The 55,400-nt window shown below is 69.3% G+C and carries 54 protein-coding genes (2 of these 54 only partly in view); 33 read left to right on the forward strand and 21 right to left on the reverse strand.

The window, feature by feature from the left end; all coding sequences use genetic code 11:
- The 6 genes from lsrC to H512_RS0101505 form a co-directional block, all read left to right on the forward strand.
- On the forward strand, positions 1–101 hold the 3' end of the coding sequence (lsrC, locus tag H512_RS0101480) for an autoinducer 2 ABC transporter permease LsrC (protein WP_210162645.1). Its footprint begins 952 nt before the window's first position; only the last 101 of its 1,053 coding nucleotides appear in the window; its start codon lies beyond the left edge, outside the window; its stop codon occupies positions 99–101.
- Positions 98–1,099: an ABC transporter permease subunit gene (locus H512_RS0101485; RefSeq protein ID WP_026782016.1), complete on the forward strand. Its 1,002-nt coding sequence runs from the start codon at positions 98–100 to the stop codon at positions 1,097–1,099. The genes lsrC and H512_RS0101485 overlap by 4 nt, the downstream gene beginning before the upstream one ends.
- A gap of 80 nt (positions 1,100–1,179) precedes the next feature.
- Positions 1,180–2,205 (forward strand): autoinducer 2 ABC transporter substrate-binding protein LsrB, encoded by a 1,026-nt coding sequence (lsrB, locus tag H512_RS0101490; protein ID WP_026782017.1) that lies wholly within the window; start codon positions 1,180–1,182, stop codon positions 2,203–2,205.
- A 161-nt stretch (positions 2,206–2,366) separates the two neighbouring features.
- A complete protein-coding gene (locus H512_RS0101495; protein ID WP_026782018.1) occupies positions 2,367–2,663 on the forward strand; it encodes an antibiotic biosynthesis monooxygenase in 297 nt (98 codons plus the stop codon).
- 5 nt (positions 2,664–2,668) lie between these two features.
- A complete protein-coding gene (locus tag H512_RS0101500; RefSeq protein ID WP_053239463.1) occupies positions 2,669–3,406 on the forward strand; it encodes a ribulose-phosphate 3-epimerase in 738 nt (245 codons plus the stop codon).
- A 16-nt stretch (positions 3,407–3,422) separates the two neighbouring features.
- Positions 3,423–4,214 (forward strand): SDR family NAD(P)-dependent oxidoreductase, encoded by a 792-nt coding sequence (locus H512_RS0101505; RefSeq protein ID WP_026782020.1) that lies wholly within the window; start codon positions 3,423–3,425, stop codon positions 4,212–4,214.
- Here the strand turns inward: H512_RS0101505 and H512_RS0101510 are convergent.
- Together H512_RS0101510 and H512_RS0101515 are read right to left on the reverse strand one after the other, a co-directional pair.
- Complete coding sequence (locus H512_RS0101510; RefSeq protein ID WP_026782021.1) at positions 4,211–5,311, reverse strand: quinone-dependent dihydroorotate dehydrogenase; 1,101 nt, start codon at positions 5,309–5,311, stop codon at positions 4,211–4,213. The genes H512_RS0101505 and H512_RS0101510 overlap by 4 nt on opposite strands.
- Positions 5,308–5,661, reverse strand: coding sequence for a DUF952 domain-containing protein (locus H512_RS0101515; protein WP_026782022.1), 354 nt, complete (start codon positions 5,659–5,661; stop codon positions 5,308–5,310). The genes H512_RS0101510 and H512_RS0101515 overlap by 4 nt, the downstream gene beginning before the upstream one ends.
- A 200-nt stretch (positions 5,662–5,861) precedes the next feature.
- On the opposite strand from H512_RS0101515, the gene H512_RS0101520 reads away from it, so the two are divergent.
- Positions 5,862–6,551 carry a thermonuclease family protein gene (locus tag H512_RS0101520; RefSeq protein ID WP_156899282.1) on the forward strand — a complete coding sequence of 230 codons (690 nt, stop codon included), beginning with the start codon at positions 5,862–5,864 and terminating at the stop codon, positions 6,549–6,551.
- Between the two features lie 49 nt (positions 6,552–6,600).
- On the opposite strand, the gene H512_RS0101525 is transcribed toward H512_RS0101520, so the two are convergent.
- Complete coding sequence (locus tag H512_RS0101525) at positions 6,601–8,265, reverse strand: lysine--tRNA ligase (protein WP_036789423.1); 1,665 nt, start codon at positions 8,263–8,265, stop codon at positions 6,601–6,603.
- Between the two features lie 184 nt (positions 8,266–8,449).
- Between H512_RS0101525 and H512_RS0101530 the strand changes: the two genes are divergently transcribed.
- Genes H512_RS0101530 through pdeM form a run of 4 tightly spaced genes read left to right on the forward strand, consistent with a single transcriptional unit; the run spans position 8,450 to position 13,139 of the window.
- Positions 8,450–8,863: a tellurite resistance TerB family protein gene (locus tag H512_RS0101530; protein WP_036789425.1), complete on the forward strand. Its 414-nt coding sequence runs from the start codon at positions 8,450–8,452 to the stop codon at positions 8,861–8,863.
- Positions 8,864–8,920: 57 nt separating this feature from the next.
- A complete protein-coding gene (locus tag H512_RS0101535) occupies positions 8,921–9,871 on the forward strand; it encodes a class I SAM-dependent DNA methyltransferase (protein WP_169507112.1) in 951 nt (316 codons plus the stop codon).
- A 38-nt stretch (positions 9,872–9,909) separates the two neighbouring features.
- Positions 9,910–12,426 carry a ligase-associated DNA damage response DEXH box helicase gene (locus tag H512_RS0101540; RefSeq protein ID WP_036789613.1) on the forward strand — a complete coding sequence of 839 codons (2,517 nt, stop codon included), beginning with the start codon at positions 9,910–9,912 and terminating at the stop codon, positions 12,424–12,426.
- The gene (pdeM, locus tag H512_RS0101545) at positions 12,423–13,139 is read left to right on the forward strand and encodes a ligase-associated DNA damage response endonuclease PdeM (RefSeq protein WP_245585328.1); all 717 of its coding nucleotides are present in this window, start codon (positions 12,423–12,425) and stop codon (positions 13,137–13,139) included. Before H512_RS0101540 ends, pdeM begins: the two co-directional genes overlap by 4 nt.
- Here pdeM and H512_RS0101550 read toward each other — a convergent pair.
- From H512_RS0101550 to H512_RS0101560, 3 genes are all read right to left on the reverse strand, one after another.
- Positions 13,136–13,897, reverse strand: a complete 762-nt coding sequence (locus H512_RS0101550; protein ID WP_026782029.1) for a TIGR02186 family protein — start codon at positions 13,895–13,897, stop codon at positions 13,136–13,138. The genes pdeM and H512_RS0101550 overlap by 4 nt on opposite strands.
- A 1-nt stretch (position 13,898) precedes the next feature.
- Entirely contained in the window at positions 13,899–14,822 is a 924-nt protein-coding gene (locus tag H512_RS0101555) for a sulfite exporter TauE/SafE family protein (protein ID WP_026782030.1), read from the reverse strand.
- Between the two features lie 179 nt (positions 14,823–15,001).
- Positions 15,002–18,448: a peptidoglycan-binding protein gene (locus H512_RS0101560; RefSeq protein ID WP_026782031.1), complete on the reverse strand. Its 3,447-nt coding sequence runs from the start codon at positions 18,446–18,448 to the stop codon at positions 15,002–15,004.
- A 394-nt stretch (positions 18,449–18,842) separates the two neighbouring features.
- Here H512_RS0101560 and H512_RS0101565 point away from each other — a divergent pair, with 394 nt between their 5' ends.
- The 8 genes from H512_RS0101565 to H512_RS0101600 all read left to right on the forward strand — a co-directional run bounded on the left by H512_RS0101565 (position 18,843) and on the right by H512_RS0101600 (position 25,456).
- Positions 18,843–19,229 carry a MerR family transcriptional regulator gene (locus tag H512_RS0101565; protein WP_084798253.1) on the forward strand — a complete coding sequence of 129 codons (387 nt, stop codon included), beginning with the start codon at positions 18,843–18,845 and terminating at the stop codon, positions 19,227–19,229.
- A gap of 126 nt (positions 19,230–19,355) precedes the next feature.
- On the forward strand, positions 19,356–19,772 hold the full coding sequence (locus tag H512_RS25530; RefSeq protein WP_053239465.1) for a hypothetical protein: 417 nt from the start codon (positions 19,356–19,358) through the stop codon (positions 19,770–19,772).
- A gap of 128 nt (positions 19,773–19,900) precedes the next feature.
- Positions 19,901–20,323 (forward strand): large conductance mechanosensitive channel protein MscL, encoded by a 423-nt coding sequence (gene mscL, locus H512_RS0101575; RefSeq protein ID WP_026782033.1) that lies wholly within the window; start codon positions 19,901–19,903, stop codon positions 20,321–20,323.
- A 96-nt stretch (positions 20,324–20,419) separates the two neighbouring features.
- Positions 20,420–21,643, forward strand: a complete 1,224-nt coding sequence (locus tag H512_RS0101580; protein WP_026782034.1) for a pyridoxal phosphate-dependent aminotransferase — start codon at positions 20,420–20,422, stop codon at positions 21,641–21,643.
- A gap of 162 nt (positions 21,644–21,805) precedes the next feature.
- Positions 21,806–22,969, forward strand: coding sequence for a two-component system sensor histidine kinase NtrB (locus H512_RS22130; RefSeq protein ID WP_036789427.1), 1,164 nt, complete (start codon positions 21,806–21,808; stop codon positions 22,967–22,969).
- A 243-nt stretch (positions 22,970–23,212) separates the two neighbouring features.
- Positions 23,213–23,833, forward strand: coding sequence for a response regulator transcription factor (locus tag H512_RS0101590; protein ID WP_026782035.1), 621 nt, complete (start codon positions 23,213–23,215; stop codon positions 23,831–23,833).
- A gap of 72 nt (positions 23,834–23,905) precedes the next feature.
- Positions 23,906–24,244 carry a response regulator gene (locus H512_RS0101595; protein ID WP_053239466.1) on the forward strand — a complete coding sequence of 113 codons (339 nt, stop codon included), beginning with the start codon at positions 23,906–23,908 and terminating at the stop codon, positions 24,242–24,244.
- A 441-nt stretch (positions 24,245–24,685) separates the two neighbouring features.
- A complete protein-coding gene (locus H512_RS0101600; RefSeq protein WP_084798243.1) occupies positions 24,686–25,456 on the forward strand; it encodes a Crp/Fnr family transcriptional regulator in 771 nt (256 codons plus the stop codon).
- Positions 25,457–25,589: 133 nt separating this feature from the next.
- Here the strand turns inward: H512_RS0101600 and hemN are convergent, their stop codons facing one another.
- Positions 25,590–26,951, reverse strand: a complete 1,362-nt coding sequence (gene hemN, locus H512_RS0101605) for an oxygen-independent coproporphyrinogen III oxidase (protein ID WP_053239467.1) — start codon at positions 26,949–26,951, stop codon at positions 25,590–25,592.
- A gap of 419 nt (positions 26,952–27,370) precedes the next feature.
- On the opposite strand from hemN, the gene ccoN reads away from it, so the two are divergent.
- From ccoN to ccoS, 8 genes are all read left to right on the forward strand, one after another.
- Positions 27,371–28,996 (forward strand): cytochrome-c oxidase, cbb3-type subunit I, encoded by a 1,626-nt coding sequence (gene ccoN / locus H512_RS0101610; protein ID WP_026782039.1) that lies wholly within the window; start codon positions 27,371–27,373, stop codon positions 28,994–28,996.
- 11 nt (positions 28,997–29,007) lie between these two features.
- Complete coding sequence (gene ccoO, locus H512_RS0101615; RefSeq protein WP_026782040.1) at positions 29,008–29,739, forward strand: cytochrome-c oxidase, cbb3-type subunit II; 732 nt, start codon at positions 29,008–29,010, stop codon at positions 29,737–29,739.
- A gap of 11 nt (positions 29,740–29,750) precedes the next feature.
- Positions 29,751–29,906 (forward strand): CcoQ/FixQ family Cbb3-type cytochrome c oxidase assembly chaperone, encoded by a 156-nt coding sequence (locus H512_RS0101620; protein ID WP_026782041.1) that lies wholly within the window; start codon positions 29,751–29,753, stop codon positions 29,904–29,906.
- A 3-nt stretch (positions 29,907–29,909) separates the two neighbouring features.
- Positions 29,910–30,776, forward strand: a complete 867-nt coding sequence (gene ccoP / locus H512_RS0101625) for a cytochrome-c oxidase, cbb3-type subunit III (RefSeq protein WP_026782042.1) — start codon at positions 29,910–29,912, stop codon at positions 30,774–30,776.
- A gap of 208 nt (positions 30,777–30,984) precedes the next feature.
- Entirely contained in the window at positions 30,985–32,439 is a 1,455-nt protein-coding gene (gene ccoG / locus H512_RS0101630) for a cytochrome c oxidase accessory protein CcoG (protein WP_053239468.1), read from the forward strand.
- A gap of 73 nt (positions 32,440–32,512) precedes the next feature.
- Positions 32,513–33,019, forward strand: a complete 507-nt coding sequence (locus H512_RS0101635; RefSeq protein ID WP_026782044.1) for a FixH family protein — start codon at positions 32,513–32,515, stop codon at positions 33,017–33,019.
- 130 nt (positions 33,020–33,149) lie between these two features.
- Complete coding sequence (locus tag H512_RS22135; protein WP_084798254.1) at positions 33,150–35,330, forward strand: heavy metal translocating P-type ATPase; 2,181 nt, start codon at positions 33,150–33,152, stop codon at positions 35,328–35,330.
- Positions 35,327–35,536 (forward strand): cbb3-type cytochrome oxidase assembly protein CcoS, encoded by a 210-nt coding sequence (ccoS, locus tag H512_RS0101645; RefSeq protein ID WP_026782045.1) that lies wholly within the window; start codon positions 35,327–35,329, stop codon positions 35,534–35,536. Before H512_RS22135 ends, ccoS begins: the two co-directional genes overlap by 4 nt.
- A gap of 75 nt (positions 35,537–35,611) precedes the next feature.
- Here ccoS and hemA read toward each other — a convergent pair whose 3' ends face one another.
- Complete coding sequence (hemA, locus tag H512_RS0101650; protein ID WP_026782046.1) at positions 35,612–36,883, reverse strand: 5-aminolevulinate synthase; 1,272 nt, start codon at positions 36,881–36,883, stop codon at positions 35,612–35,614.
- A gap of 437 nt (positions 36,884–37,320) precedes the next feature.
- Here hemA and H512_RS0101655 point away from each other — a divergent pair, with 437 nt between their 5' ends.
- The gene (locus tag H512_RS0101655; protein WP_026782047.1) at positions 37,321–37,821 is read left to right on the forward strand and encodes a response regulator; all 501 of its coding nucleotides are present in this window, start codon (positions 37,321–37,323) and stop codon (positions 37,819–37,821) included.
- A gap of 230 nt (positions 37,822–38,051) precedes the next feature.
- Entirely contained in the window at positions 38,052–38,381 is a 330-nt protein-coding gene (locus H512_RS0101660) for a hypothetical protein (protein ID WP_026782048.1), read from the forward strand.
- Between the two features lie 7 nt (positions 38,382–38,388).
- Here the strand turns inward: H512_RS0101660 and H512_RS0101665 are convergent, their stop codons facing one another.
- The gene (locus H512_RS0101665; protein ID WP_245585329.1) at positions 38,389–39,177 is read right to left on the reverse strand and encodes a polysaccharide deacetylase family protein; all 789 of its coding nucleotides are present in this window, start codon (positions 39,175–39,177) and stop codon (positions 38,389–38,391) included.
- Between the two features lie 65 nt (positions 39,178–39,242).
- Between H512_RS0101665 and H512_RS0101670 the strand changes: the two genes are divergently transcribed.
- Complete coding sequence (locus H512_RS0101670; RefSeq protein ID WP_026782050.1) at positions 39,243–39,602, forward strand: DMT family protein; 360 nt, start codon at positions 39,243–39,245, stop codon at positions 39,600–39,602.
- Here H512_RS0101670 and H512_RS22140 read toward each other — a convergent pair whose 3' ends face one another.
- The 7 genes from H512_RS22140 to cpaB all read right to left on the reverse strand — a co-directional run bounded on the left by H512_RS22140 (position 39,603) and on the right by cpaB (position 47,100).
- Complete coding sequence (locus H512_RS22140; RefSeq protein WP_053239469.1) at positions 39,603–40,079, reverse strand: tetratricopeptide repeat protein; 477 nt, start codon at positions 40,077–40,079, stop codon at positions 39,603–39,605.
- 91 nt (positions 40,080–40,170) lie between these two features.
- Positions 40,171–41,163, reverse strand: coding sequence for a type II secretion system F family protein (locus H512_RS22145; protein ID WP_053239470.1), 993 nt, complete (start codon positions 41,161–41,163; stop codon positions 40,171–40,173).
- Positions 41,164–41,170: 7 nt separating this feature from the next.
- Positions 41,171–42,130, reverse strand: a complete 960-nt coding sequence (locus H512_RS0101685) for a type II secretion system F family protein (protein WP_026782051.1) — start codon at positions 42,128–42,130, stop codon at positions 41,171–41,173.
- Positions 42,131–42,137: 7 nt separating this feature from the next.
- Positions 42,138–43,544 (reverse strand): TadA family conjugal transfer-associated ATPase, encoded by a 1,407-nt coding sequence (locus tag H512_RS22150; protein ID WP_036789429.1) that lies wholly within the window; start codon positions 43,542–43,544, stop codon positions 42,138–42,140.
- Positions 43,537–44,775 carry a CpaE/TadZ family protein gene (locus tag H512_RS22155; RefSeq protein WP_053239471.1) on the reverse strand — a complete coding sequence of 413 codons (1,239 nt, stop codon included), beginning with the start codon at positions 44,773–44,775 and terminating at the stop codon, positions 43,537–43,539. The genes H512_RS22150 and H512_RS22155 overlap by 8 nt, the downstream gene beginning before the upstream one ends.
- Positions 44,776–44,779: 4 nt before the next feature.
- Positions 44,780–46,153: a type II and III secretion system protein family protein gene (locus H512_RS0101700; RefSeq protein ID WP_026782052.1), complete on the reverse strand. Its 1,374-nt coding sequence runs from the start codon at positions 46,151–46,153 to the stop codon at positions 44,780–44,782.
- Positions 46,150–47,100, reverse strand: coding sequence for a Flp pilus assembly protein CpaB (gene cpaB / locus H512_RS22160; protein WP_053239472.1), 951 nt, complete (start codon positions 47,098–47,100; stop codon positions 46,150–46,152). Before cpaB ends, H512_RS0101700 begins: the two co-directional genes overlap by 4 nt.
- A 185-nt stretch (positions 47,101–47,285) precedes the next feature.
- Between cpaB and alr the strand changes: the two genes are divergently transcribed.
- Positions 47,286–48,401, forward strand: coding sequence for an alanine racemase (gene alr, locus H512_RS0101710; RefSeq protein WP_036789431.1), 1,116 nt, complete (start codon positions 47,286–47,288; stop codon positions 48,399–48,401).
- Between the two features lie 7 nt (positions 48,402–48,408).
- Here the strand turns inward: alr and H512_RS0101715 are convergent, their stop codons facing one another.
- From H512_RS0101715 to H512_RS22165, 5 genes are read right to left on the reverse strand one after another with little or no spacing between them, the layout of a single operon-like run.
- The gene (locus H512_RS0101715) at positions 48,409–48,870 is read right to left on the reverse strand and encodes a NanQ anomerase/TabA/YiaL family protein (RefSeq protein WP_026782054.1); all 462 of its coding nucleotides are present in this window, start codon (positions 48,868–48,870) and stop codon (positions 48,409–48,411) included.
- Positions 48,871–48,893: 23 nt separating this feature from the next.
- Positions 48,894–49,652, reverse strand: coding sequence for an iron ABC transporter ATP-binding protein (locus H512_RS0101720; RefSeq protein ID WP_026782055.1), 759 nt, complete (start codon positions 49,650–49,652; stop codon positions 48,894–48,896).
- Entirely contained in the window at positions 49,649–50,614 is a 966-nt protein-coding gene (locus H512_RS0101725) for an iron chelate uptake ABC transporter family permease subunit (protein WP_026782056.1), read from the reverse strand. Before H512_RS0101725 ends, H512_RS0101720 begins: the two co-directional genes overlap by 4 nt.
- Positions 50,604–51,572, reverse strand: a complete 969-nt coding sequence (locus tag H512_RS0101730; RefSeq protein WP_036789434.1) for an ABC transporter permease — start codon at positions 51,570–51,572, stop codon at positions 50,604–50,606. Before H512_RS0101730 ends, H512_RS0101725 begins: the two co-directional genes overlap by 11 nt.
- Positions 51,572–52,453, reverse strand: coding sequence for a helix-turn-helix transcriptional regulator (locus H512_RS22165; RefSeq protein ID WP_053239473.1), 882 nt, complete (start codon positions 52,451–52,453; stop codon positions 51,572–51,574). Before H512_RS22165 ends, H512_RS0101730 begins: the two co-directional genes overlap by 1 nt.
- A gap of 264 nt (positions 52,454–52,717) precedes the next feature.
- On the opposite strand from H512_RS22165, the gene H512_RS0101740 reads away from it, so the two are divergent.
- Together H512_RS0101740 and fes are read left to right on the forward strand one after the other, a co-directional pair.
- Positions 52,718–54,847, forward strand: coding sequence for a TonB-dependent siderophore receptor (locus tag H512_RS0101740; RefSeq protein WP_053239474.1), 2,130 nt, complete (start codon positions 52,718–52,720; stop codon positions 54,845–54,847).
- Positions 54,848–54,852: 5 nt separating this feature from the next.
- A protein-coding gene (gene fes / locus H512_RS0101745) for an enterochelin esterase (protein ID WP_026782059.1) crosses the window boundary here: on the forward strand, positions 54,853–55,400 show its beginning. 1,060 nt of this gene lie beyond the right edge of the window; only the first 548 of its 1,608 coding nucleotides appear in the window; its start codon is at positions 54,853–54,855; its stop codon lies beyond the right edge, outside the window.

Here is a 55,400-nt window from a genome sequence, read left to right on the forward strand (position 1 = left end):
ACCAGAAATACCGCAAGTTCATCGAGCCGCCGGCCGCCGGTCATCAGGCCGACGCCACCAAGGCTGGCCTGTCGCTCAAGACCTCGGAGGCGCGCAAATGAAGCTGCATCCCGCCCTCAAGCGCTGGGAGAGCGTGCTGGCGCTGCTGCTCGTCGCCGAGATCCTGCTGTTCGGCGCCATCAACCCGGTGTTCCTGCAGCCCTCCATGCTGCTCTACGCCACCTCCGACTTCATCCACATCGGCATCACCGCGCTGGCGTTGACGCTGGTGATCATCACCGGCGGCATCGACCTGTCGCTCGGCTCGGTGATGGGCCTGTCGGCGATCACCTTGGGCATCCTCTGGGTGGGCGGCGTCGACATCTGGGTGGCGGCCGTGGCGTCGCTCGCCGTCGGCACGCTGGCCGGCGTGTTCAATGCCGTCGCCATCCACCTTTCCAAAGTGAACCCGCTGGTCATCACGCTCGGCACCGGCTTCCTGTTCGGCGGCGCGGCGCTGGTGCTGTCGGGCCTGGCCGGTGCCACCGGCTACGAGGGCATCAGCAACTTCGATCCGGCCTTCGTCAATCTCGCCAACCTTGAGGTTCTCGGCCTGCCGCTGCCGCTCGCCCTGTTCCTTGTATTGACCGTCGCCTTCATGGCGCTCTTGCACCGCACCCGTTTCGGCCGCTACGTCTACCTGATCGGCCAGAACCCGCGCGCCGCCGCCTATGCCGGCACGCCGGTGTTCCGCACGCTGGTGGTCGCCTATGCGCTGACCGGCCTGATGGCGGCGCTGTCCGGCCTGATCCTCGCCTCCTATTTCGGCTCGGCCCGCTCCGATTTCGGCGCGACGGCGCTGATGCCGGCCATCACCGCCGTGGTGCTCGGCGGCACGTCGATCTACGGCGGCTCGGGCACCATCCTCGGCACGGCGCTGGCCGCCCTGTTGGTCGGCTACCTGCAGACCGGCCTGCAACTGGTCGGCGTGTCGAGCCACGTGTCGAGCGCCCTGTCGGGCGGTCTTCTGGTCATCGTGGTTGCCTTGCGCAGCCTCACGGAGATGGGTCGCGTCTGGGTTCAGCACCGGCGCGTCCTGAGGAACGTTGCGGCCGAATGACGGTCTGACGTTTGAGGAGGAAGGCCCGGAAAGAGCGGGGCGAGAAGCCCTGGGGCCGATGTCTTGGAAGGAGAGCAACAATGAAGCTTGGTACCGTTTCCCTCGCCCTCGCCGTGGCGGCTGCCGCGGTCGGCGCCGGCTCGTCGGCAAGCGCCGCCGACACCCGCATCGCCTTCATCCCGAAGCTGGTCGGCGTCGGCTTCTTCACCTCCGGCGGCAAGGGCGCCGTCGAGGCCGGCAAGAAGCTCGGCGTCGAGGTGACCTACGACGGCCCGACCGAGCCGTCGGTGTCCGGCCAGGTGCAGTATATCAACACCTTCGCCAACCAGGGCTACAACGCCATCATCGTCTCGGCGGTGTCGCCCGACGGCCTCTGCCCGGCGCTGAAGCGCGCCATGACGCGCGGCATCAAGGTGCTGACCTGGGATAGCGACGTCAATCCCGAGTGCCGCAGCTACTACATCAACCAGGGCACGCCCGCCCAGCTCGGCAAGCTGCTGGTCGACATGGCCGCCGAGCAGCACCCGGCCGAAAAGGCCAAGGTCGCCTTCTTCTATTCGAGCCCGACGGTGACCGACCAGAACCAATGGGTGGAACAGGCCAAGGCGATCATCGCCAAGGACAAGCCGGGCTGGGAGATCGTCACCACCCAGTATGGCTACAACGACGCCCAGAAGTCGCTCCAGACCGGCGAGAGCATTCTCCAGGCCTACAAGGACGTCGACATCCTGATCTGCCCGGACGCCAACGCGCTGCCGGCCGCCGCCCAGGCCGCCGAAAACCTCGGCCGCGCCGGCAAGGTGACCATCGTCGGCTTCTCGACGCCCAACGTGATGCGCCCCTACGTCAAGCGCGACACCGTCAAGGCCTTCGGTCTCTGGGACGTCACCAAGCAGGGTGCCATCTCGGTCTACGTCGCCGATCACCTGATCAAGAACGGCGCCATGAAGGTCGGCGACAAGCTGGACATTCCTGATGTCGGCACCGTCGAGGTCAGCCCGAACAGCGTTCAGGGCTACACCTATGAGGCCGATGACAACGGCATTATCCTGCTGCCGGAGCGTCAGGTGTTCACCAAGGACAACATCGACAACTTCGACTTCTGACCGGATCGTCCCGATCTCCGCTGGGCGGCGGCCCTCCCGTCCGCCGTCCGCTCCTCCCCCGCCGGCCTCCGCCATGAAGGCCGCCGGGAACCCGGAGAGCCGGCCGCCATTCCCCCGGCGGCCGGCCGCCCGTTTCATCACAGCCCCACGAGGAGAGCCCCATGCACGTCACGCTCGTCGAAATCAACGTCAAGCCCGACCGCATCGACGACTTCCTGCGCGTCTTCGGCGCCAACCGCGACGGCACGCTGGCCGAACCGGGCTGCCGCCGCTTCGACGTGTTGCAGGACCCCGACGAACCCACCCGCTTCACCATCTACGAGGCTTTCGTCGACGAAGCGGCGGTGAAGGCCCACAAGACGACGCCGCACTATCTGAAGGTGAAGGCCGAACTGGAGGACATCATGTCCGGCCCGCGCAGCCACAAGGTGTTCGTCGGCATCCTGCCGCGCGACTGACCGCCATGCCGCTCATGTCCGATGATCTTGCCACGCGCCAGGCGCTGAAGGCCGGCCTCCGCCGGGAGGCGCCCGTCCTCAGCGTCGGCCTGCTGGCCGCCGACGCCATGGCCTACGGCGCCGCCATTGCCGAACTGGAAGCGGCCGGCACCGCCCTCCTGCATTTCGACGTCATGGACGGCGTGTTCTGTCCCGGCTTCACCGCCGGCCCGCCGCTCATCGCCGCCGCCCGCACGACGATGCTGAAGGACGTCCACCTGATGGTGGCCGATCCGCTCGCCGTCATCCCGGCGGTGCTGAAGGCCGGCGCCGACATCGTGCACATCCATCCCGAGGGGCTGTTGCATCTACACCGGGCGCTCGTCCTGCTCGACGTCGACACGGTCGGCCGGCCCGGCCGCCGCGTGCTGCGCGCCGTGGCGCTCAATCCGGCGACGCCGGTCGACGCCGTGGAACCGGTTCTCCACATGATCGACATGGTGACGCTGCTCGCCGTCGATCCCGGCTGGAGCGGCGGCGCGCCCGACGCGGCGCTCGGCCGCAAGGTGGAGCGGCTGCGCCGGCTCGCCGCAGATGCCGGCGCCGATCCGCTGATCGCCATCGACGGCGGCATCACCGAGGCGACCATCGGCATTGCCGCCGGTCTCAGGCCGGATATCATCGTCAGCGGCAGCGCCGTCTTCAAGGCCGGCGCCGGCGTCGCGGACAACCTCGCCGCGCTTGGCCGGGCGGCCGGGCGGTGATCGCAGGGAGACAGCCATGAAGATCGATCTCACCGGCAAGCTCGCCGTCGTCACCGGCTCGACGGCCGGCATCGGCCTCGCCATCGCCAAGGGGCTGGCCGCCAGCGGCGCCGCCGTGGTGATCAACGGCCGCAGCGAGGAGGCGGTACAACGGGCGCTGGCCAAGGCCGGCGCGGCGGTGCCAGGCGGCCGCTTCATCGGCCACGCCGGCGACCTCGGCACCGCCGACGGCTGTGCGGCGCTCGCCGAAGCCCAGCCCGATTGCGACATTCTCGTCAACAACCTCGGCATCTTCGGCCCGCGCGACTTCTTCGACACGCCCGACGAGGAATGGAGCCGCTATTTCGAGGTCAATGTCATGTCGGGCGTCCGGCTGTCGCGCGCCTGGGCCGGCCGCATGGCCGGGCGCGGCTGGGGCCGCGTGGTGTTCGTTTCCTCGGAATCGGCCTTCAACATCCCCGCCGACATGGTCCACTATGGCTTCTCGAAGACGGCGCTGGTGTCGATCGCCCGCGGTCTCGCCAAGCGGCTGGCCGGCACCGGCGTCACCGTCAACTCGGTGCTGCCCGGCCCGACGCTGTCCGAGGGTTTCGCCGACATGCTCTCAGGCGAGGTGAAGCGCAGCGGCAAGTCGCTCGACGAGGTGGCCGCCGACTTCGTCATGACCCACCGCGCCTCGTCGATCATCCAGCGGGCGGCCAGCGTCGAGGAGGTGGCCAACATGGTGGTCTACGTCTGCTCGCCGCAGGCATCCGCCACCACCGGCGCGGCGCTGCGCGTCGACGGCGGCGTGCTCGACACTCTCTAGGCCGGAATCGGCCGGCTGGCCCAGGCCCGGCCGTCGCTGCCGACCAGCGCCTCCACCGAACCGACGCCGTTCTGCTTGAGGCGGGCGGCGAGGTCGGCGACGATGGCGTTCACCGCGTTGCCGCCGCCGTAGATGAAGGCGGTGTAGACCTGCACCAGATTGGCGCCGGCGGCGATCTTCAGATAGGCGTCCTCGCCGGTGGTGACGCCGCCGACACCGATGATCGGCAGGTCGCGGCCGACCCGCTCCCTGAGCTTGGCGAGCACGATGGTCGAACGCTCGAACAGCGGCTTGCCGGACAGGCCGCCCGGCTCGGCCGCCGTCGGCCCGAACACGCCGCTCCGCGACAGCGTGGTATTGGAAACCACGAGGCCGTCCGCCCCGCGTGCGGCAACGACCGCGGCGATGTCATCGAGCGCTGCCTCGTCGAGATCGGGCGCCACCTTGATCAGCACCGGCGTCCGCCGGCCGATCGCCGCCGTCGCCGTGTCGCGCGCCTCGACGACGCGGGCGATCAGGTCGGACAGCGCGGCGCTCGCCTGCAGGTCCCGAAGGCCGGGCGTGTTGGGCGAGGAGATGTTGACGGTGAAATAGGAGGCAAGCCCGGAGAAGGCGCGGATGCCGGCCACGTAGTCGGCGGTGCGGTCGGCGCTGTCCTTGTTGGCGCCGACGTTGACGCCGACGACGCCCGGCCGGCCGGACCGCCGCTGCAATTGCTTCAGGGCGTGGGCGTGGCCCTTGCCGTTGAAGCCGCAGCGGTTGATCACCGCCTGCGCTTCCGGCAGGCGGAAGATGCGCGGCTTGGGATTGCCCGGCTGCGGCCGCGGCGTCACCGTGCCGACTTCCACATGCGAGAAGCCCTGCTTCAGGAGGGCGTCGGCGATCTCGGCGTCCTTGTCGAAGCCGGCGGCGAGGCCGACCGGATGGTCGAGCCGCATGTCCAGGAAGCGGGTGGCGAGGCGCTCGTCGGCCACCCTCGGCAAGCCGGGGGCGAGGTTGAGCCGCATGGCCATTACGGCGAGCCGGTGGGCGACCTCGGGATCGAACTGCCGCAGCATCAGGGCGCTCACGGCGCCGATCGTTTCGGAAAGGCTCATCGGCCGGTCTCCAGGTCGGGGAATTGGTGGGCGCCGTCCGGCCCGAGCGGCAGCGGCACGACAAAGTCGACGGCCGAGAATTCGAGCGGCGCGTAGAGATGCGGGAACAGATCGCCGCCGCGCGAGGCTTCCCATTTGAGGGCGTCGCCGAGGGCGGCCGTCTCGACGCCGATCAGCAGCAGGTCGTGCTGGCCGGTGAAGTAGAGGCGGGCGGTCTCCTTCACCTGGGCAGCCGACGACAGGTGGATGAAGCCGTCCTCGAAGTCGACCGATGCGCCGGCGAATACGCCGGTCGCCTCGGCGGCTTCCCACAGCGGACGCGGGGCGATCTTGTAGACGAGACGGTCCATGGCGGCACTCCGGAACGGGGGGTGCCCTCCTCTAGACCAAGCGGCGGCGCGATGCCACCCCGGCCCGATCAAATCGCCATGCATTGCCGCCATCCCGGCGAACCGCTTGCCGCCTCGCCGGGAATGCCGCATTTTCCCGCCACAGGCTCGGACATGGAAACATCGAGGCGATGGCTCGACGACAACCGCGACACGGCTTCTTGATGCGGGGACTGCTGCCGCTGATCGCCGGATCGGCGCTGACCGCGCTGGCGCTTTTCTGGCTCTGGGGAGATGCCGCGCGCGAAGGGCTGCTCGTCGCCCGTCCGACCATGCTCGATTTCGGCCGGCCGCCGGTGCCGCCGGTGCTGCGGCAGCCGCTTGCCACCGATGCTCCGGCGCCGGCAGGCGCGGCTGCCGCCGTCGCCGCTCCGGTTGCCGCCGCGCCACCGCCGGCCGATCCGGTGCCGCCAGCGCCGCCTGTCGCCTTCGAGGCGCTGTTCCCGCGCGTCACCGTGCTCGATGCCGCCCGCTTCAGGGCGATCCGCGACCGTCAGCCGACAGTGATCCGCCTCGCCGGCATATCCGGCGGCGCCTTTTCCGACACCTGCGCCGGCGTGGCCGGCCGCTGGAACTGCGGCGCCCGCGCCCGCGCCGACCTCGCCCGGCTGATCGGCCCGCGATCGGTCGGCTGCGTCGGCATCGAGGCGGCGGACGAGGAGGGCAACAGCCGCGCCGACTGCTGGGTCGGCAGCCGCAACCTCTCGGTGTTCATGGTCAGCCGCGGCTGGGCGGAGCCGGAAGATCCGGCCGATCCGCTGCTCGCCCCTTATGCGGCGAAGGCCAAGGCGGAAAAGCTCGGTCGCTACGGCGACGGCAACCTGCCGCCGCCCGACATCCCCGACCAGTAAAAAAAGGCCGGCGCAGGACGCCGGCCTTCGTTGCTTCGATTTCGGCCTGTCAGTCCTTGCCGAGCCGGCCGGCCAGCGCCGCGTCGATCAACGCCGCGGTTTCCTTCAGGCCGTAGAGTTCGACGAAGGAGCCGAAGCGCGGGCCCTTCTCCTGGCCGAGCAGCACCTGATAGAGCGTCGCGAACCATTCGAGGCTGACGCCCGGCCCGCCGTCCGGGCTCTTCTTGGACGGGTCCTGGAAGCGCGGGAACGACCGGCCGACCGCCAGCACCTCGTCCTGGATCGCCGCACCCGGCGTGCCGTCGGGCAGCGCGTCGAGGGCGTCGCGCAGCTTCTTGAGCGCCTGCCGCTCCTCGTCGTCCGGGGCGCGGAAGGTGACGAAGGGCTTCACCCGGTCCTGATAGTAGGCCAGCGCATAGCCGCAGAGTTCGTCGAGCTTCGGATGCGTTTCCGGCGTCACGCCCGGCGTGTGGCGGCCGATATAGGCCCACAGCGCCGCCTTGTCGTGAGCGTGGCTGGCCGAGACGAGGTTCAGCAGCATCGAGAAGCTGACCGGCATCGGCGTCACCGGCGGCTCGCCGGAGTGGATGTGCCACACCGGGTTGGCGAGCTTGCCGTCGAGGTCCATCTCCGGATACTTGTCGAGATAGGCGAAGTATTCGTCGACGGCCCGCGGAATGACGTCGAAGAACAGTCGCTTGGCCGTCTTCGGCTTCTGGAACATGTAGAGGGCGAGGCTGTCGGGCGAGGCATAGGTCAGCCACTGGTCGATGGTCAGGCCGTTGCCCTTCGACTTGGAGATCTTCTCGCCGTTCTCGTCGAGGAACAGCTCGTAGTTGAAGCCGTCCGGCGGCGTGCCGCCCAGCACCTTGCAGATCTTCGACGACGTCTTGACGTTGTCGATGTGGTCCTTGCCGCTCATCTCGTAGTCGACGCCCAGCGCCGCCCACCTGAGCGCCCAGTCCGGCTTCCACTGGCACTTGGCATGGCCGCCGGTCACCGGCGTCTCGAAGCGCTCGCCGGTCGCCGGATCGGTCCAGAGAATCGTACCCTTGGCGACGTTCCGCTCCTCGATCGGCACCTGCATCACCACTTCGGTCTTCGGATGCACCGGCAGGAAGGGCGAGTAGGTCTTGCGCCGCTCCTCGCGCAGCGTCGGCAGCATGATCTCCATCACCGCGTCATACTTCTCCAGCATGCGCAGCAGCATGTCGTCGAAGGTGCCCTTCCTGTACTCCTCGGTGGCCGACATGAACTCGTAGTCGAAGCCGAAGGTGTCGAGGAACTGCCTGAGCTTGGCGTTGTTGTTGTGGCCGAAGCTCGGATGGCCGTTGTCGAAGGGGTTCGGCACGTTGGTCAGCGCCTTGCCGAGGTTGGCCCTGAGCAGCTCCGGGTTCGGCACGTTGTCCGGCACCTTGCGCATGCCGTCCATGTCGTCGGAGAAGCACAGGAGGCGCGTCGGCACCTTGTCCTCGGTCAGCACGCGGAAGGCGTACCGCACCATGGTGGTGCGCGCCACTTCGCCGAAGGTGCCGATGTGCGGCAGGCCCGACGGGCCGTAGCCGGTCTCGAAGATCACCGGCCTGGATGCGTCTTTGCGTTTCTCGATGCGCGCCACGATCTTCTTGGCTTCCTCGAACGGCCAGGCCTTGGAGCGGCCGGCCGCGGCGAGAAGCGCGGGATCGGAAAGCGGCAGGGAAGAAACGGTTGCCATCGGTTGCCTCTGTTCGGGAAAGGCCCGGATTTCCGGGCGGCCGGGACAGTAGGGACGGCATCCGGAAAGGTCAAGGACGGTAGGCGGATTTCGGTCGATTCGGCCGGCGCGGGCCGAGAGGATGCTTGCGCTTTTGGTCCCGCCGTCCCAAATAGGGGCCCGTTGACTTTTGGCCGAGGATTCCATGCAGAAGCCGTTGTCCGCCCAGGAGGCGCTGATCTGGGTGATGGTCACCGTCGCCGTCGCCGACCGCAGCATGACCGAGCGCGAGCTGAACCAGTTCGAGCGGCTGATCGGCTTCCTGCCGGTATTCCAGGGCTTCGAGGGCTCGGTCGGCGAGATCGCCGACGCCTGCTCGTCGCATCTCCGCTCGGAGGACGGCATCGACCGCATCCTCAACCGCGTGGCGACGTCGCTGCCCGAACGGCTCTACGAGACGGCCTATGCGCTGGCCGTCGAGGTCGCCGCCTCCGACGTCGACGTCAAGCAGGAGGAACTGGTGTTCCTGCAGATGCTGGAAGACCGCTTCGCCCTCGACAAGCTGGCCGTCGCCGCCATCGAGCACTCGGCCCGCGTCCGCTACCGCAAGCTGGCCTAGGCGGCGGCAAGGCCGGGTAGCGTCGAATCCATCTTGACGGCGGCCGGCCGCGGCGGCATGACGCTGCGCCCGCTTCCCTCGAGTGTCGCCATCTTGCATCTGTCGCGGTTTTCCTCCGGAGACCTCCTCACCGACCGCCGCTACGAATACGGCCGCGCCTATGCCGAGGCCGGCGACAGCGCGGCGGCCGCCGATCTCTTTCTTCAGGCGCTCGACCGCGCCCCCGGCTGGCTGCCGGCGCTGGTCGGCGCCGCCGACGCGCTCGCCGCCGCCGGCCGGCCTGATGATGCCGAACCGCTGCTGCGTCAGGCGATGGCGCTCGACCGTGACGGTCTGTTCGGCACCGCGCTGCGTCTCGCCGCCATCGGCCGGGCGCCGGTGCCGCCCGCCCCGCCGGAAGCCTATGTGCGCGGCCTGTTCGACGATTATGCCGACCGCTTCGAAACCGCGCTGGTCGACGACCTCGGCTATCGCGCGCCCTGGCTGATCGCCGACCTCCTCGACAAGGCCCGCCCCGGCGCCGTCTTCGCCCATGGCCTCGACCTCGGTTGCGGCACCGGCCTGATGGCCGAGGCGCTGAAGGGCCGGGTGACGCACTTCGCCGGCTGCGACCTCTCGCCGGAGATGGTCGTCCGCGCCACGGCCGCGCGGCGCTACCAGACGGTCGCCGTTGCCGACGCGGCCACCTTCCTGTCGGAGCGCACGCAAATCCTTGACCTCGTCACCGCCGCCGACGTGCTTGTCTACGTCGGCGCGCTCGGTGATCTGTTTCGCCTTGTGGCCGCCCGTCTCGCACCGGGCGGCCTTTTTGCATTCAGCGTCGAGGAGGCCGCCGAAGGCAACCTCGTGCTGCGCGACAGCCTGCGCTACGCCCATGGCGAGCCTTATGTCCGCGGCGCCCTCACTGAGGCCGGTCTTGCCGTCATCGGCCTCGAACGCGCCACGCTGCGCCATGATCGCGGCGCGCCCATCCGGGGACTGGTGGTGGTCGCCGCGCCGGCGCCCTGACGGCCGGCGCGACAAATGTTCTTCACTTGTTCGCGGAAATCGGGCTTACTCGACCGGTGACCGAGACTCGCCCGCTGCCTCCCAAGTTTGAAGCCTGGTTCGCCTCGCGCGGTTGGCAGCCGCGCGCCCATCAGCTCGCGCTCATCGAACACGGCCTTGCCGGCCGCTCGGTGCTGCTGATCGCCCCGACCGGCGCCGGCAAGACGCTGGCCGGCTTCCTGCCGACGCTCGTCGATCTGGCCGCCCGTCCCAAGTGGAAGCCCGGCACTCGCCGGCGCGGCATCCACACGCTCTACGTCTCGCCGCTCAAGGCGCTGGCCGTCGACATCGAGCGCAATCTCGAAACGCCGGTGGCCGGCATCGGCCTCGACGTCGCCATCGAGACGCGCACCGGCGACACCTCCGCCTCGCGCCGCCAGCGGCAGAAGCTGATCCCGCCCGACATCCTCCTGACGACGCCCGAGCAACTTGCCCTGCTGCTGGCCGGCAGCGACGCCGAGACCTTCTTCGAGGACCTGAAGACGGTGATCCTCGACGAGTTGCACGCCCTGGTGACGAGCAAGCGTGGCGATCTCCTCGCCCTCGGCCTCGCCCGCCTCCGGGCGATCGCGCCTCAAATGCGTACTGTCGGCCTGTCGGCCACCGTCGCCGATCCCGACGAGTTACGCGCCTGGCTGGTGCCGCAGGCGCCGGACGCGCCGCCCGCCCTGTCGGAGATCGTCACCGTCGCCGGCGGCGCCAAGCCCGACATCCGCATCTTCGAGGCCGACGAGAGCATTCCCTGGGCCGGCCACTCGGCCCGCTACGCCTACGACGGGCTGCTGGCCGAGATCGGCCGCCACAGGATGACGCTGATCTTCGTCAACACCCGCAGCCAGGCCGAGATGATCTTCTCCGAGCTATGGCGTATCAACGAGGCGACGCTGCCGATCGCCCTCCATCACGGCTCGCTCGACGTCGGCCAGCGGCGCAAGGTCGAGGCAGCGATGGCCGATGGCCGCCTCCGCGCCGTCGTCGCCACCTCGACGCTCGACCTCGGCATCGACTGGGGCGACATCGACCTGGTCATCCACGTCGGCGCGCCCAAGGGGGCGAGCCGGCTGGCCCAGCGGGTCGGCCGCGCCAACCACCGCATGGACGAGCCGTCGAAAGCGCTGCTGGTGCCGGCCAACCGCTTCGAGGTGCTGGAATGCCAGGCGGCGCTCGACGCCAACTACGTCGGCGCTCAGGACACGCCGCCGATCCGCGACGGCGCCCTCGACGTGCTGGCCCAGCACGTGCTCGGCCGGGCGGTGGCCGGGCCATTCCGCGCCGATGACCTCTATGCCGAGGTGGTCTCGGCCTATCCCTATCGCCGCCTCGGCCGCCACCGCTTCGACCGGGTGGTCGACCTCGTCGCCACCGGCGGCTACGCGCTGCGCGCCTACGAGCGCTACGCCAAGATCAAGCTGACCGCCGACGGCACCTTCCGCCTCACCCACCCGCGCTTCGCGCAAGGCTACCGGCTCAACGTCGGCACCATCATCGAGAGCCCGATGCTGAAGGTGCGGCTCGGCGGCAAGGCGCGCGGCCATGGGCCGGTGATGGGCGGCCGGCTGCTCGGCGAGGTCGAGGAATATTTCTGCGAGCAGATGAAGGTTGGCGACACCTTCCTGTTCGCCGGCGAGGTGCTGCGCTTCGAGGGGCTGCGCGAGACCGAGGTGATCGTCTCGCGGACGAAATCGAGCGATCCGCGCATTCCCGTCTATGCCGGCGGCCGGTTCCCGCTGTCCACCTTTCTGGCGGCCAGCGTCCGGCGGCTGATCGCCGATCCCGAGAGCTGGGGCCGGCTGCCGGCGCCGGTGCGCGACTGGCTCGCCTTGCAGAAGGAGCATTCGCTGCTGCCGCGCCCCGACGGGCTGCTGATCGAGACCTTTCCGCACGAGGGACGCTTTTACCTGGTGCTCTACCCCTTCGAGGGCCGGCTCGCCCACCAGACGCTCGGCATGCTGCTCACCCGCCGGCTGGAGCGCTTCGGCCTGAGGCCGCTCGGCTTCGTCGCCACCGACTACGTCATCGGCGTCTGGTGCGCCGCCGACGTCGGAGCGGCGCTCTCGGCCGGCGATCCGACGCCGGCCCGGCTGATGGAGCCGGACATGCTCGGCGACGACCTCGAGGCGTGGATGGCCGAGAGCTATCTCCTGAAGCGGATGTTCAAGGCCTGCGCGATGATCGCCGGCCTCGTCGAGAAGAACGCCATCGGCAGCCAGAAGACCGGCCGGCAGGTCACCGTCTCCACCGACCTGATCTACGACGTGCTGCGCGAGCACCAGCCCGACCACATCCTCCTGGAAGCCGCCTGGGCCGACGCCTCGTCCGGCCTCCTGGATTTGAGGCGCCTTTCCGATATGCTGTCGCGAATCACCGGCCGCATCGTGCACCAGCGGCTTGGCCGCATCTCGCCGCTCGCCGTGCCGATCATGCTGGAGGTCGGCCGCGAGCGTATCGCCGGCGAGGCCGACGAGGATATCCTGCGCGCGGCGGCCGACGACATCATCCGGGAGGCCATGGCGTGACGGCGCTGAGGCAGGGAGACGACGACGTGCTGACGGCGGGCGGCCTGATCAATCTGAACGGCGCCGCCGTGCGCTTCGATCCGGCCGGCGTGCTGCACTGGCCGGAAGAGCGGCTGGTGGTGGTCGCCGACCTGCATCTCGAAAAGGGCTCGTCGCAGGGCAGCCGCGGCCGCTTCGTGCCGCCCTACGACACGCGGGCGACGCTGCGCGCGCTCGCCGCCGTCCTCGGCCGCCTGAGGCCGGAGCGGGTGATCGCGCTCGGCGACAGCTTCCACGACGGCGGCGCCGAGGGGCGCCTCGCGCCGGCCGATTTCGACAGCCTCGCGGCGCTGGTGGCCGGCGCCGACTGGACCTGGGTGGCCGGCAACCACGATCCGCTGCCGCCGGCCGGGCTCGGCGGCCGGCCGGTCGAGGAGATCGCCGTGGGATCGCTCACCTTCCGCCACGCGCCGCGCCCCGGCCGCGCCGCGGGCGAGGTGGCCGGCCACCTGCACCCGGCGGCCAAGGTGGGGCGCGTCCGCTCGGTCCGGCGGCGGGCCTTCGTCTCGGACGGCGGCCGCTGCATCCTGCCGGCCTTCGGCGCCTATACCGGCGGCCTCAACGTCATGGACGCCGCCTTCGCCGGCCTCTTCGAGCGGGCGCGCCTCATTGCCTGGATGCTGTCGGACAACCGCGTCTACCCGGTGCGGTCGGCGGAATTTATCCCGGATTAATCCCTGCGGAACGCCACGCCGGCCAGCCAGCCGGTGAAGCAGGCGACGATCACCGTGGCGAGGCCGTAGAGGGCCGGCTGCTGATGAGCGAGGTCGGTGATCGCCTGCTCGAAGCCGCCCTTCAGAATGGAAAAATCCTGCGTCGTCTTGGCCAGCAGCACGCCGCCCGAGAACAGGTAGACGGTGGCCGTGTACCAGCCGATCGGCACGTTGGCCGGCAGGGCGATCGGCGCCCGGAACAGGTGTGGCGACAGGAACTCGACGGCGCCCTCGTCGAGGTCGAACAGGTTCTCCTTCTGCATCAGCCGGAAGAAGGCGGCGTCGAAGTCGGTGCGCACCGGCGGCAGCGCGTCCGGCAGGCCGCGCGTCGGCAGCATGTCGAAGCCGAGGCCCTGCCGCGCCCGCACCGGGTTGCCGGCCACGTCGGCCATCGGCGCCGTGGTGGCGATGGCGAGGAAGGTCGGCACGCGCGGCAGCTGCCGCGCCTCGCGGTTGATCCAGATGCCGGCCACCCGCTCCTTGCGACGGGCGACCATGGTGCGCAGCGGACCGGTCAGCGTCACGACGATCTCGTAGGGCGCGGCGCGGGCGACGGTCTGCTCGTCGCGCTCGATGGTGCCGAAGACGACGACGCCGGAGCCGGTGAAGTTGGATTCGATGGAGACGCGCTCGGTGGACAGCGCCGTCACCAGCGTCTCGGCGCGGGCGGCGGTGGCGAGACAGGCCAAACCGGCGATGAGCAGGGCGCGGGCGATCATCTCATCCGCCTCCCATCCGGCTGACCGAATAGAGTTCGTCCGGCCGCACCACCAGGTCGACGGCGAACCTGAGGCCGACGGCGAGCACCAGGAGGCCGAGCAGGAGGCGCAGCGTCTCGCCGCGCAAGCTCTGGCCGACGCGCGCCCCGAACTGGGCGCCGACCACGCCGCCGACCATCAGCGTCAGGCCGAGGATGACGTCCACCGTCTGGTTGCTGGCCGACTGCATGAAGGTGGTGAAGGCCATGGTGCCGAGCGTCTGCATCAGCGTCGTGCCGATGACGATGGCGGTGGGCACGCGCAACAGGTAGATCAGCGCCGGCACCATGATGAAGCCGCCGCCGATGCCGAGCAGCGCGCCGAGGAAGCCGATGATCGCGCCGAGCCCGATCACCGGCAGCACGGAGATGTAGAGCCGCGAACGGTGGAAGCGCACCCGGAGCGGCAGGCCGGCCACCCAGCCGTGCTGGCCGGGCCGGCGCACCGGCAGCGGCGTGCCGCGCCGCTGGGCGAGCATCGCCCGCACCGCCTCGACGGCCATCAGCAGGCCGATGGTGCCGAGGAAGGCGACGTAGCAGAGGGCGATCACCACGTCGAGCTGGCCGAGGCCGCGCAACACCCCGTAGATCCAGACGCCGATCGACGAGCCGACGATGCCCGACAGCGTGAGATAGAGGCCGAGCTTCAGGTCGACCGTCTTCTTCCTGAGATAGGCGAGCACGCCCGACGCCGAGTTGGCGACGATCTGCGACGACACCGAGGCGACGGCGACGGCCGGCGACACGCCGGAGAAGATCAGCAGCGGCGTCAGGAGGAAGCCGCCGCCCACCCCGAACATGCCCGACAGGAAGCCGATCGCCGCGCCCATGCCGAGCAGCAGGAAGACGTTCATCGGCATTTCGGCGATCGGCAGGTAGAGATCCACGGCCCGTCATCCGTTCGGAGGCGTTTCAGGTCGCAGTATGCCCGGCAACCCCTTGAGAAAGTGCAACGGAATGGCCTTTCCCATGGCTTTCCGGCGAAAAAGCGGACCGCTGCCCGAGAAAAGCGACGGCCCCCGGAGCCGGAGCGCCGGAGGCCGCGGATTTTCCGTGCAACGGGGCCTCAGATGAGGCGCATGCCCAGCGCTTCGATCAGCGTCTTGTCGATTTCGCCGGTGGCCGGCAGGCCCTTGGAGGTCTGGAAGGCGGCGATGGCGTCGCGCGTCTTCTTGCCCATCTTGCCGTCGGCCGGACCGGCGTCGAAGCCGAGGCTGGACAGGATCGCCTGGGTACGGGCAACCAGCCGCGTGTCGTCGACCGAGGCGGTGTGCTCGGGCGCCGCCGCCCAGGCCGGATCGGCCGGCGGCACGTCCTCGGCCTTGGGGTCGAGGGGCTTGGCCACCCAGGTCTCGACGGCGAGACGGGCGCGGGCGAGGTCCTCCTTGGATAGCACCTGCGCGATGTCGTCGCGCTTCTTGGCGCTGTCGGTGTCGCCGGCCGAGGCGGCGAGGGCAAACCACTTGTAGGAGGTGGCGAGGTCGCGCGGCACGCCGAGGCCGCGGGCATAGAGAATGCCGAGGTTGAACTGGCTGTCGCGGATGCCACGCTCGGCGGCTTCCTGGAACCACTTGGCGGCCGCCGCATAGTCGGGCGAGCCGAGGCTGCCTTCAGCGTTGATCACCGCGAGATTGTGCATCGCCTTGGCGTTGCCGAGGTCGGCGGCCTTGGCATACCAGGCGGCGGCGGCCTTGGCGTCGCGCGGCGTGCCGGTGCCCTTCTCGTAGAGGCTGCCGATCCGGTACTGGGCCGGCGCAAGGCCGGCTTCGGCGGCGCGGCGATACCAGTCGAGGGCGGCGGCGAGATCCTGCGGCACGCCGCGGCCGTCGGCGAAGCGGGCGGCCACCTCGAAGGCGGCGAGCGCATCGCCGGCGGTCGCCGCGTCGCGCAGCGCCTTGGGGCCGATCGCCACCGGCAGTACCGGCGCGGCGCCGGTCGTCGGAGTCGCCGCCGGAGTCATCGACTGGGCGGCGGACGGCTCGACCGTCGTCACCGGTGTGGCCGGAGCGGCGGGGAGCGGCGCGAAGCCATCGGTCGGCAGGGCCGGCGGCGTCTGCGAGAAGCCGGCGGCCGGCTCCGTCGGCTGCGGGGCGGGCGTGATCTCCGGCGCCGCGGGCACGGCGGCCGGCGGCACCGCCTCGCTCACCGGTGCTTCGGCGGCGGGCGTTTCGGGAGCGGCGGCTTCGGCGGCCGGGGCCGGCGTCGCGGCCGGCGCCTCGGCCGGCTCGGACGTGACGGCAGCGGTCGGTTCGGCCTCGGGTGCCGACGAGCCGCCGAACATGTCGCTGGCGATCTTGGCGAGGCCGAGGACGATCAGCACCACGGCGGCGGCCGTCGCCGCCTTGCGCAGGTTGAAGCTGAACTTCGGCAGCGCGAAGCGGGGCTTGCCGGCGGCGGCCGGCGCCTTGCCGGCCTCGGGCGCGCCACTGCCGGCCGCCTGGGCGGCCCGCCGGGCGGCGGCGATGAAATCGGCCTTGGTCGGGGCGCGTGCCGGCTCGGCCGCGGCCGGACTGGCGGCGGCCGGCTGGTCGGCGGCCGGAGCCGCCTTGGCGGATTTCGGCAGGCGCGGCTTGCCCGATCCGGGCTCCAGCGGCCGGTTGACGTCGAAGCCGGGCGGCAGCGCCGGTTCGTCGTCGGCGATGCCGTCGTCCGGCCGACCGAGCGATGGCTCGACGCGCGGCGCCGGCGCCGACTTGCGGCCGAAGATGCGCGGCAGGTCGTCGACCTCGTCAGGCTCATCGGCGACGGCCGGTGGCATCCGCCGGGCAAGCGCCTCGCCGATCTCGTCCCAGTCGTCGCGGGCAGGACGGGCCGCGACGGACGGCGCATCGCCGACCTCGCGCTGGGCCAGCCGCTCCACCGTCTCGCCGATGGCCAGGAGCAGGCCACGGTCGCGTTCGGCCTCGGCCCGGAGGTCCTCGCCGAGCCGGTTGATGCCGGCGTCGAGGGCGGCGAGGCGGGCCGGCGCGTCGTCGCCATGCCGGCCGGCGACGGCGGCCACCCGGTCGGCGATGGCATCGACCGACAGCGTGCTCGACATGGTGGCGTCGAGCCGTTCCAGCGCGTCGGCCAGCGCGGCGATCTCGTTCGGACGGGTTTCGAGGCGGGCGGCGATGTCGGCCATCCGGCTTTCCAGCCGGTCGAAGGCGGCGGGAGCGATCGACGGCGCGTCCAGCCGCTCGATGCGCTCGACCAGCGTCCGCACGTCGGCGGCGAGGCCGGCGTCCGGCCGGCCGGCGGCGGCGAGTACGTCGTCGCGCAGCCGCTGGATGGCCGCTTCAAGGGCGGCGATGTCCTTGCCGGTGGCGAAGTCGATGTCGGCGACCGACCGCGTCAGCACGGCGATGCGGTCCTCGATCTCCGAGATACGGCCGCCGGCCTGGGGCTCGGCGAGCTTGGCCTCGATGCGGGAGAGGGCGGCGGCGAGGTCGGCCGGCAGGCCGGGCGCCGGCCGAAGCTGCGCTTCCAGCGAGCGGCCGAGTTCGGCGAAGCGCTCGTCGAGCGCCCTGACGGCGGCGTCGTCGAGCGTGATGTCCGGCCGGTCGAGCGTCAGGCGCAGGCCGTCGATCTCCTCGGCAAGGCGCGGCAGGCCCTCGGTCGAGCGGGCGATGCGCTCGATGGAGGCGGCCTGCCGTTCGAGTTCGTGGGCGAAGCGCGGCAACTGCTCGGAGCGCTGGGCGACCTGCGACAGCGTGGTGGCCTGCCGCTCGATGCTGTCCTGCCAGCGCGAGAAGTCGCCGACGTCGCGCTCGATGGCGCGGATGCTGCCGGCCACGTCGTCGAGTCGGCGTTCGATGGCGGCGATCACCTCGCGCTTGTCGAGCCCTGCCACGGCGGCGGCGAGATCGTTGAGGCTGCGGCCGAAATCACCCACCATCCGCTGGTCGCCGAACCCCTGGTCGAGCCGTTCGGCGAGGCGGTCGAGACGGTTGGCGATGCTGCCGACCTGATCGCCCGACGGCAGCGTGGCGATCAGCCGGCGGATCTCGGCAAGGCGCTGCACGAGGTCGCCGACGACACGCGGATTGTCGACGGAAAGGCGGATGTCGTCGAGCCGGGCGACCAGCGTATCGAAGGCGCTTTCCAGCGACCGGCCGGCGCTGGCCTCGACCAGCCGCTCGACCTCGGCCCTGAGGTCGGCCACTTCCAGGGCGAGGCTGTCGTTCGGCGCCGGCGGCCGCCGGCGCTCGGCGCTCATCTCCTGGCTGAGGGCGCGGACGCGGGCGCCGAGTTCGGCGACGTCGGCGCCGTCCTGCGGGCCGGCGCGGCGGCCGGCGTCACGCTTGCGGGTAATCTGCTCGATGGCCCGCTGCAGGTCGTCGGGCTCGGCGGCGCGCGGCGCCGGCCGGGCCGGCTGCCGCGTCTCGGCCGGCGACAGCGTGCGGATGCGTTCGCCGAGCCGGTCGAGCGAGGCGAGGATGCGGTCGACGGGATCGCCGGCACGCCGCTCGCCGCCCGGGCCATAGCCGTCGAAGCCGGCCGCCTCCCGCTCGTACTGGCTCGCTCCGCCCATTCCGCCGCCCAAACGAGACGTAGCCCGCGACGCCATGATCCATCTCCCCGTTCGCGGCGCTCTCCTCACGGTCATGGCCGTCGGGAGAAGACACCGGCAGGATGCATTCACTCATCTGGCAATTTGCAAAAACAGGGTAAACGCCCGGTTAACCAAACCAGCGGTTGGAACGGCTTTTTAAGCGCTCTGAACGGAACCTTACCGCGCCGCCCCGAAAGATGACGCTTTTTGCTGTCCCTTGACGTAAAGGGAAGGCTGTGCGCAGTCTCGGCAAAAGCCTTGCAGGGAAGGAACAGCGGTGCACGACAGCGACGAGCCGGCCGCCGAAACGCAGATCGGCGCGGTCATTGCCGACAAGCTTGAGGACGACGACGGCCTGCACCCGCGCGGGTCGATGTTCTCGATCGGCGACCTCGCCCGCGAGTTCGGCGTCACGCTGCGCACCCTGCGCTTCTACGAGGACAAGGGACTGGTCAGCCCGCGCCGCGAGGGGCAGAGCCGCCTCTACTCGCGCCGCGACCGCGCCCGGCTGAAGCTGGTGCTGATGGGCAAAAGGGTCGGCTTCTCGCTGACCGAGATCAAGGGCATGCTCGACCTCTACGACCTGCGCGACGGCCAGGTGGCCCAGCTCAAGGTGGCGCTCGACCGCTTCCACGAGCGGATCGCCATCCTGGAGCGGCAGAAGAAGGAGATCGAGCAGGCGCTGATGGAGCTGCGCCGCACCACGGCGGTGGTCGGCGGCCTTCTCAAGGAAAAGGAGGCCGGCACGCGCCGGCCGTGAGATCGCCAGGCTGCGGAGCTGCTTCCGGCGCCACGCGGCGCCGGGGCGGACCCGCAAGCCTTCGCCATGGCTGCGACAGGCTTGATGGAGTATTCTTCTCCCGCGAGACCCAACGGGAGATCCATCATGCGCGCGATCCTGGCCGTCGTCCTCGTCTCCGCCGCCGTCACCTCCGCTCTGGCCGAGGACAAGCCCGCCGAGGAGGGCTACAGCCTGCAGCCGGCCGTCGGCGACTATCTCAAGATCGATCGCCACACCGGCGACGTGTCGCTTTGCGCCGCCCGCGACGGCGTCTGGTCCTGCCAGCTCATCGCCGAAGACCGCAAGGCCTACGAGGAGCGCATCGCCGAGCTGGAGGCCGAGAACGACCGCCTCACCAGGCAGGTGGCCGAGCTAGAGGCGCGGACCGCCGGGCGGGCGCCGCTTCTCGACAAGGAGGACGAGCGGCGGCTGCAGGAGTTCCTCGACCTCGGCGACCGGATGTTCCGCCACTTCTTCGGGCTCGTCGAGGAGTTCCGCCAGAAGGAGGAGAAGCCGATCTGACGTCGACCGGCCGAAAATCCACAGCTTTGTCGGCGGGGAGGCGGACGACGGCGGCGCCGGGCATGGCGGCCGACCGGAGCGTGTTGCATGATTGCCTCCACGCGAAGCATTCGCGGGGAGATTGAGACATGTTCAAGGAATTCAGGGAATTCGCGCTGCGCGGCAACATGGTCGATCTGGCCATCGGCGTGATCATCGGCGGCGCCTTTGGCGGACTGGTCAACTCGATCGTCGCCGACCTGCTGATGCCGGTGATCGCCGTCATCACCGGCGGCATCGACTTCACCAACCTCTACGTCCAGCTCACCGGCGTGCCGGTGGTGAACGACCTCGATGACGCCCGCAAGGCCGGCGCGACGATCGCCTACGGCAACTTCGTGACGCTGGCCATCAACTTCCTGATCATCGCCTTCGTGCTGTTCCTGGTGGTGAAGGCGATGAACCGCATGAAGAACGCCGCCGAGCCGCCCGTCGAGGCGCCGCCGGAGGTGCCGGCCGACGTCGCGCTGCTCGCCGAGATCCGCGACCTGCTCCGGCAAAAGCAGGGCTGAGGCCGCGGCGGCCCTTCGGTCTTTGATTCGGTTTTGCGGGCCTGCTATGCCCGGATGGACGGCGATTCCCGCCGCCCTTCCGAGCAGGGTTCCGCCATGACGTCCGACGCCGCGCGCTTTCTCGATACCATCCGGCCCGCCGCCCGGAACGCGCCGCCGAGCGGCATCGTCGAGGTGCATCTCGAAGGACTGAGGCGGCCGGGCACCGCCAAGCTGTGGGTGGGCGAGGGCAGCCTGCCGACGCCGGCCGGCATCCGCGACGCGGCTATCCGCTCGCTGCTGTCGGGCGAGACCTTCTACACCCATCAGGCCGGCCTGCCGGAGTTGAGGGAAGCGCTCTGCCGCTATCACGACCGCCTCTACGGTCCGTTCCGCGGCCGGCCGGCCGATCCGGAGCGCTTCCTGGTCACCGGCTCGGGCATGCACGCCATCCAGATGGCGGCGACGCTGGTCGCCGGCCCCGGCGACGAGGCGATCGTGCCGACGCCGGCCTGGCCCAACGCGCCGGCCGCCGCGGCGCTGGGCGGCGCCGCGGTGCGCGAGGTGCCGATGCGCTTCGGGCCGGCCGGCTGGGATCTCGACCCCGACGACCTCCAGGCGGCGATCACCCCGCGGACGCGCGCCCTGTTCATCAACTCGCCCGGCAACCCGACCGGCTGGGTGGCCAGCCGCGACCGCCTCGCCGCCATTCTCGACATCGCCCGCCGGCATGGTCTCTGGATCGTCGCCGACGAGGTCTATGGCCGCTTCTGCTACCGGGACGGGCTTTCGGTGGCGCCGTCCTTCCACGAGGTGGCCGAGCCCGACGACCGGCTGATCTTCGTCAACACCTTCTCCAAGAACTGGGCGATGACCGGCTGGCGCATCGGCTGGATCGAGGTGCCGGCCGCCCTCAACGCCACCGTCCAGAACCTGGTGCAGTACACCAGCTCGGGCACGGCGGTGTTCATGCAGCGGGCGGCGATCGAGGCGCTCGACAACGGCGAGGACTTCCTCGCCTTCCAGCTCGACCGGGCGCGGCGGAACCGGGCGGCGGTGGTCGCCGCGCTGAAGGGGCTGGACGGCGTGACGCTGTCGCCGCCGGACGGCGCATTCTACCTGTTCTTCGCCATCGACGGCGAGGCCGACACCCGCCGCCTCTGCCTCGACATGGTGCGCGAGGCCGGCGTCGGCATCGCGCCGGGTACCGCCTTCGGCCGGGGCGGCGAGCGCTTCATGCGCCTCTGCTTCGCCGGCGATCCCGGCGAGATCGAGGTGGCGCTCGGCCGTCTCAAGGTCTGGCTGGCCGGCCGCCAGCCCGTCGCCGCAGGAGGTTCATGATTTTTTACGGACATTTGCATTTGAATTTGATCTGAGACAGTTCCATTTCCGGAGAAGTCGTGCATGTTACATCCGGACTTGCACTGAAGGGCTGTTCCTGATTTGACAGGACGCAGGGCGAGGTTGTGCTCCGGCCGGAACGAAAGGGCGAACGAGGCGGATATGGGAGAAGTCGAGGACCGCAAGACCGCGGTTTCGGAAGCCCGTTTCGAGAGTCTTCTGGACACCGCCGCCGATGGCATCATCGTCATCGACGAAGCCGGTCGCATGCTGGCCTTCAACAAGATCTGCGAAGCACTGTTCGGCTACACCTCCGAGGAGGCGATCGGCCAGAACGTGTCGCTGATCATGCCGCCGGAATTCGCCCGCTCCCACGACCGCTTCCTGGCCAACTACCACCGCACCGGCGAACGGCGGATCATCGGCATCGGCCGCGAAGTCTCCGGCATGCACCGCGACGGCACCGTCTTCCCGCTGGAACTGTCGGTGGGCGAGGCGACGACGGCCGAGGGGCGACAGTTCATCGGCGTGCTGCGCGATCTCCGCTCCCGCCGCGCCGTCGAGCAGCGCGTGTCGCAGCTCCAGGCGCAGGTGGTGCACATGACGCGCCTGTCGGCCATGGACGAGATGGGCGCCGCCATGGCGCACGAACTCAACCAGCCGCTCACCGCGCTGCTGCTCTATCTCCAGGCGGTGGCTCGCCAGATCAAGGCGTTCCACGCCGATGGCAAGCCGCCCAGCGACAAGATGCTCGCCGTGCTCGACAAGGCGGTGCAGGAGGCCGAGCGCGCCAGCCATATCGTCCAGCGCATGCGCCAGATGGTGGAGAAGCGCGATCCCGAGCGCGCCACCGTCGACCTGCGCGAGGTGGTCAACGAGGCGCTCGACCTCTCCGAATTCGTGGCGCAGGGGGCGACCGTCACCATCCGCCGGGTGTTCGGCATGACGCCGATCCACGTCGATGCCGACGCGACGCAGATCCAGCAGATCATCCTCAACCTCCTGCGCAACGCCCTCGAGGTGGCCAAGGAGAGCGAGGAGCGCTGGGTGAAGGTGTCGATCGGCTCCGACGAGCGCTCGGCCTTCGTGTCGGTCACCGACAGCGGCCCCGGCTTCTCCGAGGACGTCGGCAAGTCGCTGTTCAGGACCTTCAGCACGACCAAGAAATCCGGCATGGGACTGGGCTTGGCGATTTCCAGGGCGATCGCCCAGAATCACGGCGGCGACCTGATGGCCGATCCCGGCGGCAACGGCCAGGGCGCCACCTTCACCCTGATGTTGCCGATGCACCGGGCGGACGGCACGGAGGACGACATGCGGGAGTGAGGCGCGGCGGATACGCCGGGGGAGAGAGGGAGTTCGGCCGATCCGCGGGGGCGGCGGCTGGCGCGGCGGTGGGTTTCGCCGTATGAATACTTAGAAATGATGTTCGCGGCCGCCGTCGCGGGGAGCCCGTTCCGAGGAACGGGAAACCGGGAGGGCGGGAAAGCGGACGCAAGATCCATGGACTTGGCTAGCCGGGCGGGACCCTGGCGGTCTTCAGGGATCCTCAGATCGAGGAAGGGTGACATGGCTGAAACAGAAGGAAAGATCTTCGTTGTCGATGATGACGCTTCGGTGCGCGACGCGCTGTCGGTCATCTTCGAGATGGAAGGTTATGGTGTCAGGGTATTCGCCGACGGCGACCAGTTCCTGACCTCGCTCAAGACGGACAAGCCGGCCTGCGTGCTGCTCGACGTCCACATGCCCGGCAAGTCGGGTCTCGACATCCTCAGGTCGATCGACGTCGGCACCTTCCCGGCGCCGGTGTTCATCATCTCCGGCCAGGGCGATATCCCGATGGCGGTGAGTGCCATCAAGGCCGGCGCCACCGACTTCATCGAGAAGCCGTTCGACGCCGACACCGTGGTGACGCGGGTGCGCGAGGCGATCGCTTCCTACGGCCGCCACGTCAACGGCGGCGCGCCCGGCCTGACCTTCCCGGGCGCCGAGAACCTGACGCCGCGCGAGCGCGACGTGTTGCAGGAGATCACCGGCGGCGCCTCCAACAAGGAGGCCGGACGGCGGCTCGGCATCTCGCCGCGCACCATCGAGGTGCACCGCGCCCGCATCATGGAAAAGCTCGGCGCACGCAACGCGGCCGATCTCGTCCGCATCGTGCTGACTGCGCATACGGGAGATCACGGATAAACATTGGCAAAAGATCGAGGCACACTACTTTTTCCTGCGAATGGTTTGCGTCTCGCGGTTTAGAGTGTTGTGATGTATTTCATTGTCGAAGATGATGCTTCGGTCGCCGACGCGCTGGAATCCCTGCTCTCCGGAGCGGGATTGCCGGTGCGCGTTTTTGCAAGCGCCGAGGAACTCATTCATTCCGCCTCCCTGAAGCCCGAGGACACGATGATCGTCGACCTCGGTCTGCCGGGCATGAGCGGCAGCGAACTCGTTCGCCATCTCGAGAAAGCCGGCGCGACGCCCAGGGTGATCGCCATCTCCGGCAAGTCGTCGCGGACCATCGCCCGCGAGACCGAAGGCCTGTCCGACCTGAAGATCCTCCGCAAGCCGCCGGCCGCCGACTGGCTGGAGGCGATCACCGCCTGATCCCCGTCGGTCTGCCGGCGCCAGTGGTTGCCCGGCCCGCCGGGCTTTTTGTCATGGCTGACAGGCCGGCGCGCCCTGCCGAGGCCTTCGTGGCCGGATTGTCCATGCCTTCGGCCACCTTACGGTGATCTGCTCACCCTTGAATGCGTCGAGTGAGCGGCGACAACCTCCAGTCTCCTCGTGCTTTGCCGTTGGGCATCGCTGCCACGGCGACGGTCCTTTGGTCGTGCATGGCGGCGATTAAGTAACCAAACGAATTACCGCAGGGCGCTTTCGTCCATATTGTGCCAATATCGATAGTGGTACGGCCGAAGCGGACGGGCTTTGGCCGAGCCGGCAAGACGGATGGCCGTGGACGGATGGCCGGTCCGACCTTCCGGTGGCTCCGCTCCCGGTCGACCCGGGGCGCGTCGTCGAGCGCCTGTCATCGAGGAGGGATCGATGTTCGTTGAGAAGAGGACGTACGACGAGGCCCCGGCCGGCGGCGGCTTCGACGCCGAACGCCATCGCAGCCGCTATGCCGGCACCCGCTTGCGCGCGCCGGTCGACGACACCGCCTGGACGCTCTACCGCGCCTCGCCGCGCGCCCGGCTCGACCGCCACGAGGCGCATGCCGTGCTGTTCCGCGAGGACGATGCGGCGAGCCATCTCTACGAGGTGGTCAGCGGCCAGATCATGCTCTATCGCCTTCTGGGCGACGGCCGCCGGCAGGTGGTCGACATCCTCGGCGAGGGTGACCTCTGCGGCCATTCGCTGACCGGCCTCTACGACTGCACCGCCGAGGCACTGACGCTGGCCGAGGTGCGCGTGCTCGACCGCCGCGACATCGACCAGTCGACCGACCTGCTCGCCCACGTCAACCGTTGCCTCTTGATGCGCATCGAGGCGCTGCACAGCCACGCCGTGCTGCTCGGCCGCAAGTCGGCCACCGAGCGGGTGGCGAGCTTCCTGATGCGCTTCGTGCCCGGCCGCGGCGTCGTCGGCTGCGTCGGTCCCGAGCGGCACGGCGAGCGGCACAACGGCGCCGATACCGAGCTGGTGGTGCTGAAGATGACGCGGCAGGAGATCGCCGACTTCCTCGGCCTGACCATCGAGACGGTGAGCCGCGTGCTGTCCGACCTGAAAAGGCGCGGCATCATCGCCATCGAGCGCAACGACCGCATCCGGCTCGTCGACGTCTGCCGCGTCTGCAAAATGACCGGCATCCACTGAGGGACGGTACGGGCGCGCGGTTCGCGGCGTGAAGCCGATCCGCATGCCGGTGATCTGTGGCGGCGTCGCCCGTCACGGCTGGGCGCGGATTGAAATGCGGACTTCTTTCCGTGTCCGCAGCCCGCCCACACAGCTACACCGCGACTGAATGCCGGCCGCCCTTGCCGAGATAGGCGTCGAAAGAAGAGGCGACGAGCCGCGCCAGTTCCGCCGCGTGGCGGACGATGGCCAGCCGGCCGCCATCCAGCGTCACCCAGCCGGCCTGGACGAGCGGCGCGAGCTTGTCGAGGTCGGCGGCGAAGACTGAGGGGTCGGCGCCGTGGCGCGCCGCCGTGGCCGCCAGATCGACGTCGAAGAAGCACAGGATCTGCTCGATCACCTCGGCCCGCAGCCGGTCGTCGGCGGTGAGCGCCCGGCCGCGCTCGGTGGCGAGCTGGCCGGCGACGATGCGGGTCCGCCAGTTGCCGGTGTCGGTGACGTTCTGGGCGTAGCCGGCGGCCGTCTTGCCGATCGACGAGGCGCCGAAGCCGATCAGCGTGTCGGCCCGGTCGGTGGTGTAGCCCTGGAAGTTGCGGCGCAGCGTTCGCGCCTTGAGCGCCTCGGCCATGGCGTCGCCCGGCCGGGCGAAGTGGTCGATGCCGACCGGCGTGTAGCCGGCCGCCGCGATGGCGGTGTGGGCGGTGCGCTCCAGTTCCAGCCGGCCCTCGGTGCCCGGCAGCTTCGAGGCGTCGATCAGCTTCTGGTTGACGCGGAACCAGGGCACGTGCGCGTAGCCGAAGAGGGAAATGCGGTCGGGCTTCAGCGCCATCGCCGCATCCACGGTGCGGCGGATCGAGGAAACGCTCTGCTCCGGCAGGCCGTAGATCAGGTCGAAGCTCAGGGACAGGATGCCGGCTCCCCTCAGATGCTCGACGGCCTCGGCCACCGTCTCGGCCGGCTGGATGCGGCCGATTGCCGCCTGCACGACCGGATCGAAGTCCTGCACGCCAAGGCTGGCCCGGTTGACGCCGATGCTGGCGAGGAAGCGCGCCCGCGCTTCCCCGAGATGGCGGGGGTCGAGTTCGATGGCGTGCTCGGTGTCCGCGCCGATGTCGAACAGCCGGTGGAAGTCGCCGACGATCGCCTCGAAGGCGGCGGCGGACAACAGGTTGGGCGTGCCGCCGCCCCAGTGGATATGCGACACCGGCCGGCGGCCGAGGCGCGCCGCCACCATGGCGATCTCCTGTCGCAGCACCTCGACATAGGCTTCGATCGGCGCATAGCGCCGGCTCGCCTTGGTGGTGCAGCCGCAATAGTGGCAGATCGAATGGCAGAAGGGGATGTGGACGTAGAGCGAGATCGGGCCGTCGCCGGCCGCCGTGGCGTCGAGGAAGCCGGCATAGGCGTCGGCGCCGATCTCGGCGGAGAAATGCGGTGCCGTCGGATAGGACGTGTAGCGCGGCACGGTGGCGCGGATGAGGTCCTCAAGCGAAACGGCGGTGTCCAACTGGGTCATGCGGAATCCTTGGTGCCGGCGGCCGACCAGAGCATGGATCGACGTCAAGCGACAGCGGCGGCGGGCGAATCGGCAGACCGCCATCCGTCCGGCGCCCGCAATCTGCCCGCCGATCCATGCGGAGCGCAACGGTATCGGACGCCTCCTACAGCGCACATTAAAATTAGTCCATTTTGATATAGGCAAATTGTCTAGAACTGCTGTAAACCGCGTGCATTCCCGTATCGGCCTTGACCTCGATCAAGGCCACTATGCGTAGGCTCCACTAAGTTGTTTCCCGTGCTCCAGGCCCGACGGGCCGGAGCGGGAGGCGTCCGGAGCCGGGCGGCGGGTGAGGCGAGGGGCCCTCCCGCGAGGGGCGGGTGGTCTCCAACAGACACGGGGCGACGAACATGACGGCGTTGAGGGCCAAACCTCTGATGTCGCTCGAAGAGATCGGCTACACGGTCTTTCTCGGGCTGCTCTTTCTCTATTGCGTTCTGGCCGCCGGCAAGGCGGTCGATCCGGGCTTTGCCTTCCATGCCACCCTCGGCGCCATCGCGTCGGCGGCCGGCATCTTCCTGATCGTCCGGTCGTACATCGACCGCGACGGCCGCGTCGAGCCTGACGAGATCAACGGCAAGCCCAACTACAACCTCGGGCCGGTCAAGTTCGCCTCGATCGCCGCCATGTTCTGGGGCATCGCCGGCTTCTCGGTCGGCATCTGGATCGCCCTGGAGCTGGCCTTCCCGCTGCTGAACCTCGACCTGCCCTGGACCACCTTCGGCCGCATGCGGCCGCTGCACACCTCGGCGGTGATCTTCGCCTTCGGCGGCAACGTGCTCTTGGCGACCTCGTTCTACGTCGTGCAGCGGACCAGCCGGGCGCGCATGCCGGGCCTCGTCACGCCGTGGTTCGTCATCCTCGGCTACAACATGTTCATCGTCATCGCCGGCACCGGCTACCTGCTCGGCATCGGCCAGAGCAAGGAATACGCCGAGCCGGAGTGGTACGCCGACCTCTGGCTGACCATCGTCTGGGTGGCCTATCTGCTGATCTTCCTGGCGACGCTGTGGCGGCGCAAGGAGCCGCACATCTACGTGGCCAACTGGTTCTATCTTGCCTTCATCGTCACCATCGCCATGTTGCACATCGTCAACAACGCGGCGGTGCCGGTCAGCTTCTTCGGCTCCAAGTCCTACGTCGTCTGGGCGGGCGTGCAGGACGCCATGGTGCAGTGGTGGTACGGCCACAACGCGGTGGGCTTCTTCCTCACCGCCGGCTTCCTGGCCATCATGTACTATTTCGTGCCGAAGCGGGCCAACCGGCCGGTCTATTCCTACCGGCTGTCGATCATCCACTTCTGGGCGCTGATCTTCCTCTACATCTGGGCCGGCCCGCACCATCTCCACTACACGGCGCTGCCCGAATGGGCCTCGACGCTCGGCATGGTGTTCTCGGTGATGCTGTGGATGCCCTCCTGGGGCGGCATGATCAACGGCCTGATGACGCTGTCCGGCGCCTGGGACAAGCTCCGCACCGACCCGGTGCTACGCCTCCTGGTGGTGTCGGTCGCCTTCTACGGCATGTCGACCTTCGAGGGTCCGCTGATGTCGGTGAAGGCGGTCAACTCGCTCAGCCACTACACCGACTGGACCATCGGCCACGTGCATTCCGGCGCGCTCGGCTGGGTGGGCTACGTCTCCTTCGGCGCGCTCTACTGCATGGTGCCGTGGATCTGGGGCAAGCGGGACGTCTACTCGCTGAAGCTGGTCGACTGGCACTTCTGGATCTCGACGCTCGGCATCGTGCTCTACATCACCTCCATGTGGGTGTCGGGCATCATGCAGGGCCTGATGTGGCGCGCCTACACCGAGCTGGGCTTCCTGCAGTACTCGTTCGTCGAGACGGTCGAGGCCATGCACCCCTACTACGTCATCCGGGCGATGGGCGGCATTCTGTTCCTCATCGGCGCGCTGATCATGGCCTTCAACCTCTATATGACCATCCGCCATGGCGAGGCCGAGAAGCCTGCCGCCGACGTGGCGCTGGCTCCGGCCGAGTAAGGAGACGATTGATGAGTCTCATGCAGAAGCATGCGGTGTTCGAGCGGAACTCCATCGTTCTCCTCGTCGGCATCCTGATCGTTGTGGCGATCGGCGGCCTCGTCGAGATCGTGCCGCTGTTCTACCTCAAAAGCACCATCGAGACGGTGACGGGGATGCGTCCCTACTCGCCGCTGGAGCTGGCCGGCCGCAACATCTTCGTCCGCGAAGGCTGCTATCTCTGCCACAGCCAGATGATCCGGCCGATGCGCGACGAGATCGAGCGCTACGGCCACTTCTCGCTGGCCGCCGAGAGCCAGTACGACCATCCCTTCCAGTGGGGATCGAAGCGGACGGGTCCCGACCTCGCCCGCGTCGGCGGCAAGTATTCCGACGACTGGCACGTCGCCCACCTCACCGATCCGCGTTCGGTGGTGCCGGCCTCGGTCATGCCCGGCTATCCCTTCCTGAAGGAGGCGCCGCTCAAGGCCGACCGCATCGCCGAGGACATGAAGACGCTGCGGCTCGAAGGCGTGCCCTATACCGACGAGGACATCGCCAACGCCGAGGCCGACCTCAAGGCGCAGGTCAACCCGGACGGCACCGCCGACGAGCTGGTCGGCCGCTATCCCAAGGCGGTGGTGCGCGACTTCGACGGCAATCCCGCGAAGATCTCCGAGATGGATGCTCTCGTCGCCTATCTTCAGATGCTCGGCACGTTGGTCGATTTCTCGACCTACGACGACAAAGCCAACCTGCGTTGAGGGAGCCGGACATGGACTTCAGCTACGAACAGGTTGCCGTCTTCGCCCAGCAGAGCGGGCTCCTGTACTTCTTCCTGATCTTCGCCGCCATCTGCGTCTACGCGCTCTGGCCGAAGAACAAGGCGAAGTTCGATCACGCCGCGCAGATCCCGCTTGAGGAGGATTGAGCCATGGCTCATGAGGAAATCGACAAGGTCACCGGCGTGGCGACCACCGGCCACGAGTGGGACGGTATCAAGGAACTGAACAATCCGCTGCCGCGCTGGTGGCTGTGGGTGTTCTACGCGACGATCGTCTTCGCGGTCGGCTACGTCTTCGTCTATCCGGCGGTGCCGCTCGTCTCGGGCTACACCACGGGCCTCCTCGGCCATTCGCAGCGCGCCTCGGCGCTTGCCGATGCCGAGGCCGGCAAGGCGGCCCGCGCCGAGATCGGTCAGGGTCTCGCCGAGGCCAGCCTCGACCAGATCAAGGCCGATCCGAAGATGCTGGAGTTCGCCATGGCTCAGGGCAAGGCCGCCTTCGGCGACAACTGCGCCCCTTGCCATGGTTCCGGCGCCACCGGCTCCAGGGGCTATCCGAACCTGCAGGACGACGACTGGCTGTGGGGCGGCACGCTCGACGACATCCATACCACCATCACCGTCGGTATCCGCTCGACCAGCGAGGACACCCGCGTCAACGACATGCCGCGCTTCGGCGATGACGGCCTGCTCGATGCCAAGCAGATCCGCGACGTCGCCGGCTTCGTGCTGTCGCTGTCGGGCGGCAGCGTGCAGGGGGCGGATGTGGCGGCCGGCAAGGAGATCTTTGCCGAGAACTGCACCAGCTGCCATGGCGACGACGCCAAGGGCAGCCACGAGTTGGGCGCGCCCAACCTCACCGACCACATCTGGCTCTACGGCGGCGACGAGGCGTCGGTGATCAACACCATCACCCACGCTCACCGCGGCGTCATGCCGACCTGGGGCGGCAAGCTCGACCCGGTGACCATCAAGTCGCTGGCCGTCTATGTCCACGACCTGGGTGGCGGCACCTGAGCCTTCCGGCTTCACCCGCAAGGAGGGCGGCGGAGAGCGATCTTCGCCGCCCTCCTTGCGGCGGCCCCGGAACGAGCATGGCGGCCCTGACGAATTCGCGGTTTGTTCCGCAGCGCAATTTATGCTAATGTGCTAATAATAGTGGTGTTTACTGATGGGGCTGGGCTGCCGCGACGGGGAAGGCGGACCGCCAGGAGATGAAGGCAACATGCGGGTCGACGAGAACGTGACGGCCGGAGGCGACAGCTACTACGCTGCCGCCAGGAAGAATTACCCCGCCGCGGTCAGCGGTCGCCTCAGGACCATCAAGTGGTCGGTGCTGATCATCACGCTCGGCATCTACTATTTCCTGCCGTTCATCCGCTGGGATCGCGGCCCCGACGCGCCCGGGCAGGCGGTGCTGATCGACATGGCCGGCCGCAAGGCCTATTTCTTCGGCATCGAGATCTGGCCGCAGGAGGTCTACTACCTCACCGGCCTGCTGGTGCTGGCCTCCATCGCGCTGTTCCTGATGAACGCCGTGGCCGGCCGCATCTGGTGCGGCTATCTCTGCCCGCAGACGGTGTGGACCGACCTCTATTTCGCCGTCGAGCGCTGGATCGAGGGCGACCGCCGCGACCGCATCCTGATGGACCGGGCACCGATGAGCGCCGGCAAGTTGGCCCGCAAGGCGGTGAAGCACCTGATCTGGCTGCTGATCGCCGTCGGCACCGGCGGCGCCTGGGTGCTCTACTTCGGCGACGCGCCGACCATCATCAAAGACACCTTCACCGGCAATGCCGCGCCGATCGTCTACATCTGGATCGGCCTCCTGACCTTCACCACCTATTCGCTGGCCGGCTTCATGCGCGAGCAGGTCTGCCTCTACATGTGCCCCTGGCCGCGCATCCAGGCGGCGCTGACCGACGAATGGGCGCTCAACGTCACCTACCGCACCGACCGCGGCGAGCCGCGCATGTCGGTGAGGACCGGCCAGCGCGCCAAGGCGGCCGGCGCCGCGGTGGGCGACTGCATCGACTGCAAGGCCTGCGTCCAGGTCTGCCCGACCGGCGTCGACATCCGCGAGGGGCTCCAGCTCGGCTGCATCCAGTGCGGCCTGTGCATCGACGCCTGCGACACGGTGATGAAGAAGGTCGGCCGCGAGCCGGGGCTGATCGGCTACGACACCGACATGAACATCGCCCGCCGCGCCGAGGGCAAGCCGCCGATCTACCGCATCGTCCGGCCGCGCACCGTGCTCTACGCGGCGCTGATCGTCATCATCGGCGCCGTCATGGCCTATGCGCTGGCCAACCGTGCCTTCCAGGGCGTCAGCGTGCTGCACGACCGCAACCCGCTCTACGTCGGCCTGTCGGACGGCGGCGTCCGCAACGGCTACACCGTGCGGCTGATCAACAAGCGGCAGGAGGCGCGGCACTTCGCGCTCACCGTTTCCGGGCTGCCGGCCGGCTTTGCCATCGAGGCGCAGGGCGTGCCCTCGGCCGCCGGCAAGCCGGTGGTCGACGTGCCGGCCGACACCACGCGCGAAGTGCGCGTGCTGGTGATGGTGCCGGGGGGCGCGGCGCTGCCGGCCTCGACGCCGATCGAGTTCTACATCGTCGACACCGACAACGGCGAGAAGGCCTCCGCCTCCGACTTCTTCCGGGCGCCACCGCCGAACTGAGTGGCCGCTGGCGGAGTTGCCGCGGGTCCGCTAAAAGTCGATGCCGGAATACAGGAATGAAGGAGACGCCAGCATGACCGCCACCACCGAGGAGGCCCGCGGCCGCCGCCTGACCGGGCGGGGCGTGTTGCTCTGGCTGTTCGCCTTCTTCGGCGTCACCTTTGCGGTGAACGGCGCCTTCATCTACTTCGCCCTGTCGACCTTCCCCGGCGTCGAGGTGGCGTCGAGCTACAAGGCCGGCCAGGAATTCGAAGGCGAAGTTCTGGCCGGTCGGGCGCAGGCCGAGCGGGCCTGGACGGTGGACGCCGCCGTCCGGCCGGTTGGCGACGACGCCTCGATCGAGATCCGCTTTCGCGACAAGGCCGGCGCCGACCTGCACGGTCTCGACGTGCGCGTCCAGCTGATCCATGCCGTCGATCCCGACCACGACCATGCGGCCAGCCTGCCGGAAGTGGCGAGCGGCACCTACCGCACGGTCCTTCCGAACGTCAAGGCGGGCATGTGGAGCCTGACCATCGAAGCCTACAAGGGCAGCGAGCGGATGTTCATGAGCCGCAATCAGCTGCGCCTCGTACGCTGACCGACAGGGGGCGCCGTTGAACATCGCGGTCGATGCCGGCGATCTCGGGGACGGACCGGCGCCGGCCGGCCGGCCGGTCGGGCATGACTGGGACGCCTACACGGTGGCCGATCGCGACGGCGCCCGCCGCATGGAACTGGCCGTCGACGGCATCACCTGCGCCGCCTGCCTCACCGACATCGAGCGCGGCCTGCGCCGCCTGCCCGGCGTGGTCAGCGCCCGCGTCAACGTCGGCAATCGCCGCACCTCGGTGGTCTTCTCGCCGGACAAGGTGACGCCCGACGCCGTGCTCGACCGCATGACCGCCATCGGCTATCCGGCCCGGCCATTCGATCCGGCGCTGCGCCGTGACAACCGCTCGGCCGAGGCGCGCGAGCTTCTCAAATGCATGGGCGTCGCCGGCTTCGGCGCCATGAACGTCATGCTGATGTCGGTCTCGGTGTGGTCGGGCAACGTCACCGACATCACGCCGGAGACGCGCGACTTCTTCCATCTGATGAGCGCGCTGATCGCCATCCCCACGGTGGCCTACGCCGGCCGGCCGTTCTTCCGCAGCGCCATCGCCGCCATCCGCCGCCGCGCCCTCAACATGGACGTGCCGATCTCCATCGGCGTCTGCCTCGCCATGGGGCTGTCGCTCTACAACACCATGACGCACGCGCTCGAAGCCTATTTCGACAGCGCGCTGATGCTGCTGTTCTTCCTGCTGCTCGGCCGTTTCCTCGACGAGAACATGCGTCGCCGCACCGCCGTCGAGGCCGAAACGCTGGCCACCCTGCGCGCCGATTCGGTGCTGAAGCGCGGCGGCGACGGCGATCTGGTGCGCGTGCCGCTCAGCGCCGTCGAGCCCGGCGACATCGTCGTGGTGCGGCCGGGCGAGCGGGTGCCGGTCGACGGCGAGGTGCTCACGGGCCGCTCCGACGTCGACCGAAGCCTGGTCACCGGCGAGACGCTGCCGGCGGCGGTGGCGCCGGGCGACATGGTGCACGCCGGCACGCTGAACGGCGCCGGCCTGCTGACGGTGGTGGTCACCGCCGCCGTCGAGGGCACGCTGATGGCCGAGATCGAGCGGCTGATCGGCGAGGCGCAGTCGGCGAAATCCGGCACGCTGCGGCTTGCCGACCGCGCCGCCCGCGCCTATGCGCCGGTGGTGCATTCCTCGGCCATCGTCACCGCTGCCGGCTGGCTGATCTACGGCGCCGGCTGGCACACGGCGCTGATCAACGCCATCGCCGTGCTGATCATCACCTGCCCCTGCGCGCTGGCGCTGGCCGTGCCGGCGGTGCAGGTGACGGCGGCCGGCCGCTTCTTCCGCAACGGCATCCTCATCAACGCCGGCGACGCCATCGAGCGGCTGGCCCGCGTCGACACCGTGGTCTTCGACAAGACCGGCACGCTGACCAGCCCCGAGCCGCTACTCGCCAATCGCGACGGCATCGCCGACGATCTGCTGCAACTGGCCGGCCGCCTGGCGCGAGCCAGCCGCCATCCGCTGGCCGAGGCGCTGGCGCGCGCCACCGGCGCGACGGGCGCCATCGACGGCGCCCGCGAGGTGGCGGGCGAGGGCGTCGAGGCCGACGTGGCGGGCCGGCGGCTGCGGCTTGGCTCGATCGCCTTCTGCGGCATTGGCGACGAGGTCGCCGATCCCGTCCGCGCCGCCCATCCCGACGCTTCGCTGATCGCCTTCTCGGACGGCGGCCGGACGGCGGTGTTCGCCTTCGCCCAGCGGCTGAAGACCGACGCCGCAGAGGTCGCCGCGGCGCTCAGGGCGCGGGGGTGCGACCTGATGATCCTCTCCGGCGACCGTGCCGCCGCCGTGGCGACGGTGGCCGAGGCGCTCGGTATTGCCGATTGGCAGGCCGAGGTCGATCCGGCCGGCAAGATCGCCCGGCTCGACGCGCTGAAGGCTGGGGGACGACGGGTGCTGATGGTCGGCGACGGCCTCAACGACGCGCCGTCGCTCGCCGCCGCCCATGTGTCGCTGTCGCCGGTCTCCGCCGCCCATCTGGCGCAGGCCGCCTCCGATGCCGTCTTCCTCGGCGATCGCCTGGCGCCGGTGGTCACCGCCATCGACGTATCGCGCGCCGCCTACCGGCTGATGAAGGAAAACCTCTGGACGGCGGTGGTCTACAACCTGATCGCCGTGCCGATCGCCGTCTTCGGCTATGTGACGCCGCTGATCGCCGCGCTCGCCATGTCCGGCTCGTCGATGATCGTCACGCTCAACGCGCTGCGCCTGCGCCGCATCGCGGCGCCGCCTGCCGTGCGGCCGCCGGCGGCGGTGATCGCGGCGGCGGAGGAAGCAGCATGAGCGTTCTGGTCTACCTGGTGCCGGCGGCGCTTCTCCTCGGCCTGATCGGCCTTGCCGGCTTCATGTGGTCGCTGAAGAGCGGCCAGTATGACGACCTCGAAGGCGCCGCCTGGCGCATCCTTGAGGACGACGACATCGAGGAGCCGGAGGGCGGCGAGAGCGCCCGTGGCCGCGTGCCCGAGGGTGAGGAGCGGCGCAAGGGCTGAGTTTCGGACAGCTTCCAAACGAAAACGGGACCGGCAATGCCGGTCCCGTGTTTATCTCGCGGCGTCGCCCGACCGTCAGCCGCCGGCGGCGGTGAAGATCTGCTGGCGGACGACCTTTTCCACCTCCGGCACGCTCGTCTCGGAGAAGGGCAGGCTGAGCGTCTGCCAGACATCGACCAGGGCGTCGCGCAGATGGTCGATCACCGCGTCGGTGTGGAACGGCGTCGGGGTGATCCTGAGGCGCTCGGTGCCGCGCGGCACGGTCGGATAGTTGATCGGCTGGATGTAGATGCCGTGCTTTTCCAAGAGGATGTCGGTGGCCTTCTTGCAGAGGTCGGGATTGCCGACCAGCACCGGCACGATATGCGTCACCGACGGCATCACCGGCAGGCCGGCGGCGCGCAACACCGCCTTGGTGCGGGCGGCCTGGCGCTGTTGCCCCTCGCGCTCGCTGCAGTTTTCCTTGAGGTGGCGGATCGAGGCGGTGGCGGCGGCGCAGAGGCCGGGCGGCAGCGCCGTCGTGAAGATGAAGCCGGGCGCATAGGAGCGGACGGCATCGACCAGCGACTTCTTGCCAGTGATGTAGCCGCCCATCACGCCGAAGCCCTTGGCGAGCGTACCCTCGATGACGTCGATGCGGTCCATGACGCCGTCGCGCTCGCAGATGCCGGCGCCGCGGTGACCGTACATGCCGACGGCGTGCACTTCGTCGATGTAGGTGAAGGCGTTGTACTTCACGGCGAGGTCGGCAATCTTCTCGATCGGCGCCACGTCGCCGTCCATGGAGTAGACGCTCTCGAAGACGATCAGCTTGGCGCGGTCGGGGCCGGCGGCGGCGAGCAGTTCCTCGAGATGGCCGATATCGTTGTGCCGCCAGATCTGCTTGGAGACGCCGGACGAGCGCACGCCGTGGATCATCGAGGCATGGTTCAGCGCGTCGGAGAGGATCAGGCAGTTGGGCAGCAGCTTGGCGATGGTCGAGATCGCCGCTTCGTTGGAGACGTAGCCGGAGGTGAACACCAGCGCCGCTTCCTTGTGGTGCAGGTCGGCCAGCTCGTGCTCCAGTTCGACCAGCGGATGGTTGGTGCCGGAGATGTTGCGCGTGCCGCCGGCGCCGGCGCCCATCGCCTCGGCGGCCGCGGTCATGGCGCCGATCACCTTCGGGTGCTGGCCCATGCCGAGATAGTCGTTGGAGCACCATACGGTGATCTCGCGCGTCCCGCCGCCCTGATGCCAGAGGGCAGTCGGAAACCGTCCGGCCATCCGCTCCAGTTCGGCGAACACGCGATAGCGCTTCTCGTCCTGCAGGGCCTGGACGGCACTCTCGAACACGGCATCATAGTTCATGATCGATCCAATCCCTCCGACGTCCGTCAGGTCGGCCGTCTTCTCGTGAACGGATCGCCCCACTTCCGGCCGACGGTCCGTCGTCTTTTCACCTACGATAACCTACGCACGTTGCCGCAAGCCGCCCTTGATCACGATCAAACCATAGCCGGTATTGATCAAGGATTTCTTCGAAAGCGCCCCGGCTCTCCCCGATGTTCGCGCGTGGGTCACAGCTTTTTGAACGGGTCCAAAAACCCGACGCATCTGCCTGAATTTAAAGCACGTCATAACCGAGCCATCAAGCGCTTTCCGCAAGCTCCCCATGCGGAATCGACGGTGGCGGCATGCGCCGCCGCCACGCTTGGCTTTTGGTCGAAGCCGCATCCGCCGTCGGTACCCGAACTGCCTAACTGCTTTTTCATCTTTGCCTGCTAGGCAGGAAAGAGCGAAGGAGTATGCCGGTGCAGCTTGATCTGTCATCCCTGACCTTCCTGGTCGTGGAAGATAGCGCCTACATGCGCACGATCCTCAGGACGATGCTGCAAGGCTTCGGCGCGCGCCGCATCGTGGAAGCGGAAGACGGCGCCTCGGGCCTCGAGGCGATGGACCGCGCCAATCCCGATATCCTGATTCTCGACTGGGTGATGCCCATCCTCGACGGCGCCGACATGGTGCGGATGATTCGCGTACCCTCCAATCCCTTCGCCTATATCCCGATCATCATGGTCACCGGCCACACCGAGCGCAGCCGCATCATCGAGGCGCGCCGGCTCGGCATCCACGAATTGCTGTGCAAGCCGATCTCGGCCAAATCGCTCTACCAGCGCATCCAGTCGGTGGTGCTGGCGCCGCGCGACTTCGTCAAGACGCCGACCTACTTCGGCCCGGCGCCGCGCGAGATCCGCAACCGCCAGAATATCTGGCAGGCCAAGCCCGGCGAGAAGGTTGCTTCCTGAACGCCCGCCCCGGACTGCCGCCGCGGCCGCCGCCCCGCCCCGTTGCTTTCCCGCCGAGGCTCCCGAAAGCCGGGCCGACGCACACTCAGGCATGAGGATCACGCGGGTTTCACGCGATCTTTAGATGCCGCCTGCAACCTTTTGTCGATTTTCCGCGTTGTGACAGCGCTGATGACGATCGCCTTTCGCCGGATTTCCCCGTGCCTGGCCCGTCCTTTTGGAGCCCAGCCATGATGCGCATTGCCAGCATCCCCGCCGTTCTTGCCGCCGCCCTGGCGACATTTTCCAGCCCGCTGTCGGCCGCCACCTCCGCTGTGCCGGCGGTGGCGCAACCCACCGCTTCCGTCTGCAGCGTCGGCCTCGGCGCCGGCGACGGCTCACCCGCCTGGTCGGAGATCGACGTCACCGCCAACCGCAGCATCGACCTCGATCTCACCGAGGGCGCCGGAATGACGGTGGCCTGCGGTAGCGCTGCCGCGCCCGGCTTCCAGCCCGCCGCCTCCGGCCTGCCCGGCGCCGTCGCCGACCCCTCGGCCAAGGGCGATTTCGGCTCGCTCTGACGCTGGCTCAGCCGGTCGGCTGCGGGAAGGCGGCATCGAGCCGCTCGAAACGCACGCCCCTCGCCACCATTGCCTTGATGCCGGCGGCGACGCCGGCCCCGGCCGGCCGTTCGGGATGGTTGATGTGGGCGATCACCACGTCGCCGGATTTGGCCGCCGCGAGGCGCCTGGCCACCGTTGCCGCCGGCAGCGAGGCGCCGACGTCGGCGTTGAGTGAATAGCCGGCGATGCGATAGCCGAGCGTGCCGATCAGCGTCAGGGCGTCGCGGCTGTAGCGGGCCGAGGCGTCGCGATACCAGGCCGGCGCGCGCCCGAACGCCTCGGTCACCGCCGCGGCGCCGCCCGCCACCTCTGACGATACCGCGGCGAGCGTTCCGGCCGTCCTGAGACCGAAGACGGTCGGCTGGTCGGTGATCGCCGGCACGTGCTGGTCGCCGTGGTTCTCGATCTGGAACAGGTCGGCGTTGGCGGCAAGCCGCGCCACGGCGGCGGCGTTGCGCTTGAGCCAGCGGCTGGTGACGAAGATGGTGGCCGGCACCCGGTCGGCGATCAGTTCGTCGAGGATGCGGTCGTCGACGGCGCCCGAGCAGGCATCGAAGGTGAGCGCCACGGAGCGGTCGCCGGCCGGCAGCGTCAGCCGCGGCTCGATGTCGCCGGCAACGGCCGGAGTGGCGGCGAGGATGAGAAGGGCGAACAGGCTGTGTCGCATGCGTCGGCTCCGGTCGATCGGGACGGCGAGGGCCTGCACCGCAGCCATGTCGAAATCAAGGCTCTGGTAGCGAGTTTCGCCGGGCATCTGCCATCGACCCGCCCCAATCCCCTGCGCATCACTACGAAATCTTCCTGATCGGATAGCTTGCAATGCCCTTCCTTCCTCCCGCCCTCACGCCGGTTGTCTTCCTGATCGCCTCCAACATCTTCATGACCTTCGCCTGGTACGGTCACCTCAAGTATCCCAACAAGCCGCTGTGGATGGTGATCCTGGTCTCCTGGTTGATCGCCCTCGTCGAATACTGTCTTGCCGTGCCGGCCAACCGCTATGGCTTTCGCGTCTATTCGGCGGCTGAGCTGAAGACCATGCAGGAGGTGATCACGCTGGCCATCTTCATGGTTTTCTCGGCGCTCTACCTGAAGCAGCCGATCACGCTCAATCACGTCGTCGGCTTTGCCTTCATCGCGCTCGGTGCTTTCTTCATCTTCAAGGGGCCGATCCGGTTGTGATCAGCTCGTGGCGTTCTGGCCGGACGCGTTGGCGGCGATCACCGGGTTGCCCGGCGCCAATGTCAGCGCCTCGGCGAACAGCAGCCTGGCCGCCTCGGCGTTGCCGCGCAGCTTCTGCGACCAGGCCATGTTGTTGACCACCTCGCCGCGCCGGCCGGCGATGGCGATCACCTGCGCGTAGGCCTTGTCGGCAACGTCGAAGCGGCCGAGCCGGTCGGAGGCGGCGGCCAGGCCCAGCCAGCCTTCCGCGTCGAGCGGGTCCTTGGCCAGCGCTGCCCGGAAGGTGCGTTCGGCGCCGGTGAAGTCGCCTTGCCGGAAAGCCGCCTTGGCGCGATCGCGCAGCGCCTTCTGCTGGCTGGCGAATTGCGAATACTCCGGCCCGCCGTCGATCAGCCCGTCCTCGAAGGCAGTGCTGCAGGCGCCGAGCGGCAGCGACAGGAGGAGGAGAAACGCGGCGAGGCGGCAATGACGGGTCATGGGGCGTCCCCTGGCTGGATCGTCCGATGCTAGGCCGGCCCGGCATAAGGGGCGGTCAAGGAGACGCGCGCAATTTTATCGAGACGCCGGTTCAGCTGTTGAACTTCACCACCACTGGCCAGATGGCGATGAAAAGCACAACTGGTAGTATGCAGGCGGTGACAGGTACCGACAGCTTGGCCGGCAGCGCGTAGGCTTTCTCCTCGGCGGCGGCGAGGCGCTGGTGGCGCATGTCCTCGGCGAAGACGCGCAGCGCGTCGGAGAGGCTGGAGCCCAGTTCGCGCGACTGCTGCAACAGCGTCGCGAAGGCGCGCACCTCCGGCACGCCGACCCGCTCGGCCAGCGTCTGCAAGGCGAGTTCCATCGGCCGGCCGGCCCGGACTTCGAGGCACAGCACCTGAAGGTTGACGCCGAGCGCCGGGTACATCGGCGCCAGTTCCTGCGTCACCCGTTCGAGGCTGGCTTCCATGGAGAGGCCGGCGTTGGCGCAGACGCCCATCAGGTCCATGAAGTCGGGGAAGGCGATGCGGTTCTGCCGCAGCACCGCCTTGGTGCGGCGATCGACGTAGAAGCTGGGGCCGAGATAGCCGCCGATGGCGGCGATCAGCATGAGCATCAGCAGCGTCGTCGTCGCCGGATGGAAGCCGGAGAGCGCGGTGGCGGCGAGGACGGCGAGCGGCGCCGCGACGCCGCCGGCGAGGCGGGCGAGAAAGAACAGCGCCACGGCGTGCGGCGCGAACAGGCCGGCCTGGATCATCCGCTGCCGGGCGAGCTTCAGCTTGCCGGCGTCGCCGCTCTTGAGGATGTTGTCGGCCTGATCGACGAAGCGGGCGAGCGCCGGCGGCAGCGGAGTGCGGTCCGCCCCGGCAACGGCCGACAGCGGATCGTCCGGCTCCGTGCCGGCTGTCTCGCGCCGCGCCGTCGGCAGATCGACCTTGAGACGGCGCCGCAGACGGCGGCGGCGGGCGAGCGAACCGGCCAGCGCCGCGGCGGCGGCGGCCAGCATGGCCGCGACGGCGCCGAGCGCCAGCAGGCCGGGGCGGTCGGCGATGGAATCCAGGGCGAGGCGGAGGAAATCGGACATCGGAGCCTCAGAAGCGGAAGCTGATCATCTTCTTCATCATCAGGTTGCCCAGCGCCAGCCAGGTGACGGCGCCGACGAGACCCCAGGTGGTCATCGGCTTGCCCCACACCGAGCCGTAATAGTCCGGCGATATGAAGTTGAGCGCGCCGAACAGCAGCACCGGCATGGCGGTGAGGAAGATGGCGGAGATGCGTCCCTCGGCCGAGATCGAGCGGATCTTGCGCCGCATCTTGATGCGCTGGCGGATGACGTCGGTGAGGTTCTGGAGGATTTCCCGGAGGTTGCCGCCGGTGGTCGACTGGATGGAGACGGCGGTGACGAACAGCGGCAGGTCCTCCTGCCCGACGCGCGCCTGCATGTTGCAGAGCGCCGTGACGAGGTCGGCGCCATAGGTCACCTCGTCGGCCATCATGCCGAATTCGGTGCCGATCGGGTCGGCCATCTCGCGCGCCACCATGGCCATGGCGACGGGCACCGGATGGCCGGCCTTGAGGCTGCGGACGATCAGCTCGATCGCCTCGGGAAATTGCAGGGCGAATTTTGCCTGCCGACGGCCGCGCCGGACGCGCAGCGCCATCACCGGCAGCACCAGGCCGCCGACCGGCAGGGCCAGCGCCGTCTTGAGCGGATCGTGGTCGGTGAAGTTGAAGACCAGGCCGGCGAGGATAAGGCCGCTCGCCGCGAACAGCAGCAGCAGCTTGGGCAGGCCGATGGTGATGCCGCACTGGACGATCAGCCGGCCGAGCCAGGCGAGGCGGCGCGGCATGCCGCCGGAGGCGGTGAGACCGCGCTCGCGGCGCAAGAGCACCATCACCTCCTGCCGGTTGGCATCGGGCGGCGACACCTTGAGGCGGCGGTTGACCGCCTTGCTGTTGGCGCCGGCATTCACCGTCAGCAGATACACCGCCTCGGCGAGGAAGGCGGCGGCGAAGCCGGCGAAGGCGTAGAAGAGGTGCATCTCGTTCATGGGCGCCTCAGGCGAGCGGCTTGGTGGGGTCGAAATAGGCGCCGGGCACGGTGATGCCCTTGGCGATCAGGTCGTCGAGGAAGCGCGGCCGTATGCCGGTCGCCCGGAATTCGCCGACCACCGTGCCGTCGGCCTCGGTGCGCAGGCGGTTGAAGCGGAAGATCTCCTGCATCTGGATGATGTCGCCCTCCATGCCGGTGATCTCGGAGATCGAGGTGACGCGGCGCTTGCCGTCGGAGAGGCGGGTGAGCTGGACGATCAGCCGGATGGCCGAGGCGATCTGCGAGCGGATCGAGGCGACGGTCATCGGCATGCCGGTCATGCCGAGCATCTGTTCGAGGCGGGAGATGGCGTCGCGCGGCGTGTTGGCGTGGATGGTGGCCATCGAACCCTCGTGGCCGGTGTTCATGGCTTGCAGCATGTCGAAGGCTTCCTCGCCGCGGCACTCGCCGAGGATGACGCGGTCGGGCCGCATGCGCAGGGCGTTCTTGACGAGGTCGCGCTGGCGGATCTCGCCGTGGCCCTCGGTGTTGGCCGGCCGGGTCTCCATGCGGGCGACGTGCGGCTGCTGCAGTTGCAGCTCGGCGGCGTCCTCGATGGTGATCAGCCGCTCGTCCGGCGAGATGAAGGCCGAGAGCGCGTTGAGCATGGTGGTCTTGCCGGTGCCGGTGCCGCCGGAGATCAGCGTCGTCACGCGGGCGTTGACGGCGGCGGCCAGGAGTTCGCCCATCGGTTTGCCCAGCGCGCCGACGTCGATCAGCCGGTCGAGCGACAGCTTCTTCTTGGCGAACTTGCGGATCGAGACCAGCGGCCCGTCGACGGCGATCGGCCGGATCGCCGCGTTGAAGCGCGAGCCGTCGAGCATGCGGGCGTCGCAGGTCGGGTGGCTCTCGTCGATGCGGCGGCCGACCGCGGCGACGATCTTGTTGATGATCCTGAGGAGATGCGCCTCGTCCTTGAACGGGATGTTGACCGGTTCGAGCTTGCCGAAGCGCTCGACGAAGCAGTTCTGGTGGCCGTTGATCAGGATGTCGTTGATGGAGGGGTCGCGCATCACCGCTTCGAGCGGCCCGAGGCCCATCATCTCGTCGTAGACCGAGGTGACGAACTCGCCGAACTCCTGCTCGTTGAGGGCCAGCCGCTCCTCGGCGGCAAAGGCGCTGACCTGGCCGTAGAGTTCGCGCATCACCGCGTCGGGCGACAGCTTTTCGAGCTGGGAGAGGTTCATCTCCTCGATCAGCTTCTTGTGCAGCTTGTCCTTGGCGGCGATCAGCTTCTCGTTGACCGGCTTGGGCAGCGGCAGCGGCTCCATCTCGCGCAGCGGCGCCACCTGGATCAGCGGCGCCGGCGGCCGCTCGGCCGGCGACGGTGGCGGCGCCTCGCCCACCGTGAGGGCCAGGAAGCGGTTACGCATGGCGCTTCGCCTCCTTGGCAACCGGCGGGCCGGAGCGCTTCAGGCGGGAGAGAAGCGCCTTGAGCGGCGCCGTCCACGCCGGCGCGGCGAGATCGGCCGGGTCGGCGAGGATCGCCTTGAGATCGGCGATCACCCGCGAGTTGGGAGCGACCTCGCCGAGCGGCCGGCCCTGGTCCAGCGCCTCGCGCACCGCCTTGTAGTCATTGGCGACCGCGCCGGCGAAGGCGTCGCCGAACAGCGCCTTGACCTCGGCCAGCGATACGCTGGGGCTGCCCTTGGCGTCGACGCGGTTGACGACGACGCCGAAGCGGGCGTCCTTGTCGAGCCGTTCGCGCACCGCATGGGCGAGCCGCTGCGCCTGACGCAGTGCCGGCACCGTCATCTCGGTGGTCAGGAACACGTGGTCGGAGCCTTGCAGCACGGCGTCGGTCCACGGGAACCAGGTGCGCGGCAGGTCGATCACCACGTTGTCGAAATGGGCGGCGACGAGATCGAGCAGGCGGCCGACGAGGTCCGGCCGGTAGCTGCGCATCTCCCAGGGGCAGGGCGGCGCCGACACGATGGCGAGGCCCGACTTGTGCCGGCTCAGCATGACGTCGAGCAGCTTGCGGTCGAGCCGGTCGGGCCGGTTCTCGATCTCGGCGATGTCGAAATGCGGCTCGATGTCGAAATACTCGGCGCAGGAGCCGTGCTGGAGGTTGAGGTCGACGACGCAGGTGGTCTGGTGGCGCCGCGCCGCCGCCTCGTGCAGCAGCGCCGCCGATTGCAGCGCCAGCGTGGTGTTGCCGACGCCGCCGGCCGCCGGCAGGAAGGCGTAGATGCGCGAATCCGGGCCGGAATCGTCGCCCTTGCCGAGCCGGGCGACGGCGTGGGCGAGGTCGGAGGGCGCCACCGGCTTCAGCAGGAAATCCTGTAGCTTGAGACGCAGGAAGCCGCGCGCCACCTCGGCGTCGAACACGCCGGTGACGGCGAGGAAGCGCACCTGCGGTCCGGCCTCGCGGTAGAGTTCGGAGAGGCCGGCCACCGGCCCGTCGGGAAAGGCGTCGAGGTCGGGCACGACGAGGCCGCAGGCGGGGTCGGCGAGTTCGCCGGAAAGCTTGTCGGGCGTCCGGACCTTGAGATCACTGATGCCGGCCCCGGACGCCCTCAGCGCCTCGGCCACCATGGCGGCGAAATCCTTGTCGGCGGTGACGACGACGACGGTGCCGAAGCTGATCGGGGAAGCGGCCATGGGATCACCGGGTCGGCAGGTCGAGGATGTAGCCGCCGGTCGAGGAGCCGTTGGCGGCGACATAGGCGGCGGCGTCGGGCGGCACCTCGGCGTTGCCGCGGGCGAAGACGTCGAGGTCGCTGCCCGGCAGCGCCCGGTCGAACGGCGTGGCGATGGTGCTGCCGGCGCCGAGCGGATCGACGATATGCGGCGTCACGATGATCACCAGATCGGTTTCCGCGCGCTTGTAGGCGGTGGAGCGGAACAGGTTGCCGAGCACCGGCACCGAGCCGAGCCAGGGCACCCGGCTGTTGGACACCGAGCGCGAACTGGTCAGAAGGCCGGCGATGACGAAGCTCTGGCCGTCGCGCAGCTCCAGCGTCGAATCCGAGCGGCGCACCTTGACGCCGGGAATGGTGATGCCGTTGATGGTGACCGCCGCGCTGTAGTCGATCTCGCTCACCTCGGGCTTGATGTTGAGGTGGATCAGGCCGTTGGGCACCACGGTCGGCGTGAAGTCGAGGCCGACGCCGAACTTCTTGAACGCAACGGTGACCGTCTTGTCGTCGCTGGCCACCGGCACCGGGAATTCGCCGCCGGCCAGGAAGCTCGACGTCTGGCCGGACAAGGCGACGAGGTTGGGCTCGGCCAGCGAGCGGGCGAGGCCGCGCGCTTCCAGCGCCTGCACCACCATATCGACCGAAAGGCCGCCGCTCAGGATCTGGCTGACGATCTCGCCGAACGGCGTCGAGCCCGACAGAAGCTTCGACGAGCCGACGCCGACGGCGATGCCGTCGCTCTGCGCCGTCCAGCCGAGGCCGAGTTCGCGGTTGGCCGAGCGCGTCGCTTCGAGGAAGCGCACCTTGAGCTGCACCTGCTTGCCACCGCCGATGTCGACGGTGTTGACGACGTTGTCGCCGCCGAATTCCTTGGCGATGGCGCCGGCCTCGTCGATGGTCTTCTGGTCGGCCGCGGTGCCCGACAACAGGATCGAGCCGTTGGCCGAGGAGACGTCGACGCGGGCGTCCGGCAGCTTGCGCTCCAGCGCCGCCTGCAAGCGGTCGGTGTGCAGCGCGACCTCGAAATCGGCGGCGCCGACCACGTTGCGCTCCTTGTCGAACAGCACGATGCCGGTGACGCCGCCCTTGGAGCCGAGCACCATGAACGACTTGTCGGTCAGCGGCCAGGCGTCGGCCAGCGCCGGGTCGCCGACCACGATCTCCGAGAAGGCGGCCGTGGTCTCGATCATCTGCGGCACGCCCTTGGCGATCGAGAACGACTGGCCGGAGGTGGCCGAGGTCATGCGGATGGGACGGGCGGCGTCGGCCGGCAGGGCGAGGAGGACGAGGGGCAGGAGGAGCGCCGCGAGACGGAGGCCGGCGCGCATCAGGGATATCATTGCGGCTCTCCGGGAGCGGGAGCGGAGGTGAGGGGGGCGGCGGCGGCGAACGGCCCCGAAGCGGAGAATTGGGGCGGCATGGAGGGCTCGGGCACCCGGCGGCTGGGGCCGCCGTTGCGGGTCGGCACGGAATACTGGGTCAATTCGGTCGCTCGCCGCACCCACACCGTGGCGTCGGCGGCCGGGGCGGCGGCTGCGGCGGCCGGGACGGCTTCGGCGCTCGCCGTCTGCCGCGCCGTGGTGAGGTCGGCGATGCCGATCGGCCGGAAGGCGGCGGCCCGCACCTCGCCGGCCCGCCGCAGCACCAGCGACAGGCTGCCGACGCTCTGGGCCAGCACCAGCTTCTGCGCCGCTTCCGGCGACGCCTCGACGGTGACGGTATGCGCCAGCACCGGCTCGGCGGCCTTCTCGTCGGCCATCTGGTCGATGGAGAGGATGCGCACGTCCTGCAAGATCACCTCGGCGACTTCGGCGGTGGTCAGCACCACGTCGACCCGGTCGCCGGGCAGCACCAGGCCGCCGACGCCGGCGACGTCGTTGACGCGCAAGGTCACGGCGCGGTTGCCGTCGGAGATCAGGCGGGAGAGGGCGGCCCGCTCGCCGGGGCCGGTCAGCTTGGCGGCCAGCAGCGGTTCGCCCGGCTCCAGCGGGAACAGCACGGCGCGATCGCCGTCCTTGAACAATTGGTCGGTGGTGGAGAAGGCGCCGGGCGGCAGGTCGCCGGCCGGCCAGGGGATTTCCTTGACGGCGCCCCGGTCGAGCATGGCGCCGAAGCGTAAGGGCTCGGTCGCCACCACCAGCGTCGCGAAGCTCACCGCCGGCCGCTCCGCCTCGATCTCGCGCAGGCGGGCGGCCGAGGCGGCGTCGAGCCAGCGGCCTCCCGCCCAGACGGCACCGCCGCCGCAGACGAGCGCAAGCACGATCATCACCTTGAAATTGGCACGCATTGGACCACCCTTCGGAACCGATCGGCAAACTAGCAGAACGGCAATAAGGGGCGGTTCAAGCCGCGCGTGGCTTTTCTGCAATCATCTCAACGTCCGGTTAACCATACCGACGCCGTTTCCCGGCCGGTTCGGCTTGCGGGGCGGCGGAGAGCGGACTAAGCCGGTAAGGAGCGGTTCACCACGGGATGGAGGAAAACGTGTCGGCTTCCGGGGACGTTTCGGTCGCGGCGAGCGGCGGCGTGCTGACCATCGACGTCGGCGCCGTGGTCGCCAACTGGCAGAGCCTTTCGGCTCGCGTCGCGCCGGCCCGCTCAGCCGCCGTGGTCAAGGCCGACGCCTATGGCCTCGGCGCCGCGCCGCTGGTCGGGCCGCTTTATCGGGCCGGCTGTCGCGACTTTTTCGTGGTGACGCTGTCGGAGGCGGAGGCGCTCAGGCCGCTGTTGCCGGCGGACGCCACGCTCTACGTGCTGAACGGGCTGATGCCGGGCACGGCACCGGCCTTTGCCGGCCACGGCATCCTGCCGGTGCTGAATTCGCTGTCCCAGTGCCGCGCCTGGGCCGAGGCCAGGCGGGGCAGCCTGCCGGCGGTGATCCAGGTCGACACGGGCATGTCGCGCCTCGGTCTCGACGTCGCCGAACAGCAGGCGCTCGCCGCCGAGCCGGACCTTCTGGCCATGACCGGCGCGCGGCTGATCATGAGCCATCTCGCCTGCGCCGATGAACCCGACAAGCCGGGAAACGGCGAGCAGCTATCCGCCTTCCGGGCGGCCCGTGAGCGGCTGCCGGGGTTTGCCGGCTCGCTCGCCGCCTCGAGCGGCATCTTCCTCGGGCCGGACTATCACTTCGACCTCTGCCGGCCCGGCGCCTCGCTCTACGGCATCGAGACCAGTCCGCTCGCCGCGGGTATCCGCCCGGTGGTGAGCCTCAGGGTGCGCGTCGCGCAACTCAGAGAGATCGAGACCGGCACGGCGGTCGGCTACGGCTACAGCTTCCGGGCCAGCCGGACGATGCGCCTTGCGACGCTGGCCACCGGCTATGCCGACGGCTGGTGGCGGCGCCTGTCGAACGGCGCCGGCGCCGCCTTCTCCGGCGACACCCGCCTGCCGTCGGTGGGGCGCGTCTCCATGGACAGCTTCTCGGTCGACGTCAGCGCGCTGCCGGAGGGGGCGCTCGCGGAGGGCGACCTCGTCGAGCTGATCGGCCCGCACCAGAGCGTCGACGACCTGGCGCGGGCGGCCGGCACCATCGGCTACGAGGTGCTGACCTCGCTCGGCCGCCGCTACAGCCGCGTCTACGCCTGAGCGCGCCTCAGGCGAGGATCTTGACCACCACCTTGCGCACCTTCTCCGGCAGGCCGGCGATGCAGCCGGGCCGATGGATGTCGGTCGGGTAGAACACGGCGTAGGCGCCGGTGCCGAGGATGAGGTCGCTCTCGTCGGCCACCGAGGCGAAGAACTGCACGTCGCGGCTGTCGAAGAAATTCTCCTCGACCGGGTTGTCGCCGCTGAGCGGCGCGTAGCCGATCGCCTCGCGGCCGCGCGCCACATACTGGATGTCGATGTAGCGGGCGTGCGATTCCGGCCGCTTCTCGGCCTTCGGCACGGTGTCGTAATCCTGGATCAACGCGAACATGCGGTCGCCGTCGATGTCGACGCGGCCGGCCGGCAGGCTGTTGATGTCGGTGCCGGCGAGGAAGCGCAGGCCGCGACGGATGTCGTCGGGCAGGCGGGCGGCGTCGCGATCGAGCGTGGCGATATGGCTGAGGTACATGGGGCGGCCTCCTTGGCGGGCGTTCACCGCGCCACTGTGATCACACGTCGGCCGTCGATTTCAAGCACGTCGCCGTCGACGCGGAACACCTCGGACAACAGCCGTTGGTCGATCACCTCGGCCGGCGGGCCGTCGCCGGCCACCCGGCCGTTCTTCAGCACGACGACGCGGTCGGCGTAGGTGGCGGCGACGTTGAGGTCGTGCAGCACGATCACCACGGTTTTGCCCGGCTGTTCGCCCATGCGGCGGAAGAGGCGCATCAGGGCGACGGCGTGGTGGATGTCGAGGTTGTTGAGCGGCTCGTCGAACAGCGCATAGTCGGCGTCCTGGGCGAGCGTCATGGCGACGAAGGCCCGCTGCCGCTGGCCGCCGGACAACTGGTCGAGGAAGCGGTCGGCCTCGGCCGTCAGCCCGACGAAGGCGATCGCCTCCGCCACCCGGTCGGCGTCGTCGCGGTTCGGCCGGCCGCGATTGTGCGGGAAGCGGCCGAAGGCGATAAGGTCGCGCACCGTCAGCCGGGCGACGACGTGGTTCTCCTGCCGCATCACCGAAAGACGGCGGGCGAGTTCGCGGCCGGGCGTCGTAGCGACGTCGAGATCATCGATGCGGACGCGGCCGGCATCCGCCTTGATCAGGCGGCCGACGATCGACAGCAGCGTCGACTTGCCGGCGCCGTTGGGGCCGACGATGGCCACCACGCCGCCGGCCGGGATGGTCAGGCTGACGTCGTCGACGACGGCGGCATCGCCATAGCGTTTGCTGACCCTGTCGATCTCGATCATCGCCGACCGGTCCTGAACAGGATGAGGAGGAAGGTGACGCCGCCGACGAAGTCGATGACGATGGAAAGGGCGGTGCCGAAGCCGAGCAGCCGTTCGAGCAGCATCTGTCCGCCGGTGAGCGTGATGACGGCGAGACCGACCGCCACCGGCAGCACGTCGGCATGGCGGGCCGACGGCACCAGAAGATAGGCGAGGTTGGCGACCAAGAGGCCGAAGAAGGTGGTCGGTCCGACCAGCGCCGTCGAGGCCGACACCAGGATGGCGACGAGGGCGAAGACCAGGGTGGAAAGCCGCGCCGCGTCGACGCCGAGGCCGGTCGCCCCGTCGCGGCCGAGCGTCAGCACGTCGAGTTCGGCAAGGCGCGGCAGGAGCATCGCCGTCACGGCGAGCGACATGAGGGCGGCGACGCCGATCAGCGCGGGATCGACGACGTTGAAGGAGGCGAAGGTACGCCCTTGCAGCACCAGGAAATCGTTGGGGTCCATGACACGCTGGAGAAAGCTGGAAAGACTGCGGAACAGCGCGCCGAACAACAGGCCGGCCAGCACCACCAGCGGCAGGTTGCGGCCCTCGCCCCGGAACAGCAGGCGGAACAGCAGGCCGGAGAGGCCGACCATGGCGAGGCATTCGCCGGCAAACAGCAGGCGAGGGTCGATCGCCCCGGCGCCAGCGCCGCCGAGCGCCGCCACCAGCGTGGTCTGCAACAGCAGGAACAGCGCGTCGAAGCCCATCACCGCCGGCGTCAGGATGCGGTTGCCGGTCAGCGTCTGGAACAGCACCGTCGACAGGGCGATGGCATAGGCGACGGTGATCAGCGCGGCGAGGCGGATGCCGCGATGGGCGAGCACGAAGCTCCAGGGGCCGCGCGCCCCCACCGTCATGAAGGCGGCGGCCGACAGCAGGGCGAGGAGGAGGACGATTCCCGTCGTGAGGCGGACGGCGCGGGCGCGGTCAGGCGGCATGGCGGCGTCCGAAGATCAGCATCAGGAAGCCCAGGCTGCCGACCACGCCCATGATGGTGCCGACCGGGATCTCGTAAGGCGCGATGATCAGGCGCCCGGCGACGTCCGAGGCGAGCACCAGCAGGCCGCCGCCGGCCGCCACGACGGGCAGCGTCTTGCGGAGGTCGTCGCCGAGAACGAGGCTGACGACGTTCGGGACGATCAGCCCGACGAAGGGCACGGCGCCGACCGTCACCACCACGGCGGCGGTGACCACCGAGACGATGGCGAGACCGAAGACAACGAGGCGGCGGTAGTCGAGGCCGACGCCGGTCGCCACCGCCTCGCCCATGCCGAGGATGGTGAAGCGGGCGGCGGTGGCATAGGCGGCGGCGACGAGGGCGGCGATCACCCACAGGAACTCGTAGCGGCCGCGCAGCACGATGGAGAAGTCGCCGCTGCCGAAGGCGCCCATCGACTGCATGAGGTCGAAGCGATAGGCGAGGAAGCCGGTGGCGGCGTCGAAGATGCCGCCGAGCATGATGCCGATCAGCGGCACCATCAGCGCCGAGCCGAGCGGCAGCCGGCCGACCAGCGTCAGGAACAGCGCCGAGCCGGCGAGCGCCACCCCGGCGGCCACCGTCATGCGAACGACCACCGGCGCGCCGGGCATGAAGAGCAGCGTCAGCAGAATGCCGAGGCCGGCCGATTCCACCGTGCCGGCGGTCGACGGCTCGACGAAGCGGTTGCGGGCGATCATCTGCATCAGGATGCCGGAAACGGCGAGGCCGGCGCCGGCGAGCAGCAGCGCGAGAGTACGCGGCACGCGGCTCGCCAGCAGCACCAGCCCGCCGTCGCCGTCACCTGCGAGAACGTCGGACCAGGTGTAGCCGCCACCGATGACGAGGCTAGCGGCGACGAGCGGCACGGCTGTCGCCACGACGGCGGCGATGGCCAGCGGACGCGACGGCGCGCTCATCACTCGGCCGCCTCGCGGAACGGCACCGCCTGCCGGCGGCGGAGTTTCGGTGGCACGCCATAGGCTTTCTTGAAGGCGGTCGCGAAGCTCGACGGCGCCGAGTAGCCGGCGATGAAGGCGGCGCAGGCGATGCTGACGCCCCGGTTGTCGAGCGCCTCGCGCGCGGCGTCGAGCCGGCGGCGGCGCACGAAGTCGAACACCGTCATGCCGTAGAGTTCCTTGAAGCAGCGCTGCACAACGCTGACCGAGGCGCCGACCGACTGCGCGACGGCGTCGATGGTCAGCGGCTCGTTGAGGTGGTCGAGCAGGAAGACGCGGATGCGCTCGCCGAGCAGCGACTGGGCCGGCCGCGGCAGCTCGTTCTCCGGCCGCCGGAGCGCCAGCGTCCGGAGCGTCAGGCAGATCAGGTCGAAGGCGCGGGCGCGGCGGTAGAGCGGCAGCGCCTCGCGCGGCACCCAGGCCGGCGGCTCGGCGGCAAGGCGGGCGAGGCGGACGCTCTCCTCGTCGAGCCGCCAGAGGTGGCTGTTGCCGTGACCGGCGAGGAAAGTGGCGAGCGCGTCGCCGTGGGCGGCGCCCTGGAGATCGAGCGCCGACGCCCAGTCGCTCGGCGCGGTGATCATCAGCTTGCCCATCCGGTCTTCCGACCAGGCGATCTGGGCAAGGCGCGCGGGGCGGGTCAGCGTCAGGGCGAGCGCCACCGGGCCGCCGTCGGCCGAGACGTCGAAGCGCCGGCCATCGATCTCGAAGCGCTGCCAGCCGCGAAGGTAGACGAACAGGCGGAAGCCCGGCCGGATCTCCCGCAGGGGTCGCGGGCCGGCCGCAACCGGCGCCAACCGGCAGGCGAGCGAGATGCCGTCGTGATCCGATGCTGACAGTTCCATGACGCTCCCATGCCACCCGTGCGGCCGCCCGGCAACGGTCGGGAAGGCCCCGGCTGTTTACGAAAAAGAAACCGCCGTTTGCGCTGAAGCCCCCGATGTCGACAGCCTCCAGCCCCCTTGTTTATATACATGACAAAACCAGTCAAGTTTAAGGGAAATCACTTATGCAATTGAGAATCATTTGCATAAGTGTGAACGGGGTGGGCGTAAATGGTTGAGAAGAGCGCATTTTCAGATGATGTCCGGCGGTTTCCCAGCGGCGTGATGCTGCGCGCAGCGCTGATGGCGACGGTCTGTCTCCTCGCCGCCGGCGGCGCACAGGCCCAGTCGGCGGACGACGCCACGGCGATCGAGCCGATCGTCGTCCAGGGCTCCGGCGAGGCCGGCGACGGCCCGGTGAAGGGCTATGTCGCCAGGCGCTCGAAGACCGCAACCAAGACCGACGTGCCGCTCGACAGGACGCCGCAGTCGGTGTCCGTGGTCACCGCCGACCAGATGGCCGACCAGGGAGTCAAGTCGGTGGCCGAGGCGCTGCGCTACACGCCCGGCCTGTTCGCCGAATACCGCGGCGCCTCCAACCTCCACGACGAGACCTTCCTGCGCGGCTACTACTACGCGCCGCGCTTCCTCGACGGCCTGCTGTTCGGCTCCAACTCGCTCGGCCAGGTCGATCCCTATCTCCTGGAGCGCGTCGAGGTGCTGAAGGGGCCGTCGTCGGTGCTCTACGGCGAGGCGCGGCCGGGCGGTCTGATCAACCTCGTCAGCAAGCGGCCGACCGGCGAGACGGCGCGCGAGGTGCAGGCCACCGTCGGCAGCGACAACCGCGTCGAGGCGGCCTTCGACGTCATGGACAGGCTGCCGGGCAGCGACACGCTGTCCTATCGTCTGGTCGGCAAGGCGGCGCGCGTCGACACGCAGGAGGACGGGCTCGACACCAAGCGCTTCGCCATCGCGCCGTCGGTGATGTGGCAGCCGGACGACCAGACCAAGGTCACCGTCCACGCCTTCTATCAGAACGAGCCGGACGCCGGTTTCCGGAACTTCCGCGAGGCCAAGGGCACGCTCTACCCCACCGCCTACGGCTATGTGCCGCGCGATTTCCTGATCTCCGATCCCCACGTCCAGAAGTCGGAGCGCCAGCAGGCGTCGATCGGCTATCAGGCCGAGCACCGCTTCGACAACGGCATCACGCTGCGCCAGAACGCCCGCCTCACCGACATCGACACCGCCTACACCACGCTGACCTGGGGCGCCCTGCAAGCCGACGGCAAGACCATCACCCGCACCGGTTCCGGCGGCACCGAGGACATGCTGCAATTCGTCATCGACAACAGCGCCGAGGCCAGGCTTTCGACCGGCCCGCTGGAGCACACGCTGGTCGGCGGCGTCGACTACCGCTATTCGGTGGTGGATTACGCCTGGGGCTACGACTACACGGTACCGTCGATCGACTGGACCAATCCGGTCTACAACGTCACCAGCCTCAACCTCTCCTCCGGCCGCACCGATACGAAGACCAGGGCGTCGCAGGTCGGCGTCTACCTCCAGGACCAGATCGAGGTCGGCCGGCTGAACCTGCTGTTCGGCGGCCGCCACGACTGGGCCACCACCGACATCGACAACAACCTCTTGGGCACCACCACCAGCTTCGATTCCTCGGCCGCCACCGGCCGGGCCGGCGCCGTCTACGACCTCGGCTGGGGCCTCAAGCCCTATGTCAGCATCGCCACCTCCTTCGAGCCGGTGCTGACGGCGGCGCCGGCCGGCTCCGATCCGTTCGACCCGTCGACGGCGATCCAGTATGAGGCCGGTCTGCGCTTCTCGCCCGAGGGGTCCGGCTTCGACCTCAGCGCCGCCGTCTACCAGCTCACCCAGCAGAACGTCCTCTACCGCGAGACCAGCGCCAGCCCCTGGCAGCAGACCGGCGAGATCCGCACCCGCGGCTTCGAGCTGGAGGGCAAGGCGGCGATCACCGACAGCTTCAGCCTGATCGCCGCCTACAGCTACACCGACCAGGAGGTGACGCAGTCGGCTCAGGCCAACATCCTTGGCAAGACGCCGGCCCGCATCCCGCTCAATCAGGCGTCGATCTGGGGCAAGTACGAGTTCGATGACGGCCCGCTGGCCGGCCTCGGCCTCGGTCTCGGCCTGCGCTACATCGGCGAGAGCTGGGGCGACGCCACCAACACCTTCAAGGTGCCCGACACGCTGCTGCTCGACGCCTCGCTGTCCTACGACTTCGGCGCGCTCGACAAGGATTTCGAGAACGTGTCGTTGCAGGTGAACGCCACCAACCTCACCGACGAGTTCTACACCGCCTCCTGCGCCAGCGCCTACGCCTGCTTCGTCGGCGGCGGCCGCACCGTCACCGCCACGCTGAAATACAAGTGGTGAGGCGGATGCGAAGCAGCCTGAAGGCCATGCACGCCCTGGCTTTTCTCCTCCTCTCCGGCGGCGCCTCCGCCGGGGAGGACCTCGTGCCGGGCACGCCGGTTGCCGTCGAGACGGCGGGCGAGGCCGTGACGCTGCCGTTTGCGGCGGCGCCGGGCGACTACCTGCGCGGCCGGCTCGACGTGACGGCCGGCAGCTTCGACCTCGACCTTGTCGATGCCGACGGCACGCCCTGGCGGCACCTCCTCGACGGGGTCGGCCTCTCCGGCGACTTCCAGTTCGTTGCCGGCGACACGCCGGCCGCCTTCCGCCTGCTGCCCGGCCCGGACGGTGGCGCCGGCCGCCTGACGCTCACCCTGCGCCTGCCGCTCGCCGAGCAGAGGCCGCCGGAAACCCGCTACGACAGCCCGGCTATCGCCGGAGTGGCGGCAACCGTCGCCGCCGGCGGCTCGACCGACGCCTTCTGGCGGAGCGTTGCCGCAACCGGCACGCCGCTGATCGAGCGCGCGGACGACGGCGAGACGCTGCTCACCTTCCTCTATCGCGGCGCGGCGCG

The sequence above is a fragment of the Pleomorphomonas koreensis DSM 23070 genome, assembly GCF_000425185.1.
Lineage (GTDB): Bacteria > Pseudomonadota > Alphaproteobacteria > Rhizobiales > Pleomorphomonadaceae > Pleomorphomonas > Pleomorphomonas koreensis.

Excerpts from the sequence above, each read along its gene's own strand:
- H512_RS0101485 (WP_026782016.1), top strand. The coding sequence starts at position 98 with ATGAAGCTGCATCCCGCCCTCAAGCGCTGGGAGAGCGTGCTGGCGCTG.
- lsrB (WP_026782017.1), top strand. The coding sequence starts at position 1,180 with ATGAAGCTTGGTACCGTTTCCCTCGCCCTCGCCGTGGCGGCTGCCGCG.
- H512_RS0101495 (WP_026782018.1), top strand. The coding sequence starts at position 2,367 with ATGCACGTCACGCTCGTCGAAATCAACGTCAAGCCCGACCGCATCGAC.
- H512_RS0101500 (WP_053239463.1), top strand. The coding sequence starts at position 2,669 with ATGCCGCTCATGTCCGATGATCTTGCCACGCGCCAGGCGCTGAAGGCC.
- H512_RS0101505 (WP_026782020.1), top strand. The coding sequence starts at position 3,423 with ATGAAGATCGATCTCACCGGCAAGCTCGCCGTCGTCACCGGCTCGACG.
- H512_RS0101510 (WP_026782021.1), bottom strand. The coding sequence starts at position 5,311 with ATGAGCCTTTCCGAAACGATCGGCGCCGTGAGCGCCCTGATGCTGCGG.
- H512_RS0101515 (WP_026782022.1), bottom strand. The coding sequence starts at position 5,661 with ATGGACCGTCTCGTCTACAAGATCGCCCCGCGTCCGCTGTGGGAAGCC.
- H512_RS0101525 (WP_036789423.1), bottom strand. The coding sequence starts at position 8,265 with ATGGCAACCGTTTCTTCCCTGCCGCTTTCCGATCCCGCGCTTCTCGCC.
- H512_RS0101530 (WP_036789425.1), top strand. The coding sequence starts at position 8,450 with ATGCAGAAGCCGTTGTCCGCCCAGGAGGCGCTGATCTGGGTGATGGTC.
- H512_RS0101535 (WP_169507112.1), top strand. The coding sequence starts at position 8,921 with ATGACGCTGCGCCCGCTTCCCTCGAGTGTCGCCATCTTGCATCTGTCG.
- H512_RS0101550 (WP_026782029.1), bottom strand. The coding sequence starts at position 13,897 with ATGATCGCCCGCGCCCTGCTCATCGCCGGTTTGGCCTGTCTCGCCACC.
- H512_RS0101560 (WP_026782031.1), bottom strand. The coding sequence starts at position 18,448 with ATGGGCGGAGCGAGCCAGTACGAGCGGGAGGCGGCCGGCTTCGACGGC.
- H512_RS0101565 (WP_084798253.1), top strand. The coding sequence starts at position 18,843 with ATGTTCTCGATCGGCGACCTCGCCCGCGAGTTCGGCGTCACGCTGCGC.
- H512_RS25530 (WP_053239465.1), top strand. The coding sequence starts at position 19,356 with ATGCGCGCGATCCTGGCCGTCGTCCTCGTCTCCGCCGCCGTCACCTCC.
- mscL (WP_026782033.1), top strand. The coding sequence starts at position 19,901 with ATGTTCAAGGAATTCAGGGAATTCGCGCTGCGCGGCAACATGGTCGAT.
- H512_RS0101580 (WP_026782034.1), top strand. The coding sequence starts at position 20,420 with ATGACGTCCGACGCCGCGCGCTTTCTCGATACCATCCGGCCCGCCGCC.
- H512_RS22130 (WP_036789427.1), top strand. The coding sequence starts at position 21,806 with ATGGGAGAAGTCGAGGACCGCAAGACCGCGGTTTCGGAAGCCCGTTTC.
- H512_RS0101590 (WP_026782035.1), top strand. The coding sequence starts at position 23,213 with ATGGCTGAAACAGAAGGAAAGATCTTCGTTGTCGATGATGACGCTTCG.
- H512_RS0101595 (WP_053239466.1), top strand. The coding sequence starts at position 23,906 with ATGTATTTCATTGTCGAAGATGATGCTTCGGTCGCCGACGCGCTGGAA.
- H512_RS0101600 (WP_084798243.1), top strand. The coding sequence starts at position 24,686 with ATGTTCGTTGAGAAGAGGACGTACGACGAGGCCCCGGCCGGCGGCGGC.
- hemN (WP_053239467.1), bottom strand. The coding sequence starts at position 26,951 with ATGACCCAGTTGGACACCGCCGTTTCGCTTGAGGACCTCATCCGCGCC.
- ccoN (WP_026782039.1), top strand. The coding sequence starts at position 27,371 with ATGTCGCTCGAAGAGATCGGCTACACGGTCTTTCTCGGGCTGCTCTTT.
- ccoO (WP_026782040.1), top strand. The coding sequence starts at position 29,008 with ATGAGTCTCATGCAGAAGCATGCGGTGTTCGAGCGGAACTCCATCGTT.
- H512_RS0101620 (WP_026782041.1), top strand. The coding sequence starts at position 29,751 with ATGGACTTCAGCTACGAACAGGTTGCCGTCTTCGCCCAGCAGAGCGGG.
- ccoP (WP_026782042.1), top strand. The coding sequence starts at position 29,910 with ATGGCTCATGAGGAAATCGACAAGGTCACCGGCGTGGCGACCACCGGC.
- ccoG (WP_053239468.1), top strand. The coding sequence starts at position 30,985 with ATGCGGGTCGACGAGAACGTGACGGCCGGAGGCGACAGCTACTACGCT.
- H512_RS0101635 (WP_026782044.1), top strand. The coding sequence starts at position 32,513 with ATGACCGCCACCACCGAGGAGGCCCGCGGCCGCCGCCTGACCGGGCGG.
- H512_RS22135 (WP_084798254.1), top strand. The coding sequence starts at position 33,150 with ATGGAACTGGCCGTCGACGGCATCACCTGCGCCGCCTGCCTCACCGAC.
- ccoS (WP_026782045.1), top strand. The coding sequence starts at position 35,327 with ATGAGCGTTCTGGTCTACCTGGTGCCGGCGGCGCTTCTCCTCGGCCTG.
- hemA (WP_026782046.1), bottom strand. The coding sequence starts at position 36,883 with ATGAACTATGATGCCGTGTTCGAGAGTGCCGTCCAGGCCCTGCAGGAC.
- H512_RS0101655 (WP_026782047.1), top strand. The coding sequence starts at position 37,321 with ATGCCGGTGCAGCTTGATCTGTCATCCCTGACCTTCCTGGTCGTGGAA.
- H512_RS0101660 (WP_026782048.1), top strand. The coding sequence starts at position 38,052 with ATGATGCGCATTGCCAGCATCCCCGCCGTTCTTGCCGCCGCCCTGGCG.
- H512_RS0101665 (WP_245585329.1), bottom strand. The coding sequence starts at position 39,177 with ATGCCCGGCGAAACTCGCTACCAGAGCCTTGATTTCGACATGGCTGCG.
- H512_RS0101670 (WP_026782050.1), top strand. The coding sequence starts at position 39,243 with ATGCCCTTCCTTCCTCCCGCCCTCACGCCGGTTGTCTTCCTGATCGCC.
- H512_RS22140 (WP_053239469.1), bottom strand. The coding sequence starts at position 40,079 with ATGACCCGTCATTGCCGCCTCGCCGCGTTTCTCCTCCTCCTGTCGCTG.
- H512_RS22145 (WP_053239470.1), bottom strand. The coding sequence starts at position 41,163 with ATGTCCGATTTCCTCCGCCTCGCCCTGGATTCCATCGCCGACCGCCCC.
- H512_RS0101685 (WP_026782051.1), bottom strand. The coding sequence starts at position 42,130 with ATGAACGAGATGCACCTCTTCTACGCCTTCGCCGGCTTCGCCGCCGCC.
- H512_RS22150 (WP_036789429.1), bottom strand. The coding sequence starts at position 43,544 with ATGCGTAACCGCTTCCTGGCCCTCACGGTGGGCGAGGCGCCGCCACCG.
- H512_RS22155 (WP_053239471.1), bottom strand. The coding sequence starts at position 44,775 with ATGGCCGCTTCCCCGATCAGCTTCGGCACCGTCGTCGTCGTCACCGCC.
- H512_RS0101700 (WP_026782052.1), bottom strand. The coding sequence starts at position 46,153 with ATGATATCCCTGATGCGCGCCGGCCTCCGTCTCGCGGCGCTCCTCCTG.
- cpaB (WP_053239472.1), bottom strand. The coding sequence starts at position 47,100 with ATGCGTGCCAATTTCAAGGTGATGATCGTGCTTGCGCTCGTCTGCGGC.
- alr (WP_036789431.1), top strand. The coding sequence starts at position 47,286 with ATGGAGGAAAACGTGTCGGCTTCCGGGGACGTTTCGGTCGCGGCGAGC.
- H512_RS0101715 (WP_026782054.1), bottom strand. The coding sequence starts at position 48,870 with ATGTACCTCAGCCATATCGCCACGCTCGATCGCGACGCCGCCCGCCTG.
- H512_RS0101720 (WP_026782055.1), bottom strand. The coding sequence starts at position 49,652 with ATGATCGAGATCGACAGGGTCAGCAAACGCTATGGCGATGCCGCCGTC.
- H512_RS0101725 (WP_026782056.1), bottom strand. The coding sequence starts at position 50,614 with ATGCCGCCTGACCGCGCCCGCGCCGTCCGCCTCACGACGGGAATCGTC.
- H512_RS0101730 (WP_036789434.1), bottom strand. The coding sequence starts at position 51,572 with ATGAGCGCGCCGTCGCGTCCGCTGGCCATCGCCGCCGTCGTGGCGACA.
- H512_RS22165 (WP_053239473.1), bottom strand. The coding sequence starts at position 52,453 with ATGGAACTGTCAGCATCGGATCACGACGGCATCTCGCTCGCCTGCCGG.
- H512_RS0101740 (WP_053239474.1), top strand. The coding sequence starts at position 52,718 with ATGCTGCGCGCAGCGCTGATGGCGACGGTCTGTCTCCTCGCCGCCGGC.